Raw genomic sequence first — 50,257 nt, 5'->3', positions numbered from 1 at the left:
AGCCGGGTTCGGTGAAGCCGCACACCAAGTTCAAGGCCGAGGCGTACATCCTGACCAAGGAGGAGGGCGGCCGCCACACGCCGTTCTTCACCAACTACCGGCCGCAGTTCTACTTCCGGACCACGGACGTGACCGGGGTGTGCGAGCTGCCGGAGGGCACTGAGATGGTGATGCCGGGCGACAACGTGACCATGGACGTCACGCTGATCGTGCCGGTGGCCATGGAGGAGAAGCTGCGCTTCGCCATCCGCGAGGGCGGCCGCACCGTCGGTGCCGGCGTCGTCGCCGCCATCAACGACTAAGCCAGGACGGATCGGCGCGTCGCGAGGCGCGCCGATCCGCCAGACGGCGTACCTTTCGCAGCTTGCGTCTCATCGCGGCGCGAACATGTCCCGGTCCGGCCGGGATGCCAGGTGCCAATCTGCAGATCTGATGTGATTCCCGCCGGCCTTCGTCTTGACGGAGCGCCGGCGCTGCTTTGTCATGTCTCGACCGTGCTCCGGTGGAGACTCATATGTCCGCTGGTCTTCTTCGCCGCGCCCTGGATTTGCCGGTCCTGATCTGTGCCGGGGCCCCAATCGCGCTCGGTGGGGCGCGCGCCGATGATTTGAGCGACGGGCGATTCCGCGACGAGGTGGCGGCGCTGGTCCGGGTTCTGCAACCGGCGGCCGAGATCCGTCTCGATTCCGATCCGGGGCAGATCAATGTCGGGCCCAGGACGATCGCCCTCACAAACCTGTACCCGCGCGTTGCCAGGCTCACCGGCTCGGAACGCCGACGGGCCATCGCAGAATTCATCGCCGAAGTTCTGGCGCGGTCCCAGCCCGCGACGGATCCCGGGGATTTCGCGGCCATCCAATCGCGGCTGCGCGTGCAACTCGTGCCGGAAGAGATCCTTCACCAGCGCCCGGAGATTGCCCACCGTCGGTTTTCCGAGACGCTGTTCGTTGTCTACGTACTCGATGAACCGAAGCGGTACCAATACGTGACCCGCGCGATGCTCGCGGGCTGGCATGTCGAGCCCGCCCTGGTGGAGGCGACCGCCGTCAAGAACCTCGCGGCAACCTCGAAGGATGCTCCGTTCAGCCTCGGCGTCGGGGATGACACGCCGATCTTCGCCATCGCCGATTCGGGCGACGATTACGACGCCGCGCGGCTGCTGGTGCCGGACTACCTCGATCAGATGCGCCGCGCCTTGAAGGCGGACAGCATCACCCTGACCGCTCCGACCCGGAATGCGCTGATGGCCTGGCCCGCCGATAGCGCTGCGCGGCACGAACTGGCCGCAGAGGCGACCAAGCAGATGCGGGCCGGCCCCTACGGTCGCAGCGACGAGCTGTTCCACTTCGACCGAAACGGATTGCGTCCCTTGACCGCTGCGGAGCGCGCGGATCACGGCCGTTGACGCTGCGCAGCCGCGGGATGCCCGAAGGACCCGCCGCTCCGGTCATGATCGGGTGGGACGGACAGGCCCGCGAGGGCCGCATTTTGCTTTCTCGGGCCTGTCCGTGTCGCCGAACCTCTTGCAAGCGCCGCCGCAATCGGGCATTTGGCAGAACGCTAGGAGTGTAGCTCAACTGGTCAGAGCGCCGGTCTCCAAAACCGGAGGTTGCGGGTTCGAGTCCCTCCACTCCTGCCAGACATCTCACCCAACCCCGCGCGGTCGCCCGGTCGACAAGCCGGCGGAGTTGCGCTAGAGCGGGCGCAATCCGAGATCTGAAGCGACCGTCGGTGCGGGCCTCCCCAGGCCCTCGGCGCCGGATGTTCGCGTTCCCGGAAGCAGGCCCTGCCTCGGGCCCGCGCACGCAAAAAACACTGGCGCCATGGCATCGAACGAAGCGACCAAGAAGGTGGATGTGGCGCGCGGCGCGGCTCGCGGTCCCGCGAACACGCCGCCGGCCCGTCCAGCCACGCCCGCCAAGGTGCCGCAGAAGCGCGCGACGCCCGGCGAGTTCTTCTCCCAGGTCCGCGACGAGGCCCGCAAGGTCACCTGGCCGTCCCGCCGGGAAACCACGATCACCACCATCATGGTGTTCGTGATGGTCGTGGTCACCAGCCTGTTCTTCACGGTGGTCGACCAGGCCCTGCGCTTCGTGGTGGGCCTCGTGCTCGGCCTCTGAGGGGCGATATCGATCCGGGGGAGACCTCGCGGACTTGTCGGAGTTGAACGGAACCGTGTCGAAGCGCTGGTACATCGTCCACGCCTACTCGAACTTCGAGAACAAGGTCGCGCAGTCCATCAAGGACCAGGCGGCCCAGCGCGGGCTGACCGAGCTGTTCGACGAGGTGATGGTCCCGACCGAGAAGGTCGTCGAGGTGCGCCGCGGCCGGAAGGTCGATGCCGAGCGCAAGTTCTTCCCCGGCTACGTGCTGGTGAAGTGCGACCTGACCGACGAGGTCTACCACCTCATCAAGAACACCCCGAAGGTCACGGGTTTCCTCGGGGCCGACAAGTCGAAGCCGGTTCCGATCCCCGACGCCGAGGCCGAGCGGATCAAGGGCCAGGTCGCCGAGGGCGTCGATCGGCCGAAGCCGTCGATCGCGTTCGAGATCGGCGAGACCGTCCGGGTCGCCGACGGCCCGTTCGCGAGCTTCAACGGCACCGTCGAGGAGATCGACGAGGCCCGCTCCCGCCTCAAGGTGGCCGTGTCGATCTTCGGCCGGGCCACGCCGGTGGAGCTGGAATACGCCCAGGTCGAGAAGGCCTGAGGCACGCACGTTTTCGGCGGCCGGTTTTTCGGCCGTCCATCCTCTTCCGGCCGGCGTTCAGCCTCGGCCGTGAAGCGGCCGCACCCTGCAAAGGGGCGGTCTCACCCGCGGAAGATCCGCCCGGCCTCGCCTCCGGGATCCACGGATCGCACCGCGACCTGTCATCGTCCGACCCGCCCGCGCTTAGGCAGCCCGGCGGCGGACGCAGTTTGGGAGATATCCCATGGCGAAGAAGATCACGGGCTACGTGAAGCTTCAGGTCCCGGCCGGCGCGGCGAACCCGTCGCCCCCGATCGGTCCCGCGCTCGGTCAGCGCGGCCTCAACATCATGGAATTCTGCAAGGCCTTCAACGCGAAGACGGCGCAGATGGAGAAGGGTACCCCGATCCCGGTGATCATCACCGCGTATCAGGACCGCTCCTTCACCTTCGAGATGAAGCAGCCGCCGGTCACCTTCTTCCTGAAGAAGGCCGTCGGCCTGAAGATCGGCAAGAAGCCGGCCTCCGGCTCGAAGACCCCCGGTAAGGGCCCGGTTGTCGGCAAGATCTCCGAGGCGCAGCTGCGCGAGATCGCCGAGAAGAAGATGCCCGACCTCAACTGCGACTCGGTCGATGCGGCCGTCGCCATGATCCGCGGCTCTGCCCGGGCCATGGGCCTCGAAATCACGGCCTGAGGGAGGACATCATGGCACGCGAAGGAAAGCGCATCCGCGCGGCCCGCGAGGGCATCGAGGTGACCAAGCTCTACCCGCTCGACGAGGCGATCAAGCTGGTCAAGGAGCGGGCGACCGCGAAGTTCGACGAGACCGTCGAGGTCTCGATGAACCTCGGCGTCGATCCGCGTCACGCCGACCAGATGGTCCGCGGCGTCTGCAACCTGCCCAACGGCTCCGGCCGGACGGTCCGCGTGGCGGTCTTCGCCCGCGGCGCCAAGGCGGACGACGCCAAGGCGGCGGGTGCCGACATCGTCGGCGCCGAGGATCTCCTGGAGATTGTCCAGAGCGGCAAGATCGAGTTCGATCGCTGCATCGCCACCCCGGACATGATGCCGCTGGTCGGCCGTCTCGGTAAGGTGCTGGGCCCGCGCGGCCTGATGCCGAACCCGAAGGTCGGCACCGTCACCATGGACGTGAAGACCGCCGTGGCCGGCGCCAAGGGCGGCTCGGTGGAGTTCCGCGTCGAGAAGGCTGGGATCGTCCATGCCGGCGTCGGTAAGGTCTCGTTCGACGCCGACAAGCTGATCGAGAACATCAAGGCTTTCGCCGACGCGGTCGCCAAGGCCAAGCCGGCGGGCGCCAAGGGCACCTACGTCCAGCGCATCGCCGTCACCTCGACGATGGGCCCGGGCGTGAAGGTCGAGCCGAACACGGTCCTGACCGCCTGAGGCTCAACTTCCCGCTATAACGAAGCGCCCGGCCGGAAACGGCCGGGCGTTTTGCGTTGGGGGCCTCGGCGCAAAACTCCTTTGCGGATGAGGCGCTCCCCTTTCCCGGACGCCTGGAACGACAGTGGAAGGTGATCCGGGACCCAGCTTAGAAATGTGCCGCGTAGCGGCTCAGTTGAGGTGCCACGTTGTAGCAAGTCAGCGCCTTATCTTGATGCGCTGGGTCCCGGGTCGCATTCCGCTAGCGCCGCATGCGCCCGGGAAAAGGTGTCGTCGAATCGGCAAAGCTTCATCATATCCGCCTGCCGTGCTGGGGAGGTGGGTGATGGAGCGCCGGTCCCACGTCCACATGCTCGCCAGTCGGCGGAGCGGAACGCTCTACACCGGCTCAACGACCGACCTCGCCCGGCGCGTCTATGAGCATCGCACCGGTGCGATGCCGGGGTTCACCCGTGACTACGGCGTGACGATGCTGGTTTGGTACGAAGAGTACTCCCGCATCATCGATGCCCGCATCCGGGAGTATGCGATCAAGCGCTGGCGCCGTGCGTGGAAGCTCGCGCTGATCGAGGCATTCAACCCGGCTTGGCGCGATCTCTACGAGGATCTTGGGTTTTGAGCCGCTGCGCGGCGCGTCCTGCGCTGGGTCCCGGGTCGCTTTCCGCTAGCGCTGCATGCGCCCGGGAAAGGGCGTCGCGGTTCATCCTGCACCGCCCTTTTCCCGGACAGGTGCAGCGAAGCGGAACCTGATCCGGGACCCAGCGTAAGGGTCGCCGAGCAGCGGCTCTTTAGCACCGCCCTTCACGTCATTCTCAACATCGAAGGGGGGCGCCATCCCGCGCGGCTGTGCTAGATAGCCCTCATGCGCAGCACAGTCTCCGTCACGACCCGTCGACGCATCCTCTGCGTCTTCCCCGCCTACACGCCCTCGTTCGGCACGTTTTCGCACGCCTATCCGCTGATGGGCGGCGTCAAGGCGTTCATGCCCCCGCAGGGCCTTCTGGTGATCGCGGCCTACATGCCCGAGAGCTGGGAGTACCGCTTCATCGACGAGAACATCCGGCGCGCCTCCGCCCAGGATTTCGCCTGGGCCGACGCGGTGTTCGTCTCCGGGATGCACATCCAGGAGGGCCAGATCCACGACATCGGCCGGCGCGCCCACGCGGCCGGCAAGGTCGCGGCGCTCGGCGGCCCCTCGGTGTCCGGCGCCCGGGAAAAATATCCGGACTTCGATTATCTCCACGTCGGCGAGATCGGCGACGCCACCGACCGGCTGATCGAACGGCTCGATGCAGACATTACCCGTCCGACCCAGCAGGTGGTGTTCGAGACCGGTGAGCGGCTCGCGCTCTCGGACTTCCCGGCCCCGGCCTACGAGGCCGCGCCGCTCAAGCGCTACCTGATCGGTTCGCTGCAATTCTCGTCCGGCTGCCCGTATCGCTGCGAGTTCTGCGACATCCCGCAGCTCTACGGCCGTCAGCCCCGGCTGAAGAGCCCCGAGCAGATGTGCGCCGAGCTGGACGCGATCATCAGCCAGCCCGGCCACCCGGCGGTGGTCTACTTCGTGGACGACAACTTCATCGCCAACCGCAAGGCGACCCGCGAGATGCTGCCCCATCTCGTGGCGTGGCAGAAGAAGAACGACTACCCGCTGCAATTCGCCTGCGAGGCGACCCTGAACATGGCCAAGCAGCCCGAAATCCTCGAGCTGATGCGCCAGGCCAACTTCATGACCGTGTTCGTCGGGATCGAGACGCCCGAGGCCGACGCGCTCAAGGGCATCGACAAGACCCACAACGCCGCCGTGCCGATGTACGAGGCGATCGAGACGCTCAATTCCTACGGGCTCGAAGTCACCTCGGGCATCATCCTGGGGCTCGATACCGACAGCGACAAGTCCGAGCAGAACCTGATCGACTTCATCGACAAGTCGGCGATCCCGGTGCTGACCATCAACCTCCTCCAGGCCCTGCCCAAGACCCCGCTCTGGGACCGGCTGGAGCGCGAGGGGCGCCTGGTCCACGATGCGGCGCTGGAATCGAACGTCCTGTTCAAGCGCCCGCACGACACCGTCGTGTCGAGCTGGCGCCGGGCGATCGCCCATGCCTACGAGCCGGAGCAGCTCTTCTCCCGGTTCAAGCACCAGTGCGAAACCACCTACCGGAACCGGATCAAGACCCCGACCAAGGGCAAGCTCACCTTCACGAACCTGCGCCGCGGCCTGATCCTCGGCTTCAACATCATCACGCGGGTCGGGCTGCTCTCCGATTACCGCAGGCCGTTCTGGAGCGCCGCCGGCTACGCGCTCAAGCGCGGGCAGATCGAGGCGGTGTTCAACATGGGCTTCGTCGCCCACCACCTGATCCGCTTCACCCGCGAGGCCCTGCGGGGCGAGCACAACGCCTCGTTCTACGCGGCCAAGGCCGCGGAGGCCGAGGATGCGCGGCGGCGTTCGTGGTGGGAGACTGCGCGGCGCAAACTGGTGCCGGAGCGCGAGGCGGCGTAGCCTTCGGGCTTGGCACGTTAAGGTACGGGAGGGCTATCGACGCCGATACCGATCCAAACCGGGAGCATGCGTGCTCCCGGTTTGCGCGTCCGGTGATACCTCTGGGCCGAGTCGGCGACGGACCGTCCATGCGTCCCAAGCCGGTCTCCCACGCCAGCCCTTGCCTGCGGCGGAAAAGTCGCGCTTCAGCCCTTGGCAGGCGGCTTGCTAGCCTCTATACACCGCGCCTTACGCATTTCATCCTCACGGAAGGAGACGGCCAATCGGCCGGTTTCCGCATGAAATGTCGCCCGGGCAACCGGGTGGCAATAGCCGGCAGGATCCTGAGGGCACGAGCCCCGCGGAGCCTTGTCCGGCTATGTCCTGTCCGAGACTGCAGGTGCCGGTTCGCCGGCTTAATCAACGCCCAACCTGCACAGACGGGGAAGACCGAACTTAGGAAAAGCCTCGCTGCGGCATACGCCGCGGAGGGGTGTCGGTTTGAACCAACTCACCCGAAGCGGCCCTCGCGGGCACGTGCGGGGACAGGGCCGCGAAGCGTCGTTCGGACGTTCCCGGTCTCTTGAAGGCCGAGACGACGTCCGGGCGGCATGTGCAACCGGCGGACCCGATTCCGGGTTCCGCCAACCGGAGAGAGCCCAGTGGACCGGACAGCAAAAGCTGACCTCGTCTCGACGCTCAACGGCGTGTTCAATCAGAGCGCCGTCGTCGTCGTGGCCCACTACAAGGGCCTCACGGTCGCCGACATGCAGAAGCTGCGCTCGCAGATGAAGCAGGCCGGCGCCACCGTGAAGGTCGCCAAGAACAGCCTCGCCGGCATCGCACTCGATGGTACGGACGTCGCCTCCATCAAGCCGCTCCTGAAGGGCCCGACCCTGCTCGCCTATTCCGGCGACCCGGTCGCAGCCGCGAAGGTCGCGGTCGATTTCGCCAAGACGAACGACAAGCTCGTGATCCTTGGCGGCGCGATGGGGAAGACAACCCTGAACCCGGACGGCGTGAAGGCCCTCGCCTCGCTCCCGTCCCTCGACGAACTGCGCGCCAAGATCGTGGGCCTGGTACAGGCGCCCGCGACCAAGATCGCTCAGGTCGTCAATGCGCCGGCGGCCAAGCTCGCCCGCGTGTTCGGGGCCTATGCCACCAAGGACGAGGCCGCTTGAGGCCCTTCAAAAACCCATCGTTCGAACCGATATCTGAGAGGAATTGAAAATGGCTGATCTTGCCAAGCTCGTCGACGACCTGTCCTCGCTGACCGTTCTCGAGGCCGCCGACCTGGCCAAGATGCTCGAAGAGAAGTGGGGCGTCTCGGCTGCTGCCGCCGTCGCCGTCGCCGCCGGCCCGGCCGCCGGTGGCGCCGCCGCCGCCGTCGAGGAGCAGACCGAGTTCACGGTCGTGCTCGCCGCCGCTGGCGACAAGAAGATCGAGGTCATCAAGGAGGTCCGCGCGATCACCGGCCTCGGCCTCAAGGAGGCCAAGGACCTCGTCGAGGGCGCTCCGAAGCCGGTCAAGGAGAGCGTCACCAAGGACGAGGCCGAGAAGCTCAAGGCCCAGCTCGAGAAGGCCGGCGCCAAGGTCGAGCTCAAGTAAGTCGCCGATGGGCCGGATCCGGCCCATCACCCCACGGAGGTCCATCGTGGGCCTATCGTGACTGGAGCCCGCGGGTGCAGCACCCGCGGGCTTTAGGCCGCTTCGGCGGAGGGCCCTGAAAACGGGCCAGAGAGATTCGGTTCGGTGGCGCGGTCCGGCGGGGCGCGCGTCACAGTCCGGTGCGGGAGGTCCCTGTCGGGAACGCTTCCCCGGGCGCGAGGCACGCGGGATGGAGCGAGTTCACATGGCCAACACGCTGGTCGGTCGCAAGCGCATTCGGAAGTTCTTCGGCAAGATCAAGGAAGTCGCCGAGATGCCGAACCTCATCGAGGTTCAGAAGGCATCCTACGACCAGTTCCTCATGGTCGACGAGCCGGAGGGCGGCCGCGGCGATGAAGGCCTCCAGAGCGTGTTCAAGTCGGTGTTCCCGATCTCGGACTTCGCCTCGACGGCCCTGCTCGAGTTCGTGCGCTACACCTTCGAGCAGCCGAAATACGACGTCGATGAGTGCCGCCAGCGCGGCATCACCTTCGCGGCCCCGCTGAAGGTGACCCTGCGGCTGATCGTGTTCGATGTCGATCCGGACACCCAGGCCAAGTCGGTCAAGGACATCAAGGAGCAGGACGTCTACATGGGCGACATGCCCCTGATGACGGAGAACGGCACCTTCATCGTCAACGGCACCGAGCGCGTCATCGTCTCGCAGATGCACCGCTCGCCGGGCGTGTTCTTCGACCACGACAAGGGCAAGACCCACTCGTCGGGCAAGCTCCTGTTCGCCGCCCGCATCATCCCGTATCGCGGCTCCTGGCTCGACGTCGAGTTCGACGCCAAGGACATCGTGCACGTCCGCATCGACCGCAAGCGCAAGCTGCCGGCGACCTCGCTGCTCTACGCCCTCGGGCTGGACGGCGAGGAGATCCTGTCGACCTTCTACAACCGCGTAGTCTACGACCGCGACGGCGCCGAGTGGCGCGTGCCGTTCGACCCCGAGCGGATGAAGGGCATGAAGGCCACGGTCGACCTGATCGACGCCGATTCCGGCGAGGTCGTGCTCGAGGCCGGCAAGAAGCTCAACGCCCGCAACGCCCGTCAGATCACCGACAAGGGCACCAAGTACCTCAAGGCCACCGACGAGGATCTGGTCGGCCAGTACATCGCCGAGGACCTGGTCAACACCGAGACCGGCGAGATCTGGGCCGAGGCCGGCGAGGAGATCTCCGAGAAGCTCCTGAAGAGCCTCGACGAGGTCGGCATCATCGAGCTGCCGGTGCTCGACATCGACCACGTCAATGTCGGCCCCTACATCCGCAACACGCTGGCGGTGGACAAGAACTCCAACCGCGAAGGCGCGCTGTTCGACATCTACCGGGTCATGCGCCCGGGCGAGCCGCCGACCCTCGACACCGCCGAGGCGATGTTCCACTCGCTGTTCTTCGATTCCGAGCGCTACGACCTCTCTGCGGTCGGCCGCGTGAAGATGAACATGCGCCTCGACCTCGACGCCGCCGACACCGTCCGCACCCTCCGCAAGGAGGACATGCTGGCCGTCGTCAAGGCGCTGGTCGAGCTGCGCGACGGCAAGGGCGAGATCGACGACATCGATCACCTCGGCAACCGTCGCGTCCGCTCGGTCGGCGAGCTGATGGAGAACCAGTACCGCCTCGGGCTGCTCCGCATGGAGCGCGCGATCCGCGAGCGCATGAGCCAGGTCGATATCGACACGGTGATGCCGCAGGACCTGATCAACGCGAAGCCCGCGGCCGCGGCGGTGCGCGAGTTCTTCGGCTCGTCGCAGCTCTCGCAGTTCATGGATCAGACCAACCCGCTCTCCGAGGTGACGCACAAGCGCCGCCTCTCGGCGCTCGGCCCAGGCGGTCTGACCCGCGAGCGCGCCGGCTTCGAGGTGCGCGACGTGCACCCGACGCATTACGGCCGCATCTGCCCGATCGAGACGCCGGAAGGCCCGAACATCGGCCTGATCAACTCTCTGGCGACCTTCGCCCGGGTGAACAAGTACGGCTTCATCGAGACCCCGTTCCGCCGCGTGCGCGACGGCGTGGTCACCAATGAGGTCGCCTACCTCTCGGCCATGGAGGAGGCGAAGTACTACGTCGCCCAGGCCAACGCCCAGATGGACGAGAACAAGAAGCTGACGGAGGACCTCGTGGTCTGCCGCCGCGCCGGCGACGTGATCGTCGTCGGTCCCGAGCGCGTCGACCTCATGGACGTCTCGCCCAAGCAGCTCGTCTCGGTGGCCGCGGCGCTGATCCCGTTCCTCGAGAACGACGACGCCAACCGCGCCCTCATGGGCTCGAACATGCAGCGGCAGGCCGTGCCGCTGGTCCGCGCCGACGCGCCGTTCGTCGGCACCGGCATGGAGGCGGTGGTCGCCCGCGATTCCGGCGCGGCCATCGCGGCGCGCCGCTCCGGCATCGTCGATCAGGTGGACGCCACCCGTATCGTCATCCGGGCCACCGAGGAGGCCGACGCCACGAAGCCGGGCGTCGACATCTACCGCCTGCAGAAGTTCCAGCGCTCCAACCAGTCGACCTGCATCACGCAGAAGCCGCTGGTCCGCGTCGGCGAGCCGGTGAAGAAGGGCGAGATCATCGCCGACGGTCCCTCGACCGAGTTCGGCGAGCTGGCGCTCGGCCGGAACGTGCTCGTCGCGTTCATGCCGTGGAACGGCTACAACTTCGAAGACTCGATCCTGCTCTCCGAGCGGATCGTGAAGGATGACGTGTTCACCTCGATCCACATCGAGGAGTTCGAGGTGATGGCCCGCGACACCAAGCTCGGGCCGGAGGAGATCACCCGCGACATCCCGAACGTCTCCGAGGAAGCGCTCAAGAACCTCGACGAGGCCGGCATCGTCTACATCGGTGCCGAGGTGAATGCCGGCGACATCTTGGTCGGCAAGATCACCCCGAAGGGCGAGAGCCCGATGACGCCGGAGGAGAAGCTCCTGCGCGCCATCTTCGGCGAGAAGGCCTCGGACGTGCGCGACACCTCCCTGCGGGTGCCGCCGGGCGTCACCGGCACGATCGTCGAGGTCCGGGTGTTCAACCGCCACGGCGTCGACAAGGACGAGCGCGCCCAGGCGATCGAGCGCGAGGAGATCGAGCGGCTCGCCAAGGACCGCGACGACGAGCAGGCGATCCTCGACCGCAACACCTACGCCCGTTTGGCGGATGTGCTGATCGGTCAGGCGCCGGTGGCCGGCCCGAAGGGCTTCAAGAAGGACACCACGCTCACCCGCGAGCTGATCAACGACTACCCGCGCTCGCAATGGTGGCAGTTCGCCGTCATCGAAGACCGTCTCATGACCGAGATGGAGGCGATGCAGAAGCAGTACGACGAGTCGAAGAAGCGCCTTGAGCAGCGCTTCCTCGACAAGGTCGAGAAGCTGCAGCGCGGCGACGAGCTGCCCCCCGGCGTCATGAAGATGGTCAAGGTCTTCGTGGCGGTGAAGCGCAAAATCCAGCCGGGCGACAAGATGGCCGGCCGTCACGGCAACAAGGGTGTCGTGTCGCGGATCGTGCCGATCGAGGACATGCCGTTCCTGGAGGACGGGACCCATGCCGACATCGTGCTCAACCCGCTGGGCGTGCCCTCGCGCATGAACGTCGGCCAGATCCTGGAGACGCACCTGGGCTGGGCGGCTGCGGGCCTGGGTCGCAAGGTCTCCAAGGCGGTGGATGCCTATCTGAAGTCGCACGACATCGCGCCGCTGCGTCAGGAGATGGAGGCGATCTACTCCCCGGGCGAACTCGACGGCCTGACCGACGAGGAGTTGGCGGAGGCCGGCAACAACGTCCGTCGCGGCGTGCCGATGGCCACCCCGGTGTTCAACGGCGCCAAGGAGGCCGACATCGAGCAGATGCTCGAGATGGCCGGCCTCGACCGCTCGGCGCAGTCGACCCTCTACGATGGCCGCTCCGGCGAGCCCTTCGACCGCAAGGTAACGATGGGCTACATCTACATGCTGAAGCTGCACCACCTGGTGGACGACAAGATCCACGCCCGGTCGATCGGCCCGTACTCGCTCGTCACCCAGCAGCCGCTGGGCGGCAAGGCGCAGTTCGGCGGTCAGCGCTTCGGCGAGATGGAGGTCTGGGCGCTGGAGGCCTACGGCGCCGCCTACACGCTGCAGGAGATGCTCACGGTGAAGTCGGACGACGTGGCCGGCCGCACCAAGGTCTACGAGGCGATCGTCCGCGGCGACGACACCTTCGAGGCCGGCATCCCCGAATCGTTCAACGTGCTCGTCAAGGAGATGCGCTCGCTCGGCCTCAACGTCGAGCTGACGTCCTCCAAGAAGGCCGCGAACGACCAGCTGGAGCCGCCGGCCGACGCCGCCGAGTAGCGGAGTCGCGACAACACCTCCCGTGGCGGCATCCAGCCGCCACGGTCGAGCGGGGAGGGGCGGGGCCTCCGGGTGACGACGGCCAGCGGCGCCTGAGCAGGGCGCGGCGCCGGATCTTTTTCAGGACACGAGGGCCCGGCGCGGGGCCACCGGCGTCAACAAGGAGCGGATCATGAACCAAGAGGTCATGAACCTTTTCAATCAGCAGGCCACCCCGGTCAGCTTCGATCAGATCAAGATTTCGATCTCGTCGCCGGAGAAGATCCTCTCCTGGTCGTACGGCGAGATCAAGAAGCCCGAGACCATCAACTACCGGACCTTCAAGCCCGAGCGCGACGGCCTGTTCTGCGCGCGTATCTTCGGGCCGATCAAGGATTACGAGTGCTTGTGCGGCAAGTACAAGCGCATGAAGTACAAGGGCGTCATCTGTGAGAAGTGCGGCGTCGAGGTGACGCTGGCGCGCGTCCGGCGCGACCGCATGGGCCATATCGAGCTGGCCGCCCCGGTCGCCCACATCTGGTTCCTGAAGTCGCTGCCCTCGCGCATCGGCCTTCTGCTCGACATGGCCCTCAAGGACCTCGAGCGGATCCTGTACTTCGAGTCCTACTGCGTCATCGAGCCGGGCCTCACCCCCCTCAAGGAGCGTCAGCTCCTGTCGGAGGAGGAGTACCTGCGCGCCCAGGAGGAGTACGGCGAGGACAGCTTCACCGCCATGATCGGCGCCGAGGCCATCCGCCGGATCCTGCAGGAACTCGACCTCGACAAGATCGCCAACGATCTGCGCGAAGAGATCGCGGTCACCACCTCGGAGCTGAAGCCGAAGAAGCTCCTGAAGCGCCTCAAGATCATCGAGGCGTTCCAGATGTCCGGCAACAAGCCGGAGTGGATGATCCTCACCGTCGTCCCGGTGATCCCGCCGGACCTGCGCCCGCTGGTCCCGCTGGATGGCGGCCGCTTCGCCACCTCCGACCTGAACGACCTCTACCGCCGCGTCATCAACCGCAACAACCGCCTGAAGCGGCTGATCGAGCTGCGCGCCCCCGACATCATCATCCGCAACGAGAAGCGGATGCTGCAGGAGGCCGTGGACGCATTGTTCGACAACGGCCGCCGCGGCCGCGTCATCACGGGTGCCAACAAGCGCCCGCTGAAGTCGCTCGCCGACATGCTGAAGGGCAAGCAGGGCCGGTTCCGCCAGAACCTGCTCGGCAAGCGCGTCGACTACTCGGGCCGCTCGGTCATCGTGGTCGGCCCCGAGCTGAAGCTGCACCAGTGCGGCCTGCCGAAGAAGATGGCGCTCGAGCTGTTCAAGCCGTTCATCTACGCGCGGCTGGACGCCAAGGGCTTCTCCGCAACGGTGAAGCAGGCCAAGAAACTGGTCGAGAAAGAAAAGCCGGAGGTCTGGGACATCCTCGATGAGGTGATCCGCGAGCACCCGGTGATGCTGAACCGCGCGCCGACGCTCCACCGCCTCGGCATCCAGGCCTTCGAGCCGAAGCTGATCGAGGGCAAGGCGATCCAGCTGCACCCGCTGGTCTGCGCCGCGTTCAACGCTGACTTCGACGGCGACCAGATGGCCGTGCACGTCCCGCTGTCGCTCGAGGCGCAGCTGGAAGCCCGCGTCCTGATGATGTCGACCAACAACATCCTGCACCCGGCCAACGGTCAGCCGATCATCGTGCCGTCGCAGGATATCGTGCTCGGCCTCTACTACCTGTCGATCGTGGCCGAGGGCTCGAAGGGGGCGTTCAATCCGGACAACCCCAAGAACCCGATGCAGGGCGTCTTCGGCGACATGGGCGAGCTGGAGCACGCGCTCGCGGCCAAGACCGTGTCGCTGCACACCAAGATCAAGTGGCGCTGGAACGGCATCGGCCCGGACGGCGAGCCGCTGACCAAGACCTACGACACCACGCCCGGCCGGGTGATCCTGTCCGGCGCGCTGCCGAAGCACGCCAAGGTTCCCTTCGACGTCGTCAACAAGCTGATGACCAAGAAGGAGATCTCGGCGATGATCGACACCGTCTACCGCCACTGCGGTCAGAAGGAGTCGGTGATCTTCTGTGATCGGATCATGGGCCTCGGCTTCAACCACGCGTTCAAGGCCGGCATCTCGTTCGGCAAGGACGACATGGTCGTGCCGGACAACAAGTGGTCGATCGTCGACACCACGCGCACGCTCGTGAAGGACTACGAGCAGCAGTACAACGACGGCCTGATCACCCAGGGCGAGAAGTACAACAAGGTCGTGGATGCCTGGGCCAAGTGCTCGGACAAGCTGGCCGCCGAGATGATGAACCGCATCTCGAGCGTCCAGAAGGACGAGAACGGTGCCGACAAGCAGGTCAACTCGATCTACATGATGAGCCACTCGGGCGCCCGTGGTTCGCCCGCCCAGATGAAGCAGCTCGCCGCCATGCGCGGCCTGATGGCCAAGCCCTCGGGCGAGATCATCGAGACGCCGATCATCTCGAACTTCAAGGAAGGTCTGGACGTGCTGGAGTACTTCAACTCCACGCACGGTGCCCGTAAGGGCCTCGCCGACACCGCCCTGAAGACCGCCAACTCCGGCTACCTGACCCGCCGCCTCGTCGACGTGGCTCAGGACGCGGTCATCCGCGAGGTCGATTGCGGCACGACCAACGGCATCAAGATGCGCGCCATCGTGGATGCCGGCCAGGTCGTGGCGACGCTGGCGACCCGCATCCTCGGCCGCGCCACGGCCGAAGACCTGGTCTCGGCCGACGGCACGGTGATCGTGAAGACCGGCGAGACCATCGAGGAGCGGCACCTGCCGGCCATCCAGGCTGCGGGCATCCAGGAGGTGAAGATCCGCTCCGTGCTGGTCTGCGCCACCCGGAGCGGCGTCTGCGCCACCTGCTACGGGCGCGATCTCGCCCGCGGCACGCCCGTCAACATGGGTGAGGCGGTCGGCGTCATCGCGGCGCAGTCGATCGGCGAGCCGGGCACCCAGCTCACCATGCGCACCTTCCACATCGGTGGTGCGGCGCAGATCGCCGACTCGTCGTTCATCGAGTCGAGCTTCGAGGGCACGATCAAGATCCGCAACCGCGCGATCGCCAAGAACACCGATGGCGACCTGATCGCCACCGGCCGGAACGTGGCGGTCGTGATCGTCGGGTCGGACGGGGTCGAGCGGGCGGTCCACCGCCTGCAGTACGGCGCCAAGCTCCGGGTCGACGAGGGCGACAAGATCAAGCGCGGCCAGCGGATCGCCGAGTGGGACCCCTACACCCGTCCGATCCTCACCGAGGTCGACGGCATCGTGGCCTACGAGGATCTGGTCGACGGCCAGTCCATGACCGAGACCACCGACGAGTCGACCGGCATCGCCAAGCGCGTTGTCGTCGACTGGCGCGGTTCGGCCCGGACTTCGGACCTGAAGCCCGCCATGGTGGTGGTGGACCGGGACGGAAAGCCCGTGAAGCTGCCGCGCGGCTCGGATGCCCGCTACTTCCTGCCCGTCGACGCCATCATTGGCTTCGATCCGGGCGGCAAGGTGCAGGCCGGCGACATCCTGGCCCGCGTCTCGACCGACTCGGCCAAGACCCGCGACATCACCGGCGGTCTGCCGCGGGTGGCGGAGCTGTTCGAGGCACGGCGCCCGAAGGACGCGGCGATCATCGCCGAGAAGTCGGGCACCATCGCGTTCGGCCGCGACTATAAGAACAAGCGTCGTCTCACGCTGACGCCGCATGACGGCTCGGAGGCGGTGGAATACTTGATCCCGAAGGGCAAGCACATCCACCTGCAGGACGGCGACGTGGTGGAGCTCGGCGACTACATCGTCGACGGAAACCCGGCGCCGCACGACATCCTGGCGATCAAGGGCGTGGAGGAACTCGCGGCCTACCTCGTCAACGAGATCCAGGAGGTCTACCGGCTTCAGGGCGTGTCGATCAACGACAAGCACATCGAGGTGATCGTCCGGCAGATGCTGCAGAAGGTCGAAGTGACCGACGGCGGCGACTCGGACATCCTGGCGGGCGACCAGATCGACCGCACGGAGTTGACCGAGTTCAACGATAAGCTGCTTGCCGAGGGCAAGAAGCCGATCCAGGGCGTTCCGGTTCTGCTCGGCATCACCAAGGCGTCCCTGCAGACGAAGTCGTTCATCTCGGCGGCCTCGTTCCAGGAGACGACCCGGGTGCTCACCGAGGCGGCGGTCAACGGCAAGGTCGACCATCTGGAAGGCCTCAAGGAGAACGTCATCGTCGGCTCGCTCATCCCGGCGGGCACGGGCTCGATGGTGGCCGACATCCGCGCCGTGGCGCGCCGTCGCGACGCGATGATCCTGCAGCAGAAGCAGGCCGGCAGCGCCGCAGATCCGATCGAAGGGCTCCCGCCCGCCGCCGAGTGACACTGCGTCACGCGCGACAGGCTTGAGATGAGACAGGGCGGCCTCCGGGCCGCCCTTTTTCGTGGCCCGCGCTCGGATCGGGCCGCCGGGCCGAAACCGGGACGGCCGTCGAGGAGCGGGCTTAACCGGGGCTCAACCATGCCGGGCGATAAATCCGCGTCGGCCGCCGGAACGCCCTGGAAACGGGGAGGATCGCGCCGGCGGTGGTGCATCGGTGCGGGTCTGAAGCCGTGGGCGTGAGACGAGGACGACGGGAATCGAGCCTGCGCTGGCTCTCGGCCGCCTTGACGCCCTGGATGGCGGGGCTCGGCCTGTTGGTCTCGTTCACGGCCGATGCCGGAACCGAGAACGCCATCGGGTCGAGTCGGCTCGGGGCGATCGACGCCTTCACGGTCCCGGCCCTTCCGCCCGGCACTGCGCTGATCGGTTCCGCCCTGCGGCGCAGCGCCGACGAGCCGCTCCAGGCCGTGTTCAAGACCGGCGCCCACGTGTTCCCGGTGGTGCAGCGCCAGACCAAGGGCGACCCGTTCCAGCCGCCGGCCGGGAGCTTCGCCCGCCGGGCCGCCGCCCTGCGCGAGACCGGGGCCGCCCTGGTGTTCGGCGACGTCACCGGCAGCGTCAGCGGCGTGCTGAGCGCGGGCTCGGCGGTCTGGGATCCGGAGGCCGAGCCGGAGGGCGGCTTCGTGCCCGTGCCCGATCTCGGGCTGACCACGGGGTCCGGCAGCGCCGCCTCCACGGGCGAGGGCAGCGCCGACCTCACCGGGGATGGCGAAACCGAGCGCCGCTACGACGGCTCGACCCCGCCGGTGCCCCGGGCGGTCGCCCTGTCGTCGACCACGCCTGCGCCCGCGGACGCGATCCCGATCGAGGTGGCGGCCGCCAGCCTGGCGCTGCCCGATTTCGCGATCCGCCCCGAGCGGCCCGGGATCCTTCAGTCGATCCCGGAGGATGCCAGCCGGCGCTACGCCGACCTGATCGACCCGGAATCCCTCGACAAGGAGCAGCGCTGCCTGTCGGAGGCGGTCTATTTCGAGGCCCGCAGCGAATCCGAGGCGGGTCGCGCCGCGGTGGCCCAGGTGGTGCTCAACCGGGTGAAGAGCGGCCTCTATCCGAGCAGCGTCTGCGGCGTCGTCTACCAGAACCGGCATCATTACATGGGCTGCCAGTTCTCCTTCGCGTGCGAGGGCAAGTCCCTGCGCATCACCGATGCCGGCGCGTGGGAATCCGCCACCCGGATCGCCCGCTCGGTGATCGAGGGCCGGACCTACCTGGCCGAGGTCGGGGCGGCGACCCACTACCATGCCGACTACGTGCGGCCGGGCTGGGCCCGGCGCCTGCGCAAGATGGACGTCATCGGGCGGCACATTTTTTACCAGCTCAAGCCTGGGCAGACCTGAGCGGCCCACATTGGTGGCGGCTTCTCATCCACGCGCACGGGGTTTGCATGCGTGGGTGCCAGCCCACATGACATTGGTGAGGGCTCGCTGGGTGCCACCCGCGGGCCCCCTTGTTGGGTAGCCAGCCAGCTCCGTGTTACGCGAGCCTGGGCGTGGTGGTCACGGACCACTCACCGCTCGGGTTCCTCGTGACGGTGATCCGCAAGAGCGGAATCATCAACACATCGCTCACCCCCTTCCTCACCCCTACGACGTTCACACATCGGCTGTGATAGGGCGCGACGCGCCCCCTCTCCCGCACGGGAGAGGGGGCGCGCGTCTGATCCCTGCGATCGTGTTGCCGAGCCCGATCTGTGAATCCGGTAGCCCTCAACCTGAGGCGACGGAGCGAAGCGGAGGCCTCGAAGGAGGAGGAGAGTCGGGTTGGAGGAGCACCGATCGAAATCGGGCGCGCCCCTATCGGTCCCTGAAGCGGTGCATTCGCGAACAGCGTTAAGGATTGCCGCCGATCTTCGATAGAATCTTACCTAGGTAGTGGATCGCTAAGCAGTCCAAACCGAGGGTTAATTTTACCTTCATTCCGAACTCTGCTTGCGAGTCGGGCAACGACTCTGGCCTGTAGTGCGTCGAGACCAGCGCTGCCCTTGCGCAGCGTCTCGCCCGTACCGCGTACCAGAGGACTTCCATGACCGCGCCGGTCGCACGCTCCACCCTTCTCGCCGCCGCCTTCGGCGGCCTGCTGCTCGCAGCCCCCGCGCAGGCCGGCGGCTGCTACGGCTCCGCATGCTACCGCCACGTCACGACCCCGCCGGTCTTCGACACCGTGCAGGAGAACGTGCTGGTGCGGCCGCCGCGGACGGTCTACCGGACCACGCCGCCGGTCTACGATACCGTGTCCGAGCGCGTGATGGTCGCCCCCGGCGGGCGCGTCTGGCAGACGAGCCGCGGTCCCGGCGGCGAGCTGATCGGCTGCTGGATCGATACGCCGCCGCGCTTCGCCGTGCGCAGCCGGACCGTCCTGGTACGGCCCGCGCAGTCGATCCCGGAGACCATCCCGCCGGAATACGCCACCGTCAGCCGGCGCGTCCTGGTGGCGCCGGCCCGCTCCGGCTGGGTGCCGGCCGGCGGCGGGTACGGCGGTTATGCGGGCGGCTACCGCTCTGCCGCCTATGGCGGTCCCCTGGTCGGCTCGATCCCGGACGCCGTGGGCATCACCGGTGCGAGCTCCGCCGATATCGGTGTCGGCCTCGGCTTCTCCACGGGCAGCCGCTACGACGGCTACTGATCGGTCGATCGACGCCCGCGTCCCGGGACGCGGCCTCGGCGTCTGACGGGGCCGCCTTGATTCCGGGCATCCCGGCGACACCTCTTCCGCGGACGAACGGGAGGTGACGATGGGTACGTTCAAGGCCTGGGTGATCGACAAGGGCGAGACCGGGCAGAGCCTCGCCTTCCGGGATTTCGACGACGCCGACCTGATGGACGGCGACGTCACCGTCCGGGTGACCCACTCGACCCTGAACTACAAGGACGGGCTCGCCCTCACCGGCACGTCGCCGGTGGTGCGCCGCTTCCCGATGATCCCCGGGATCGATTTCTCCGGGGTGGTCGAGACCTCGGATCACCCGGAGTACAAGCCGGGCGACGCCGTCGTCCTCACCGGCTGGGGCGTCGGCGAGACGCATCTCGGCGCCTACGCGCAGCGCGCCCGGGTCAAGGGCGACTGGCTGGTGCCGCTGCCCGAGGGCCTCAGCCCCGAGCAGGCCATGGCGATCGGTACCGCGGGCTATACCGCGATGCTGTCCCGGATGGCCCTCGACGCCCACGGGCTGACGCCGGCACACGGGCCTGCGATCGTCACCGGGGCGTCGGGCGGCGTCGGCTCGGTGGCGGTGGCGCTCCTGGCCCGGGCCGGCTGGCACGTGATCGCCTCCACGGGGCGGGACGGCGAGGCCGATTACCTCAAGGGCCTCGGCGCCGCCGAGATCCTTGACCGCGCGGAGCTGTCCAAGCCCGGCAAGCCGCTCGGCAAGGAGCGGTGGGCGGCCGGCATCGACGCGGTCGGCTCCACCACCCTGGCCAACGTGCTGGCTCAGACCCGGTCCGACGGCGCGGTCGCCGCCTGCGGGCTGGCTCAGGGCATGGATCTGCCGACCTCCGTGGCGCCGTTCATCCTGCGCGGCGTCTCGCTCCTCGGGATCAACAGCGTCACCACCCCGCAGACGAAGCGCCGCGCGGCCTGGGCGCGCCTCGCCCGGGAACTCGATCTCGACAAGCTCGCCAGCATGACGCGCCGGGTCAGCCTGGAGGAGGTCGGCCGGCTCGGGCCGGAGATCCTGGCAGGCCGGATCCGCGGGCGGACCGTGGTGGAGGTCGGTTGAAGCTTTGGCCGGAACCCTTGCCGTTCCCGCCGCATTGCACTTCCCATGAGCGTAGCATTCGTCAAAGAGCCCGAGGGCGGGGAAGCCTTCGAGAACTTGCCCGACCGTCCCATCTCGCCGCACACCAACTTCGTCACGCCGGAGGGGCTGGCGCAGATCGAGGCGGAGGTCGCGCGCCTGGAGCGGGAACTCGGCACCCTGGATCACGCCGACAAGGCGGAGGATTCCCGGATCGGGCGGGATCTGCGGTACTGGCTCGCCCGCAAGAACACCGCGCAGGTGGTCGAGCCGATCGACGGCCAGACCGTGCATTTCGGCGCCACCGTCACCATCCTGCGCGAGGACGAGTCCGGGAAAGAGACGAAGCAGACCTTCCGCATCGTCGGCGAGGACGAGGCCGACCCGCACAAGGGCTCGATCTCCTACGTGGCGCCGCTCGCTCAGGCGATCACCGGCAAGAGCGTGGGCGACGTGGTCGAGGTCAACGGCAGCGAGGTCGAAGTCGTCGAGATCCGCGCCTGAACGGCGTCACCGGCCTTCGAAGCGCGCCCGGAGCGGTAGGATCGCTTCGGCGAGGTGTTCCATGAACGCCCGGACCCGCCCGGCGTGACGCAGGTCGGGGTGGGTCAGAACCCAGAGGTCCGCCCCGATCTCCGGGTGTGGGCCGGAGAGCCGGCGCAGGGCGGGATCGGTATCCGCCTCGAAACACGGCAGCGGCCCGATCCCCAGTCCGGTCGTCACCGCTTCCTTCAGCCCCGTCACCGTGTTGATCCGCAGGCGAACTTTCTCCGGCGGTGCCCGCGTCTGGAGGAAGGATGCGAACAGGCCGCCCCCCACCGTCGAACCCGGAACCACCCAGGCTTCGTCGGCGAGATCGCCATAGGTCTGCCCGGCGCGTCCGTAGATGGCCCAGGCGAGACCGGTGAGACGGCGCCCGACCAGGGACTCGCTCGGGGTCCGGCTCGCGCGGATCGCCACGTCGGCGTCCCGGCGCGACAGGTTCAGCGCTTCCTCGGCCAGGATCAGGTCGATACGGATCTCCGGGTAGCGCGCGCAGAACGACGTGAGGATCGGCATTAGGATCCCGGTCGCGAAGTTCACCGGCGCCGTCACGCGCAACTCCCCGGAGGGCGTCTGCCCTTGGCCGGCGACCGTGCGGGAGAACCGGGTCACGTCGGTCTCGATCCGGCCGGCCGCCTCGATCATCGCCACGCCGGCCGGGGTCGGCACGTAGCCGGTGCGCAGGCGCTCGAACAGGCGCACGTCGAGCCGGGCCTCGATCGACCCGAGGCGCCGGAACGCCGTGGAATGGTTGATCCCGAGCTGCGTCGCGGCCGCGGTCAGTCCACCCCGGTCGGCGACGGCTTTCACGAAGCGGAACTCGTCCCAGTCCAGCGACACGCTCGCCTCCTTGCATCTCCGCAAGGGTGTTCTTGCGTGGCGGGGCATTTTTGCAAAGCGCAAAACGCGCGATGGAGAGGCCAGCGCGCCGCCCGGGGGATCTCGGCGGCGCTCCGCAACCCGAGACGGGAGATCGTTCGATGGCCAAGGTCCTGGTGCTGTACTACTCGACCTACGGACACGTGGAGCAGATGGCGTATGCCGTCGCCGAGGGCGCCCGGGAGGCCGGCGCCGAGGCTGTTGTGAAGCGCGTGCCGGAGCTGGTGCCCGAGGAGGTCGCCCGGCAGAACCACTTCAAGCTCGATCAGACCGCGCCGATCGCCACGGTGGATGAGCTGCCCCAGTACGATGCGATCATCTTCGGGACGCCGACCCGCTACGGCAACATGGCCGCGCAGATGAAGCAGTTCATCGACCAGACCGGCGGCCTGTGGATGAAGGGTGCGCTGGTCGGCAAGGTCGGCTCGGTCTTCACCTCCACGGCCTCGCAGCACGGCGGCCAGGAGACGACGCTGACGAGCTTCCACACCGTGCTGTTCCACCACGGCATGGTGGTGGTCGGGCTGCCCTACTCGTTCCCGGGCCAGGTCGGCGTCGAGGCGGTCAAGGGCAACACGCCCTACGGCGCCAGCACGATCGCGGACGGCGACGGCTCGCGCCAGCCCAGCGCGGTGGAGCTGGACGGGGCCCGGTTCCAGGGTCGCCACGTGGCCGGGATCGCGGCCAAGCTGGCCTGACAGCACAGCGCAAGAAAAAAGGCTCGGATCGCTCCGAGCCTTGAAGGAAAAAGGCCATTTGGGGGCTGAGAAGGCCTTCGTGATCAATGAACGGGCCACGGCGTCATCTGTTCCACGGCGCCGATAAAAATAACGGTCGCCCTCAACGGGGTGCGGCGGCGCGGGCCAGACGATCCCGAATCGCCTCACCCAGGCCGTCCGGGGGGATCGGCGCCACCGCGATGGTGGCGGCCCCGGAGGCATCGAGCGTGCGCAGCGCCCCGAACAGGCGGGACGCCGCCTCGGCCGGATCGCCCGCCGGGCTCAGGTTCAGGCTGGCGCGGGCCTCGGCGTGGCCCTCGGGCCGCCCGGCCCCGAACAGCAGCACAGCCTCGCCGGGTTCCACGCGCGTCACGTCGAGGCGCACCCGCGCCCGGGGCGCGTAATGCGAGGCGAGCATGCCGGGACCCGCCGGCCGCTCGGCATCGCCCATTGCAGGGCCCGCCGGCTCGAAGCCCAGCACGGCGCGCAGCGCCGCCCGGGTGACCCCGCCCGGACGCAGCAGGCGCGGGGTGCCGTCGAGACACGCCACCACGGTCGATTCGACGCCCACCTGCGTGTCCCCGCCATCGAGCAGGGCGGCGATCCGCCCCGCGAGGTCGTCGAGCACGTGGTCGGCGCGGGTCGGGCTGACGCGGCCCGAGCGGTTGGCCGAGGGCGCCGCCACCGGACGGCCGACCGCCTCCAGCAGGGCGCGGGCGATCGGATGCCCCGGGACCCGCAGGGCGACGCTCGGCAGGCCGGCCCGGGCGAGGTCGCAGACCCGCGTGCCCGGTCCGGCCGGCACCACGAGGGTCAGGGGACCCGGCCAGAACGCCGCGGCGAGGCGCTGCGCGGATCCATCGAAGCGGCCCTCGGCCAGGGCCGCGTCGACGTCGGCCAGATGGGCGATCAGCGGGTTGAAGCGCGGCCGCTCCTTGGCGGAAAAGATCCGTGCGACCGCGGCGGCGTCGGTGGCGTCGGCGCCGAGGCCGTAGACCGTCTCGGTGGGGAAGGCCACGAGCTCGCCCGCCCGCAGCAGCGCCGCGGCCTGGGCGAGGCCGGCCGCGTCGGGGTCGAGCCGCCGGGTCGCGGCCGGGACCGTTGACCCGGGATCGTTCATGCGGGAAGCCGTCGCGAAATGATGGCGGCGCGCCCGTCGCGCGCCTATCCTGGGGCCGCCGTAGCCCCGGTGCCCGGGCGCGGTCAAACCCGCCCCGGGATATCAAGCGGGCGGGCCGAGAGGAGCGACGACCCGATGAGCTACCGCGCCCCCGTTCCCGAGATGCTGTTCACCCTCCGGCACGTGGCCGGGCTGGACGGCGTCGACCCGGACGACGCCGAGGCGATCCTCACCGAGGCGGGGCGGATCGCCGGCCAGGTGCTCGCGCCGCTGAACCGGGTCGGCGACCGGCACGGCACCCCGTTCGCGGACGGATCGGTCACCACACCCCCCGGCTGGCGCGAGGCCTACCGCACCTTCACGGACGGGGGCTGGAACGGCCTCTCGGCCGAGGCCGACCATGGCGGCCAGGGCTTGCCGAAGCTGGTCGAGGCCGCCTGCACCGAGATGTGGAACGGCGCCAACCTCGCCTTCGGCCTCTGCCCGCTGCTGACCCAGGGCGGCATCGAGGCACTCGCGGCCCACGGCTCCGAGGACCTGAAGGCGCGCTACCTGGAAAAGCTCGTGACGGGCGAATGGCCCGCCACCATGAACCTGACCGAGCCGCAGGCGGGCTCGGACCTCGCCCTGCTGCGCAGCCGGGCCGAGCGCGCCGACGACGGCACCTACCGGATCACCGGCTCCAAGATCTACATCACCTACGGCGAGCACGACCTGGCGGACAACATCGTCCACCTCGTGCTGGCCCGCCTGCCCGACGCGCCGGCCGGCACCCGCGGCATCTCACTGTTCCTGGTGCCCAAGGTCCTGCCGGACGGGACCGTCAACGACCTGCGCTGCTCGGGCGTCGAGCACAAGCTCGGCATCCACGCCTCACCGACCTGCTCGATGGCGTTCGGCGATCACGGCGGCGCGGTCGGCTGGCTGATCGGGCAGGAGAACAAGGGCCTGGCCTGCATGTTCACGATGATGAACGCGGCCCGGCTCAATGTCGGCCTGCAGGGCGTCGGCGTCGCCGAAGCCGCGACCCAGCGGGCGCTCGCCTACGCGCAGGAGCGCCGGCAGGGCCGGGCGGTCGGGGCCGCCGAATCCACCAGCCCGATCGTCGCGCATCCGGACGTGCAGCGGATGCTGCTGACCATGAAGGCCTACACGGCGGCGGCGCGCGGGATCTGCTACCTCACGGCCGCCGCCCTCGACGCCTCCCGGGGCCCGGAGGGGCAGTCCGCCCTCGACCGGGCCTCCCTGCTGACCCCGGTGGCCAAGGCCTTCTCCACGGATCTCGCCAACGAGGTGACCTCGCTCGGCGTGCAGGTCCATGGCGGCATGGGCTTCGTCGAGGAGACCGGCGCGGCCCAGCTAATGCGGGATGCCCGCATCCTCGGCATCTACGAGGGCACCAACGGCATCCAGGCCATCGACCTCACCGCCCGCAAGCTGCCGCTGAACGGCGGCGCCACGGTGCGTTCGCAGATCGCCTGGATGCGCCGGGCCGCGGAGGGCCTGCTCAAGGCGGGCGATCCCGCCTTCGGCCACATGGCGGCGCGGCTGCGCGACGGGATCGGCAGCCTCGACCGGGCGACCAGCCACCAGCTCGCCGCCCTGACCTCCAACCGCCCGAATGCGGCGCTCGCCGGCGCGACCCCGTATCTCCGCCTGTTCGGCCTGGCGCTCGGCGGCGCCTGCCTCGCCCGCAGCGCGCTCGCGGCCGCCGCGGCCCTGAAGGCCGGCGAGACCGATCCGGCCCTGGCCGCCCGGATCGCCCTGGCCCGGTTCTACGCCGAGAATCTTCTGGTGGCTGCGGGCGGGCTGGAGCACTCCGTCGTGGAGGGCGGCGCCTTCACGGACGACGCCGCGCTGGCGCTGGCGGTTTGAGGGGGGCGGACATGGCCGACACGATCGCGATCACCGACGTCGAGGGCGGCGTCCGCCTGATCACCCTGAACCGCCCGGAGAAGAAGAACGCCCTCACGGGGGCGATGTACGACGCGATGCGCGCGGCCCTGGCGGAGGCGGATGCGTCCGACAGGATCGGCGCCGTGGTGTTCGCCGGGCAGCCCGGGATGTTCAGCGCCGGCAACGACCTCGCCGACTTCATGGGCGGCGCCGCGGGCGGCTTCAGCGCCTCGCCGGCCCTGGCCTTCATCCGCCAGCTCGCCCGGACCCGCACCCCGATGGTGGCGGCGATCGACGGGATCGCGGTCGGCATCGGGGCGACGCTCAGCCTGCATTGCGACCTCGTCTATGCCAGCCCGGCGGCGCGGCTGCGCATGCCCTTCGTGGAACTCGGGCTCGTGCCGGAGGCGGCGTCGAGCTACCTGCTGCCCCTGCGGGTCGGGCGGCTCAAGGCGACGGAGCTGCTGCTGCTCTCTCAGCCGCTCAATGCCGACGAGGCTTTGGCGCTGGGGCTCGTCAACGCGGTGCTGCCGGCCGACATGCTGCTGGACCAGGCCATCGCCCAGGCGGCCAAGCTCGCGGCCCTGCCGCGGGGCGCGCTGACGGCGTCCCGGGCGCTGATCCGCGGCGACCAGGCGCAGGTCGAGGCGGCCCTGGAGGCGGAGGCCCGGGCCTTCGACGCGCAGCTGCGCTCGCCCGAATCCCAGGAGCGGCTCGCGGCCTTCCTGACGCGAGCCAAGCCCGCCGCGTCGGCGTGACCACGCCCCCCGACCTGTCCCAGAAGATCTGCCTGGTGGCCGGCGCCTCCCGGGGCGTCGGCCGGGGCCTGGCCCGGGCCCTCGGCGAGGCCGGGGCCACCGTGATCGTCACCGCCCGCTCCAGCGAGACCGGTCCGCGCACCGAGATGCGGCCGGAATCGATCGAGGATACCGCCCGCCTGGTCGATGCGGCCGGCGGGCGCGGCCACCACTACCTCTGCGACCACCGCTCAGAGCGGGCCACGGATGAGCTGATCCATTGGGTGCTGCGCCGGTTCGGGCGGATCGATGTCGCGGCCTGCAGCGTCTGGGGCGGCAACGAGGGCTACGACGGCGAGCGCTACCCGGACGGGGCCGGCTGGGGCACGCCGTTCTGGCGCCGGTCGGCCGAACCGTATCTGGGGTTCCTCCAGGCCGGGCCGCTGCCGGCGCTGCTGCTCGCCCGCGCGGTCGCCCCGTCCATGGTGGCAGCGCGGACCGGCCTGATCGCGCTGGTCTCGTTCGGGACCGAGGAGTATCTCGGCGACGTGTTCTACGATTCCGCCAAGGCCGCCACCAACCGGCTGGCGCTCGCCTTCGGTCAGGACCTCGCGCCCTACGGCGTGACCGCGCTCGGCCTCTCGCCGGGCTTCGTCGCCACCGAGCGGGCCCTGGATCTCGGGCAGGACGAGCGGGCCACCGAGGGGCCGCTCTATGCCGGCCGGGCGCTCGCCGCCCTGGCGGCCGACCCGGACATCGCGGCCCGGGCCGGCGCGGTGCTGCACGCGGGCGACCTCGCCCGGATCTACGGCTTCACCGATGCCGACGGCACCCAGCCGGAGCGCTTCCGCGTCGGGCCCTGACCGCGCCCCGAAACCGGTTCGACCCGCCGCGGGAGCGAAAAACGGCCTTAATTCTCCCGCACGCTCGACCGTAATTGGCCGCGTGGGCACTTCGGTGTCCCGGCAGGCTCACTTCGGTGCGACGAGGAAAACAAGCATGTCGGATGCGAATACGGCCCCGCGCGTGCTGATGGTGTTCCCCAAGTTCTACGAGAACTCGATGTGGAACTTCAAGGAGGCCATGGAGCTGCAGGGCGCCCGCGCACCCGCGCCGCCCCTGGGCCTGATCACCCTCGCCGCGATGCTGCCGCCGGCCTGGCAGGTGAGTCTGATCAACCGCAACTGCGAAGACCTCACCGACGCGCAGATCCTGGCGGCCGACCTGGTGATGACCGGCGGCATGCTCCCCCAGGAGCCGGATTGCCTCGTCGTGATCGACAAATGCGCGGCGCTGGGCGTCCCGGTCTGCGTCGGCGGCCCGGCCCCGACCTCGACCCCGGAGATCTACGACAAGGCCGACTTCCTGGTTCTGGGCGAGGCCGAGGGCATCCTGGCCACCTTCGTGGAGGCCTGGGAATCCGGCGCCCGCCGCGGCCGGTTCACGGCGGAGAAGTTCAAGGCGGACGTCACGACCAGCCCGATCCCGCGCTTCGACCTTCTGACCTTCAGCCACTACCTGTATATCGGCGTCCAGTTCTCGCGCGGCTGCCCGTTCACCTGCGAGTTCTGCGACATCATCGAGTTGTACGGTCGCTCGCCGCGGACCAAGACCACCCCGCAGATGCTGGCCGAACTCGACCGGCTCTACAGCCTCGGCCATCGCGGCCATGTCGACTTCGTGGACGACAACCTGATCGGCAACAAGAAGGCGATCAAGCTGTTCCTGCCGCACCTGATCAAATGGCAGGAGGCGCACGGCTACCCGTTCAAGTTCTCCACCGAGGCCTCGCTGAACCTCGCGGACGACGACGAATTGCTCGGGATGATGCGGGACGCGAACTTCTTCGCCCTGTTCACCGGGATCGAGACGCCCGACGAGGCGACGCTGATCCAGACCCAGAAGAAGCAGAACACCAAGCGGTCGATCGCCGACAGCGTGCACAAGCTCTACGAGCACGGCATGTTCGTCACCGCCGGCTTCATCGTCGGCTTCGACACCGAGAAGGACAGCATAGCCAAGGCGATGTCCCTGTGCATCAGCCAGACCGGCATCCCGATTTCGATGGTCGGCCTGCTCTACGCGATGCCGAACACCCAGCTCTCGCGCCGCCTGCGCAAGGAGGGCCGCCTGTTCGAGAACTTCGCCTACACCACCGCCGAGCAGGGCGACCACTGCACGCAAGGGCTCAACTTCGTGACGCTGCGCCCGCAGCAGGACGTGCTGGCCGATTACCGGGATGTGCTAGCCGAGATCTACGACCCGCCGAACTTCTTCGAGCGCGTCCGAGAGATCTCCCGCCGGGTGAAGCGGCCCAAATTCGCGGCCCACAAGCTCGACTGGCGCCACGTCGCGCGCGACCTGGGGTCGCTGCTGCGGATCTGCTGGCGGATGACCGTGCGGCGGCCCGAACTGGCCAAGCACTTCTGGGGCGTGTTCCTGCAGACCGCCCGCCACAACCCGGCGGCCCTCGAGGCGGTGGTCACCAACATGGTGATCTACCTCCACGTCTACCCGTTCTCGCGCTACGTGATCCGCGAGATCAACGGCCGGATCGCCGAACTCGAAGCCGGCCGCTGGGTGTCGCCCCCGATCCTGGCGCCCGAAAAAGACAGCGGCGCCAAGGCCGCGCCGGTCGGCAAGGTGGTCGCCCGCGCCGAGGTCAAGCACCTCGCCGCGGTGGCCTGACCGGCCGCGCCGGCCTCACGCGGCGCGCACCGTCTGCAGGAAGGCGCCGATCTCCCGGCGCAGGGCCTCGGATTGCGCCGACAGGCCTTCGGCCGAGGCGAGCATCCGGGTGGCGGCCGTGCCGGTCTCGTCGGCGGCGCGGGCGACCGCGTCGATCGTGCCGGTGACCGAACCGGTCCCGGCGGCCGCGTCGGCGATGCTGCGGGCGATCTCCTGGGTCGCCGCGCCCTGCTGCTCGACTGCCGCCGCGATGGAGGTCGCCACCCCGTCGATCTCGCGGATCCGGCCGGTGATGCCGTCGATGGCGTCCACGGTCTGGCCGGTCGCGCCCTGGATCCGGCCGACCTGTCCGGTGATCTCGTCGGTCGCCCTGGCGGTCTGCGCGGCCAGGGCCTTCACCTCGGAGGCCACGACGGCGAAGCCCCGGCCGGCCTCGCCGGCCCGGGCCGCCTCGATCGTGGCGTTGAGCGCCAGCAGGTTGGTCTGGCCGGCGATGTCGGAGATCAGCCGCACCACGTCGCCGATCCGGCCCGCGGCCTCCCTCAGCTCCTGAACCAGGCCCGCGGTCCGGCCGGCCTGATCCACCGCGCCCCGGGCGAGGTCGGCGGAGCCGTCGACCTGCCGGCCGATCTCCTGCACCGAGGCACCGAGTTCCTCGGCCGCCACCGCCACCGTGCCGACATGGGCGGTCGCCTCCTGCGCGGCGCTCGCCACCGCGGCCGAGCGCTCGGCCGTGCGGGTCGCCGTGCTGGTCATGGCCTCGGCATTGGACCGGAGGTCCAGCGCCGCCTCCGTCACCGCCGCCAGCACGCCACCGATCGCGGCCTCGAAGCCGTCGGCCATCTCCTGGACGGCCCGCCGTCGCTGCGCCTCGGCGCCGGCCCGGGCGAGCGTCGTCTCCTGCTCCAGCGCGCGGCTATGGATCAGGTTGTCCTTGAACACCTGGACGGCCGCCGCCATCGCGCCGATCTCGTCCCGGCGGCCGGTGCCGGGGATCGCCACGGTGGCGTCGCCCTCGGCCAGGCGCCCCATGGCGCCGGTCATCCGCTGGATCGGGCGGGCGATGCCGAGCAGGGCGAACAGCATCGCCGCCGCCGCGACCGCCAGCGCCACCGCCGTGGCGACCAGGGCGGTGCGTTTGGCCGAGGTCGCGTTGTCGGCGGTGGCGGCGACGTTCCCGTCGGTCTGCGACCGGGCCAGCGCGATCGCCTCGGTGAGGCTGCCGACCGCCGCATCGTTCTGGGCGCCCGTCTCCGGGTCGAGGACGCGCTTGAGGGCGCCGTCCCTGTCGCCGGCGATCATCAGCTCGACCACCTGGAGCTGGATGTTCTGGTAGGCATTCCAGGCGCCGGTGAACCGCTCGTAGGTCTCGCGCGCCTTCGGGGTCGCGAGGCGGTTCTGGTAGGTCTGGCGCAGTTCGGACAACGCCCCGAGGCCGTCGGTCAGCGCGGTCTGGTTCTTGTCGAGGGTCGCGAAGTCAGGTGATCCAGCGACCAGCCGGTACAGCTTCAGCCGCACGTCGCGCACCGCCATGCCGATGGCCTCGGCCTCGTTCTGGGCCGGCAGCCAGACCTGCGAAACCTCCTTGGCGTCCTGCTCGATCTCGGACAAGCGGACGACGCTGACGACCCCCTGGCCCGCAGCCGCGAGGGCCAGCAGGCCGATGGCTCCGCAGAGGACGGTCTTCAGAGAGAATCGCATCGGGGCTTCCGTCGTCGCGGCCAGCCGCGCTTCCGGGTGCGATGATCTCCAGGATATCTCTTAACGTTTTATCTGCGGCTGGAGAATATTCGCGACTAAAGCCACTTCTTCCAGCGAAAGAAAACGTAGGGCAGGATGGCGGCAACGAACATCATCACCACGGCCATGGGGTAGCCGAACGGCAGTTCTAGTTCCGGCATCGACTTGAAATTCATGCCATAGATCGAGGCGATCAGCGTCGGCGGCATGAATACGACGGCCATGACCGAGAACAGCTTGATGATGTTGTTCTGCTCAAGGTTGACTAGTCCGAGCGTCGCATCGAGCAGAAATTGAATTTTCGTGGACAGGAAGGTCGCGTGCTCTTCCAGCGATTGAAGATCGCGCAGGGTCGAGCGGACATCCTCTCTGAGGTCGCGGGGCGCCTTGTTTGTCCGATAGGTCGCCGACAGCGAAAGCAGGATCCGCTCCATCGAGACCAGGCTCTCGCGCTGCTTCGAGATCAGGTCACCATGGCGTCCGAGCGCCCGCAGGGTATCCTGGAGGGCGGTGTTGCGGGCGGACGGGTCGTCCTGCACTTCGAAGATCTTGCCCGACAATCGGTCGATCCGCTCGCCCTGGAGCTGGAGCACGTCCGCGGCCCGGTCGATCACCGCCTCGATCAGACCGGCCAGGATGGCCTCGCCGGAGACCGCGGAGGCGCTGCCGTTCCCGGTCGTGCGGCCGGCCCGCTGGGTGTACATCCGGAAGGCCTGCGGCTCCTCGTGGCGCACGGTCACGAGCCGGCTGCCGCGCAGGATGAAGGTGATGCCGGCCAGCCCCGGCTCCTCGGCATCGCTGACCTTCGAGAGCACGCGGCCGGTCATGTAGCGGGCGCCCTCCTCGACGTAGAGCAGCTCCGACGGCTCGATGTCCTTCATCTCCTCGCGGGTCGGCACCTCGATGCCCGCGAAGGCCTCGACCTTGAGTTCCTCCTCGCGGCTCGGGCGGATCAGGTCGAGCCAGACGGTGTCCTCGGGGATCGTGTCCTGGAGATCGACGATTCGGCGCTCAAGCAGCGAGGATCCGGCGCCGGTCGAGGGCTGGTGGATGAAAATCACGACGGTGTCTCGGGTGCAAAACGGTCACTGGGCGGCGCCGGGTCCGATCCGCATCCGGCACGGCGGCTCCAAGCGCAAGCTGTGCCGTGGGTGTGGCGTTGTTTTCTGACGCTTCCGTGACATCGCGGCCCGCATCGACACTGCGGTGTCGTCAGGCCAGAAGGTCAGTTGCAGCCTTCGCAGACGCTGTCCTCGATCTTGTCGGTCAGGGCGCGCTCGCGCCGCTGCTCCCGCCGTGACGGGACCTCGCCCGCGCCCAGCGACGTACCCGGCGGCTTCGTCACGCCCAGGCTGTTGGTGTTCGGCGCCGTGATCGTCGATCGCGGCCCTCCGCCGGTGCCGGTCTCATCGGGGGCGCGCGGCTGAGCCGCCAGCGTGGCCGGCAAGACGAGGCTCAGCGCGGCGAGGCTCAGCGCTGCGAAGGCGAACAGGCGGATCGAGGCTGCGGTCATGACACCTCCAGTCATCGTGAGAAGGTCAGAATCTACAGCAAGTTGCAAGCCTGCAATCTGAAAGTCTTCACTGCGCAAGTCTTCGATGCGCAGCCTCCGCGCCGCAAGCCTCCCGATCTTGCGCGCCTCAGCGGCGGCGCGGGGCCTCGCGGCGGAACACGCCGACCATCTCGACATGGTCCGAATGCCGGAACTGATCGACCGGCGTCACCGATTCGAGCTGGAACCCGCCGGCCGTGAGCGTCGCCGCGTCCCTCGCGAAGGTGCCGGTATCGCAGGCCACGCCGATCGCCACCGGCACCCGCGAGGCGGCGATCTGCCGGGCCTGGGCCTCGGCGCCGGCCCGGGGCGGGTCGAACACGACCGCGTCGAACCCGTCGAGTTCCGTGGGCAGCAGCGGCCGGCGGAACAGGTCCCGGCGCTCCGTGGTGACCTGGCGCAGGCCCGTGGCGGCCCGGGCCGACCGGTCGAGGCCGCCGAGCGCCGCCGCATCCGCCTCGACGGCGTGGACCGCGGCTGTCCGCGCCATCGCCAGGGCGAGGGGCCCGCAGCCGGAGAACAGGTCGGCGACCCGCCGCGGACGGCGCCCCACGGCCGCCAGGCTCAGCGCGGTGAGGATGGCCTGCCCGGCCGAGGTCGCCTGCAGGAAGCCCCCGGGCGCTGGATAGAGGCGGCTCTCGGCGTCCGTGACCGAGACCGGCTCGGCCTCCATCAGGCGCTCGCCGTGGAGCGACAGCCGGACGAGGCCCAGTTCGCCCGCGATTCGCACCAGCGCGGAGGCGACGCCGCCGGTCACCGGTCCGTGGCCGCGCAGGTCGATGTCGAGGCCCTGGTCGGTGGCGGTCACGGCGACGTCCAGGGGTTTGCGGCCGTGGCCCAGCGGCGCCGCGAGCCGGCGCGCCACCGCGGGGGCCGGATGCAGGGCCGGCACCGTGATCGGGCAATGGTCGATCGGCACGAGGGCGTGGCTGCGCGCGGCCATCAGACCGGCCTCGCCTTGTCCGTCGATCTCCCGGACGTGCAGCGTGATGCGGCGGCGCCCGGCCCCGTGCGCGTCGATCGCGGCCCCCGGCTCGACGTCGAGACGGGCCTGCGACAGGGCCTGCGCGACGAGGCCGCGCTTCCAGGACAGCTCCGCGGCGGGCGCGAGATGCTGCGTCCGGCAGCCGCCGCAGCGCATGTAATAGGGGCAGAACGGCTCGACCCGGTCGGGGGAGGGCGTCTCGATGCCGAGCAGCTCGGCCCGCTTTCCCTCCCGGCGGATCGTCACGCGCTCCCCGGGCAGCGTATAGGGGACGAGGATCCCGTCCTCCGCGATGCCGTCGCCGCGGGCACCGAGGTCCCGGATCGTGACCGTTTCGCTCATGACAGGGTTGCGCCGATCAAAAATTCGGAATTGCCGTCGCCACCCGGCACGGGCGAATCGATCAGGCCCAGGATCGTCGCGCCGAGCCCCTCCAGCACGAGGCGGACGGAATCGCAGACCTCCGCGTGGACGGCCGGATCGCGCACGAGGCCGCCGCGCCCGACGCGCGCGCGCCCGGCCTCGAATTGCGGCTTGATCAGCGCGACGATCGCGGCGCCGGGGGCGAGCAGCGCCGGCAGGGCCGGCAGCACCAGCCGCAGGCCGATGAAGCTCACGTCGACGCTCGCCAGCACGGGCCGCGGGACGAGCCGCGCCGGATCGAGGGCGCGGATATCGGTGCCCTCCAGGCTGGTGACGCGGGGATCCGCGGCCAGCCGCGGATGCAGCTGCCCGCGGCCGACATCCACCGCGTGGACATGGGTGGCGCCGTGGGCGAGCAGCACGTCCGTGAAGCCGCCAGTCGAGGCGCCGACGTCGAGGCAGGCGAGGCGCGCCGGATCCAGCCGGAATGCGTCGAGCGCCGCCGCGAGCTTCAGTCCGCCCCGGGAGGCGTAAGGGTGCTCGGGGGCGGCCTCGATCCGCGCGCCCGGGGGGATCGCCTCCGAGGCCCGCGCCAGCGGCCGGCCGTCCACCCGCACCAGCCCGGCCCGGATCGCGGCCTGCGCCCGCGCGCGGCTCTCGAAATGGCCGTGCTCCACCAGGAACAGGTCGGCCCGCTTCGGCGCAGGCGCGCGGTGCGCGGGCGCTCCGCCTGCCGGTATGGGCCGTTCTCCGGTCATCAGGGCTTTACAGGCTCGCGTCAGGGATACGGCAAAGGTTTCGGGGGCCGGCCCTGTCGGAGGGGCGGCGTGCCCCCTACCTAGACCGGGCTGGAGAGGAGAGCCACCGTATGACACGCATCCTGCCGCTGCTCGCGCTGCTGGGACCTTTCGCGGCGAGCGGCGCCTTCGCCCAGGAGCCGGCAGCCCCCAAGCCGACCGAGACGTTCCAGGCGCCCGTCAAGAACGCCAAGGGCGACCCGATCGGCACGATCGCGATCCGCGACGGCGCCAACAGCCTCGTGCTGCGCGTCGCCATCCAGCCCGGCGGATTGCCGCCCGGCTGGCACGGCATGCATTTCCACGCGGTCGGCGATTGCTCGGATCCGAAGTTCCTGAATTCCAAGGCCCACGTGAACCACGACCAGAGCAAGCACGGCCTGCTCAATCCGGATGGACCCGACGAGGGCGACCTGCCGAACCTCTACGTGGCCCAGGACGGCTCGGGGAATGCCGAGGTGACCAGCGAGACGCCGCTCACCGGCGAGGGCGGCCTCAAGGACGGCGACGGCTCGGCGCTGATCATCCACGCCAACGAGGACGACCACACCACCCAGCCGATCGGCGGTGCCGGCGACCGGGTCGCCTGCGCGGTGATCAAGTAGACGTGATCAGGCGGCGTTGGGCGAGGGCACCAGGGGCGGGATCGGGCGCGGGCGCCCGGCCTCGTCGATCGCCACGAAGGTGAGGGTCGCCTGCGTCACCCGCTCGCGGACCTGGGTGCAGAACCGGCGGGCCCAGGCCTCGACCTCGATCTTCATCGAGGTCCGGCCGACATGCGAAACCCGGGTGTAGACGCACAGCACGTCGCCGACCCGGACCGGGCGGATGAAGGTCATCGCGTCGAGGGCCACGGTGACGACCCGGCCCTGGGCCCGGTCCACGCCGGCGATGCCGCCCGCCTGGTCCATCTGGGTCAGCACCCAGCCGCCGAAGATGTCGCCGTTGGCGTTGGTGTCGGCCGGCATCGCGATGGTCCGGACCGTCAGATCCCCCCGCGGCAGGTCCGCCTCGGGCGGCGGCGCCTGCTCACCTTCGAGGTTCGCGCGTGCGACGTGCTGCATGCCGTCCATCCGCCTGTCTCGCGCGCCGTCAGGAAAGGATGCCGGCGAGCTTGAGCCCGGCCGCCAGCAAGATGGCGGCTGCGCCCAGGATGCATTCGAACGGGATCGATTGCCAGAGGTCCGGCGTCGCGGCCGTGGGCTCGGCGCGCTGCGCGATATCGTTCATCGGGTTTCCTCCCGGGCAGGCCGATCTGTCGCCGGCGCGTCCCGTTCCTGCATTATACGGCATGAAGACCGGCCGCGCATCTCGAATCGGCGCATGAAAAAGCCCGGCGGCTCGTGGGAGCCGCCGGGCCTGTCAGCGTAGTGGACCGCTCAGTAGAAGAACCGGCGACGGTAGTACGGACGGCGGTAGAACGGGCGCGGGCCGTAATAGAACCGGCGGCGGTAGTACGGACGGCGGTAGAACGGCCGCGGGCCGTAGAACCGACGGCGGTAGTAGTACTGGGCCTTCTGGGCCACGGCCGGCGCGGCGTCGGCCGGCAGGGCGATGCCCGGACCGACCGGCGCGGCCGATGCGCCCTGCGGCGCCGCGGCCGCAAAGCCCAGCACCAGCAGGGCCGCGAGCAGGAATTTCCTCAGCACGTCTCGACTCCCTTCGCGTGATTGCGTCTTCGACGACGGACCGCACGCGGGACGAGAACCCGGTCGGCGGTCCGAAACGCTGCAACGCATGGGCGATGGGAAGCGTTGCAGCGTAACCACTACGGAGGTTCGGACAGGGTTTATTTTTGACCTCGCCGCCCCGGTCGGTCGTGGAGACGCAGCCTGCGCTCAGGCGATCTTGGTGGTCATGTCCTCGATGCGAGCCTCGGTGCTCTGGCGGACGAGGGCGATGCCGTGCTCGCAATCCTCGCGGCGCAGGTAGCCCTCGCCGGAATCCGCGATCACCTCGCCGTTGCGCGCGCGCAGGCGCCAGCGCCACTCGCCCTTGGCATCCCGATAGAGTTCGAACCGCATGGTGCAGCCTCTCGTCCGACGTGCCGGTGAGATGGGACACCCCGCGCAAAAAAGAAGCCGCCCCGGGAGGTTCCCCCGAAGCGGCGTCCGTACCAATCTGGAAGAATCCCGGTTTCAAAAGGTCGAGACCTTTTGCGGGTGCAGGGCAGAGCCCTGCGGATCTCTCGGGGGCTGCGCCCCCGAGCCCTCTCTTCAAGAGCGGGGCGACCGCTCCAGCCAGCCGATGGTGCGGCCTTCGCCGTTGCCGCCGCCGGCGCTGCGCGGGCGGGCATCGGCCCGCTGGGGCCGGCTGTCCCGCGCCGGTCGCGCCTGCTGCTGGGCCGGGCGCTCGCCCTGCGGACGGGCGGGCCGGTCCGAACGGGCCTCGCGTCCCTGCGGGGCGGGACCGCGACCGTCGCCGCGACCGCCTTCGGGGCGGCCCTGGCGCGGTGCACCCTGGCCCTGGCCGCCGCCGCCGCCGAAGCCGCGGCCGCCTTCCGGACGCCCCTGCTGGGGACGGCCCTGCTGCGGACGGGACCGCTGACCCGGACGGCCACCGGCCGGGCGCTGCTGCTGGCGCTCGGGCCGGCGCTCCTCCTCGCGGGCGATCTCGGCCGCCTCCTGACGGGACGGGGGCGAGAAGCCCTCGGGGAAGCCGGCGACCGGCACGCTCTGGCGGGTCAGCCGCTCGATGTCGCGCAGGTAGGCCCGCTCCTCGTCGTTGCAGAACGAGATCGCCAGACCGGTCGCCCCGGCGCGCGCGGTGCGGCCGATGCGGTGGACGTAGCTCTCCGGCACGTTCGGCAGGTCGAAGTTGACCACGTGGCTGACGCCGTCGACGTCGATGCCGCGGGCCGCGATGTCGGTGGCCACCAGAACCCGGCAATCGCCGTCCCGGAAGGCCTGGAGCGCCCGCTCGCGCTGCGGCTGGCTCTTGTTGCCGTGGATCGCGGCGCCGGCGATGCCGGCCTTGTCGAGGCCGCGCACGACCCGGTCCGCGCCATGCTTGGTGCGGGTGAAGACCAGGACGCGGTCGATGGCCGGATCTCGCAGGATGTGGGCGAGCAGCGCCTGCTTCGCGCCGGTATGGGCGAAGATGACCGTCTGCTCGACGCGCTCGGCCGTGGTGGCGACCGGGGTCACGGCGACCTGCACCGGATCCTTCAGGTACTGGCTGGCGAGCCCGGCGATGTTCTTCGGCATGGTCGCCGAGAAGAACAGGCTCTGGCGCTGGGCCGGCAGCAGCTTCACGATGCGCTTGAGGGCGTGGATGAAGCCGAGGTCGAGCATCTGGTCGGCCTCGTCGAGGACCAGGATCTCGACGCCCTCGAGGGTCAGCGAGCGGCGCTCGATCAGGTCGATCAGGCGGCCCGGGGTGGCGACCAGGATGTCGACGCCCGGGGCCAGCGCCCGCTCTTGGCGGCTGATGGTGACGCCGCCGAACACCACCGTGGTGGTGTAGGACAGGTGGCGCCCGTAATCCGAGAAGGACTCGGCGATCTGGTTGGCGAGCTCGCGGGTCGGCGAGAGCACCAGCACCCGGCAGCCGCGGCGCGGGGCCCGGCGGTCCGAGAGCGAGAGGCGGTGCAGGATCGGCAGCGCGAAGGCCGCGGTCTTGCCGGTGCCGGTCTGGGCGATGCCGCAGAGGTCACGGCCCTCCATGGCCGGCGGGATCGCCTGGGCCTGGATCGGGGTCGGCGTGACGTAGCCAGCCTCGCCGAGCGCCCGCAGCACGGGCTGGGCAAGGCCGAAATCGGTGAATTGGGTCAAAGAGATATCCGATGCAGCAGGGCCGGCCGGGCGCTTCGCGTTCGTTGCGAGCAGCGCAGAGATCTGGTCGGTCCGTTGGCAGGGGGCAGCCCGCGTGATGGGGCGGCCCGGGTGCATGCACGTTATGAAGAGGGGGGCCGGATCACGCCGGAAGGCGCCCGATCCGTCACGCAACCCCCTCAAGCGGGCCTGACGGCCGCTGACGCTGCACCGCCGATATGCGGGTGTGCGCCTGCGAAGTCAATGCACAGCTGTGCCCGGCAGGACATGGCTCCGATCGCGTGGGTGCACGGCTCCGGCGATGCGTCTCCGTCCACGACGTCCTGACGACGGGCGCTGGCCGGTGTGGTCGATATCTCCGCGAAGGCTGAGGATCTGGCGATGCGGTTCGTGACCGACGCGGAGGTGGCCGCCGACGGCCGGATGGTTTTGCCCCAATCCGTGCGCGACGCTTTGGGTCTCACGGGGGAGAGCCGCCTCGTCGTGACGGTCGATGGCGATGAGGTGCGCCTCGTACCGGTCGGCCGCGCGGCGTCGAAGCTTCAGGCTCTGTACCGCGAGAATGTCCGGCAGGATGCCGATTCCTCCGCCTTCCTGAGAGAGCGCCGCGCCGAGGCGAACGGCCAGGATCCGGTTGCGTGAGCGCCGTCGTCCTGAACTGATCTGTCTTAGGCCGCCAGCCGCCGCGTCTGGCGGTAGAGGCCCGCCGTCAGACCCGCGAACAGCACCAGGCCGCCGATCAGCGCCGGGCCGCCAAAACCGTCGCCCATCAGCGCCAGGGCGCCATCGTCGCCCGACACGTAGACGATGATCGCGAAGGCGACGCCCCAGAGACTCTCGCCGACGATCAGGCCCGTCGCCGTGAGGGTGCCGAGCCGGACCGCCCGTTCCGGATCGGCCTGGCGGCGCGCCCAGCGCTCGTAGACCGTGCCGATCACCGCGCCCGCCACCAGGGGCAGGATCAGCTTCATGGACAGGTAGATCCCGAAGGCAGTGGCCAGCGGGGGCAGGCGCAGGCGCTTCAGGCGGCCGAGGGTCTCGTCCAGGGCGATCAGCCCCACGCCCGCGGCCGCGCCCCAGCCCAGCATCCGCCAATTGCCCTCGCCGGACAGCACGCCCTTGGCCAGGGTCGAGATCAGGCCGGCCTGCGGCGCGGCCAGCGCGTTCGGCCCGGCCCCGGGCGTCCCGACGAAGCCGAAGCTCGTCGCCAGCACGTTGAGCACCGGCGGGATGATCGCCGACCCGAACACCACGCCGACGACCAGGGCCGCCTGCTGCTTCCACGGCGTCGCCCCGACGAGCTGGCCGGTCTTGAGATCCTGCAGGTTGTCGTTCGCGATGGCGCAGATGCTGAACACGATGCCGGTGACGGTCAGCACGTAGGCGACGAGCGCCCCGCCGCTCTGCGCATCCCCGTCGCGGCCGAGCAGGCCCAGCAGCATCGCCGAACTCGCCAGCGCGGCCAGGATGCCGATTCCCGACAGGGGCGAGTTGGACGAACCGATCAGCCCGGCCATGTAGCCGGTCACCGCGGCCACCACGAGCCCGATCACCAGGACGAACAGCAGGCCGCCCGCGACCAGCAGGACGCCGTGGCGCTCCAGGCTCGTGCCGGCGAGGACGTCCCACAGCAGCCAACCGATCGGCAGCAGAAGGCTCGCCGAGACCAGGAGGACGACCGCGATCGGCAGGTCGCGCTCCTCGAGCGCCAGCGTCGCGCCGGCCTGGCGCGCCCGCCCGGTCGCGAAGGCCGAGCGGATGCCGCCCAGCACCGGGCGGGCGATCCGGATCAGCGTCCAGAGCGCGGCCACGCCCATCACGCCGGCCCCGAAGAACCGCACTTCCTGCCGGAACGCCGCGCCGACCCAGGCCTCGACGCTTGCGTCCGGCATCGGCTGCTGCGCGGTCAGGATCGGGACCAGCACGGCCCAGCCGATCATCAGCCCGAGCGCCATCGCGGCCCCCACCGACAGGCCGACCAGATGGCCGACGCCCAGCAGCGCGAAGGACAGGTTGCCGGCGATCCCGGTCGCCCCCGCGCCGACGCGGAACCAGAGCGCGGCGCTGTCGAGCACCAGCCGGGTCTGCGCCAGCACCGCGAAGCCGGCCGAGGCCAGGCTGTTCCAGACCAGGATGCGCAGGCCCAGCGCGCTGTCTGCCTGCCCGGCGGCGCCCTGGGTGCCGAGCGCCAGCACCTCCGCGGCGGCCCGCCCCTCCGGATAGGGCAGGTCCGAATCGACCACGAGGGCGCGGCGCAGCGGCACGGACAGCATCACGCCCAGGATCCCGCCCGTGGCGGTGATCCCCGCGGTGGTGAGCCACGGGAATCCGTGCCACCAGCCGATCATCACCAGGCCCGGCAGCACGAAGATGATCGCCGAGAGCGTGCCGGCCGCCGAGGCGACGGTCTGGACGATGTTGTTCTCCAGCACCGTGGCGCCGGGGAGGTGGCGCAGCGCCGCCATGGAGATGACCGCGGCCGGGATCGATGTGGCGAAGGTCAGCCCGACCTTGAGGCCGAGATAGACGTTGGCGGCGGTGAACAGCAGCGTCAGCGCCGCGCCGAGCAGGAGGCCGCGCCAGGTCAGTTCGGCCGGTTGGGCGCCGCTGGACATGCGAATCGGGTTCCGGAAGCCAAGACGCCGATTTTATCGGTAGGCGATTGAAAGATGCAAATGTCCTTCCCATGACCGGCCAAGAACTCATGCACGATCAATATGATTGTCTTGTCGGAAAAAATCGAAACACGATGACGAAAAACCGAATTTGTGGTTCCGGTGTTGGACGATCGATATTTTATACGGTCGAGAATAGATGTAGCACGCGAACGCTCCGCGCGCTGGATGTGATCGGAGCGGTTTGGTAACGTCGAGCCATGCAGATCGATGAAGAGCGCATTGACGACGCCGTGCTCGCCCTTCTGTGGCTGACGCTCCACAACGAATGTCGGGCCTGGAAAGGGTTCGATTGGGAGGCCCTCGGCCGCCTGCACGCGAAGGGGCTGATCGACGATCCGGTCGGCCGGGCCAAGTCGGTGGTGCTGACCGAGGAAGGCCTGCGTCGATCCGAGGCGCTGTTCGAAGCGCTGTTCACCCGCAAGGAATGACCAGCTCGCCTCGGCGGCCGCGCGCAGACATGCGCCAGGCGGCTTGCCGCAAACCGAGTATCGGGGCGAATCAACGGCTGAAGCCGTGGTGCCGGCCTGAGGCCGAGCGATCAGCTGTCAGAGGGAAAACACCACAACGAACGTGTGGTGCGGCCAAGAGGACTCGAACCTCCACCCCTCGCGGGACTAGCACCTCAAGCTAGCGCGTCTACCAATTCCGCCATGGCCGCATCGGACGCGAAGATCCGCCCGTTCGCCCGACCGATGCGACCTCCGGGGAAACCCTCGGGCCGCCGTCATGTCGGGCGGCGCAGCGGATAACAGATCGATCCGCCTCCGACAAGCGTCACGCTCAAACGGACGCGTAGTTGTCGTCCAGGAACGGCGTCGCGCTGTCGCCGATCGTGGTGCCGGGCTCGATGATCGCGGCGGCCTTGCGGATCAGCTCCGTGATCTCGACGGAGATGCGGTCGCCGGTGACCACGATCTGGCCGCGGGCGATCGGGTGGTCGTTGGCCAGGATCTCGACCATGTCGCTGTCGCTGGCCTCAAGCTCGATCACCGCGCCGCGGCCCATGCGCAGCAGCATGTGCAGCGGCATCCGGGCCCGGCCCAGCACCACCGTCAGATCGACCTTCAGGGTCTCGAAGACCGCCACCGCGCGCCCATCCCGTCTCGCCGCCGACCCGATGCACCCAAAACTTGCAACCGCCGGCCGCGGATGTTGAAGGCTTCGACCATCGACGCAGGATGGTGAACCCTTGGTAAACGCGCCCCGCCTCACGGTCTCGCCCCATGCCTTCCCGGCGCGCCCCGGCTCGGATCCGGTGGGCTGGCGCGTGAGCGACGCGCCCGTGGGCTACGCGGACGCGGTGGCCTGGATGGAGGCGCGCGTCGAGCGGATCGCCCGGGGCGCGGCGCCCGAATGCGTCTGGCTGCTCGAACACCCGCCGCTCTACACCGCCGGCACCTCGGCGCGGTCCGAGGACCTCGTGGCGCCCGATCGGTTCCCGGTCCACGTCACGGGCCGGGGCGGCCAGTACACCTATCACGGCCCGGGCCAGCGGGTCGCCTACGTGATGCTGGACCTCGACCGCCGGAGCCGGGACCTGCGCGCCTACGTGGCGAGCCTGGAGGGCTGGCTGATCGAGACCCTGGCGGCCTTCAACGTCCGGGCCGAGCGCCGGGAGGACCGGGTCGGCGTCTGGGTGCGCCGCCCCGAGAAGGGCTCCGGAGTGGAGGACAAGATCGCGGCCATCGGCATCCGGGTGCGCCGCTGGGTCAGCTTCCACGGGATCAGCCTGAACGTCGAGCCGGACCTGTCACATTTCGCCGGCATCGTGCCCTGCGGCGTGCGCGAGCACGGGGTGACGAGCCTGGTCGATCTCGGCCTGCCGGTGAGCCTGGCGGAGGTCGACATGCAGCTGCGCGCGGCGTTCGAAGAGATTTTCGGGGCCACGGTGAGCGAGGCGCCGGAGAATCCGTGATCCGAAAGGGCATCGGCATTCGGTCGGCGGAACCGGCCTCGGCGATGAGCGGAGCGCTTCGCCCATGCGCCGCCAGATTGGACCCTTGCGTCCACACAGACCGCGCGCACATGATGGTGCATGTCGCACGCTCCTCCGAAAGAACCACGGTCGTCAGAGGCTGCGCCGGCGCCGAGCAACAACCTGTTGCTCAGGCAGATGGATGGCCTGCGTCGTGACATGCGTGAGTTGATGGAGCGCGAGGCCCGCACGATCGAGCTAATGAACCGCATCGCCGTGCGGATGGATGAAGGCTTCACCCGTATCCGCGACGACATGGCCTATATCCGGCGTGACGTCGGTGAGATGCGCGGCGATCTGCTGACGATGGAGAACCGCGTTTTGGACGCGATCACCGAAGTCCGGTTCATGGCCGCGCGCGTGGACGAAGCCGAGGCCGAGCTGCGGCAGGCGGTGGAAGGATCGCCGCCGGTCCCCTGACAACCGACGATCAGAAATCCGCGTGCAGCCGCGACGCGAAGAAGTGCGCCGGCCCGCGGTCGCGGTTGTAGCCGGGGTTGTTCACGAACTGGTAGTCGAAGGTCAGGGTCACGAACTTCGTCAGGTTCAGGGCGTAGTAGGTCTCGATCGCCCGCTCGCTGCCGTAGTTGAGCCGCCCGTCGCCGACCAGCAGGCCGTAATAGCCGGCCGCGAAGGCGGCGCGGTGCGAGGGTGAGAGCCGGTTCATCGCCGTGCCGATGGCGACCGTGTCGTCCGGCCGGTCCCAGGCCTTGCCCTTCAACGACAGGCCGCCGGAGAAGCTCTGGTCGATGTCGGTGAAGGAGATGTTCTCCGTGCGCCCGTCGTTCAGGCTGGCCCGGGCGAACAGGCCGAGTTCGGGCGTCAGCGCCTGCTCGAGGTTGATGTAGCCGCCGGTCTTCCGACGCGGCTTGCGGGTCGCGAGGGCGGCATCGCTGCCGTTGTCGAACAGGCCGAGCTGCGTGAGGGTGACCAGCTCCCGGTTGTTGGCCGAGACCCCGACATTCGAGAACAGGCCGATGCGGATCTTGCCGGGCTGCTCCAGCCACGGGAGCACGTGGCGCTCCTCGAACTCGGCGTTCAGGCCGGCGCGCCGGAACACCCGTGGGTCGAGCACGTCGCTGGACGGCTCCTTGGGCACCTGCGTGTAGGCCGCGCGGATCGCGAACTCCGGCCGGTTGTATTCGGCGTAGACCCCTTGCGTGAAGCCCGGGAGGTTGGCCGGGAAGTCCCAGGCCGAGGCCCCCCACAGCGACCAGTTGAAGAAGTCGACCCGCGGGTCGTGGGCGTAGACGTTGCCGTCGAAGAAGTCGCCCAGCGCGAACTTGCCGGCGATCAGGGTGATCCGCTCCGCATCGTACCGGGTGGCGACCTGGTTCGGCCCGTCCGGCACCTCCACGGTCTCGCCGCCGAGCCCGATCGTCTGCTTCACGTAATAGCGGTTCGAGCGCAGCTTCGGGAACGGGGCGCCGGCCTTCTGCGCCTCGCCGTTGACGAAGCCCGCGACGCCCAGCGTCCGCGACAGGCCGAAGCCCTGGCTGAACTCGGCGTTGTAGTAGAGCTCGGTGCTGTCGGTGAGCTTGAGCCCGAGGAAGATGGTGGCCGTGGTGGTCTGCCGGGCCTGGTGCGGGATCAGGCTCTGCGCGCCCTCGTAGGGCGAGCGGAAGCCCGGCACCCCCTGGGCGATCAGCGTCGTCTGCCCGTGCAGCGAGAAGCGCCCGGTCTCGCCGTTGTCGGGGTCGTGCGGGGCGGTCTCGTCCGGATCGGGCGGAGCCTTCAGGCCGCCCGGGAACCACATCAGCCGCGCGAACAGCTGGTTCGAGGTGAAGCTCGCCCGGGACGTGACCGGACCGCCGTCGTCCCCCGGCACGCTGCCCAGCGAGAAGCGCCGGCTGCCGCCGAGGTCGATGTAGCGGTAGTCGATCCCCAGGGCGAGCGAGTCGCTGATCGCGTACTGGATGCCCGCGCCCAGGGTGAAGCCGAGATACCCGAGTTCGCGCCGCGCCGTGTTCTGGCCGCCCGCGTCGAGGTCCGGATAGTTCGCCAGGAACCGCGCGTTGGCGCCGGCGAGCCCGAACGATCCGTAGATCAGGTAGCGGTCGAAGCTGTAGCCGATCCGGGCCCGGAGGGTGCCGTAGAGGTCGGTCTTGGCGCGCACGATGTTGAAGGGCTGGTCGGCATCCTCGTAGCCGAAGCCCGTGATGGTCGAGGGCACCGGCCGCTTCAGGTTCGCCACGTCGAGGGTCGCCTCGGCTCCGTAGACCCAGGGGCCGGTCTGCCAGTTCCAGCCGCCGAACAGGCCCCCGACCGCCGTGGTGGCGTTGCGGCCCTGGTCGCTGCGCCCGGTGGAATCGCCGCTCTTGAACGCCGGCACCGCGCGGTTCCCGATCGCCGTCGGACCGAAATTATAGGCGCCGTAGGACCCGCCCGCGCTGCCCTGGAGGCCGATATAGCCCCCCGACCAGTCGGTGTAGGCGGGGAGGTCGGGCACCGGGCGCCGCCCGGCGGGGTCGGCCGCGGCCGCCGGAACGGACGCGATCAGGGGCCCCACCAGGACGAGGGTGGCGGCACGGAGGAGGGGCACGGGACGGGACGGCATCGGACTCGCAGACAAGGTATAGCACTTGCTATAATAGGGTTCGCGGACACGCAAGCCGTTTCGGATCGCCTCGAACACGGGCCACATCGTTTCTCGTCCCGGGTCGCATTGTCGATGCCGTGCATGGCAGTGCCGTGACGATCTCCACATCTCTCCGGGGGTCAAGATACGCGCGGACACAGCCGGCGGAATAACTTCGATCCGCCCGCAGAAACTCGATACGTCTTCAGGTAAAGACCAAGAACTATCATTCGCCGGCGCTGTAATGGTGTCAGATTAGAATTGTTATCATTTGATCTGTGCCGGTTTGCCTCTTTGAAACTCCCCGCGGGAGCGTTATGTGCATCGCTATGCGCGCTTCGACTCTCTTTCCGATTCTCCGCGGCCTGGCTGCGGGTGCCCTCCTGGCGACGGCGGGGGCCGCCGCGGCCAAGGAGGTGCCGATCGGTCCGCATGTGACCAAGAACGGCCTCGAGGTCGCCGCCGTCTACCTGCAGCCGATCGAGATGGACCCGCCCGGCATGATGCGCGACGCCGCGCAGTCGGACCTGCATCTCGAGACCGACATCCGCGCCGCAAAGGACAACCGGAACGGCTTCGCGGAGGGCGACTGGGTGCCCGCCCTCGAAGTCCGGTTCGAGGCGGTGAAGCTCGACGGCGACAAGCCCACCGACCAGAAGGTCTCGGGCGCGCTCATGCCGATGGTCGCCAACGACGGCCCGCATTACGGCGACAACGTCAAGCTGTTCGGCCCCGGCCGCTACCGCCTGAAGGTCACGGTGGCGCCCCCCGGCAAGGACAGTCACTTCGGCCGCCACGTCGACAAGGAGACCGGGGTCGGCCCTTGGTTCGAGCCCTTCGACGTGACCCAGGACTTCACCTTCGCCGGCGTCGGCAAAAAGGGCGCCTACTGAGAAGACGGGCGCCTCCTGAACCGCAAGGATATCCGTGTCACGCTCGTCGCGCCCCGTCCGATTCGCCGCCGCGTTCCTGGCCGTCTCCTGCGCGGGCTTCTCCGCGCGCGCCGAGGACATGCCGGTCATCAAGGTGGAGATGCGCGACGGCGTGATCCTGCCGGCGACCATCGAAGTTCCGGCCAACACCCGGTTCAAGCTGGAGATCTCGAATACCGGGCAGTCGCCGGTGGAGTTCGAGAGCACGGAACTCAAGCGCGAGAAGGCGCTGGCGGCCGGCTCGACCTCGTCGATCGTGTTCCGCACCCTCGATCCCGGCACCTACCAGGTGTTCGACGACTTCCATCCCGAGGCGAAGGCCACCCTGGTGGCCAAGTGAGCGGGTCTCGACGGTGACTGCCCCGACCTTCCTCGCCGACGCGCCCGCGCGCCGGGACCTGCTCGACGAGCGGCTCGCCCGCTTCGGCGACTGGCTGCGGCAGCACGGCTGGATGATCCGGGCCGTGCAGTGGGTGATCGTCGGAATCTACGGGGTGCTGGTGATCGTGCCCGCGCTGCTGCCGCTACCCGGCAACACCGCGCATATCTGGACCAACCTGACGCTGGCCGCGCAATTCGCGTTCTGGGGCATCTGGTGGCCGTTCGTGCTCCTGAGCATGGTGCTGGTCGGCCGGGCCTGGTGCGGCGTGCTCTGCCCCGAGGGCGCCTTGAGCGAGTTCGCCAGCCGCTGGAGCCGGGGCTACGCCGTGCCGCGCTGGATCACCTGGCAGGGCTGGCCGTTCCTGGCGTTTGCCGGCACCACCGTCTACGGGCAGATGACCAGCGTCTACGGCTACCCGAAGCCGGTGCTGGCGGTGCTCGGCGGCTCGACCGTCGCGGCGATCGTCGTGGGCCTGCTCTACGGCCGCAACAAGCGGGTCTGGTGCCGCTATCTCTGCCCGGTCAACGGCGTCTTCGCGGTGCTCTCGAAGCTGGCGCCGGTGAGCTTTCAGGTCGACCGCGCCGCCTGGGCCGCCTCGCCCAAGCCCGTGCAGGGCACCGAGACCTTCAACTGCGCCCCGCTGGTGCCGGTCAAGGCGATGCGCGGCTCGGGCTCCTGCCACATGTGCGGGCGCTGCAGCGGCCATCGCGGCGCGGTGCGCCTGGCCCTGCGCTCGCCCAACCACGAGATCGTCCACGTCGCCGGGAACGAGCCGAGCCTGGAACAGACCGTGCTGATCCTGTTCGGCATGCTGGCTCTGGCGGTGGGCGCGTTCCAATGGTCGTCGAGCCCCTGGTTCGTCGAGGCCAAGCAGATCGCCGCCACCTGGCTGATCGAGCACGGCATCACCTGGCCGCTGGAGATGTCGGCGCCGTGGTTCGTCCTGACGAACTACCCCGACCACAGCGACGTCATGACCCTCCTCGACGGCGGGTTGCTCCTGGCCTACATCGGCGCCGCGACGGTGATCCTCGGGCTCGCCGTGTCGGGAATCGTGGCGCTCGCGACCCTGGCGCTCGGCGGATGGTCGCTCCGGCGCTTCCATCACCTGACGCAGACGCTGATCCCGGTGGCGGGCTGCGGCGTCTTCCTGGGCCTCTCGGCGCTGACCGTCACGTTCCTGCGCGGCGACGGCATCGTGATCCCGTACGTGTCGGAAATCCGGGCCGCCATGCTGACCGGCGCCGGCCTGTGGAGCGTGTGGCTCGCCTGGCGGGTCGCCGGCCTCGGGGCGGGCGGCCTTCAGCGGGCCGCGGCCACGGCCTGCATCGCCTCCGCGGTGACCCTCTCGGTCGCCAACTGGGTGCTCCTGTTCTGGGTCTGGTAGCGCGGTCCGCGTTCAACTGAGGAAACGCCATGATCGGCGCCTTCATCATCGCCTTCCGCGAAGTCATCGAGGCGGGCCTGATCATCTCGATCGTGCTGGCGGCCACGCGGGGCATCCCGGGCCGCATGCGCTGGGTCCTGCTCGGTGTCGTCGGCGGCCTCGCCGGGGCCGGCCTCGTGGCGCTGTTCGCGGAGAAGATCTCCGACGCCTTCGAGGGCAGCGGCCAGGACATCCTGAACGCCGCGGTGCTGATCGTCGCGGTGCTGCTGCTGATCTGGCACAACACCTGGATGAGCAAGCACGGGAAGGAGCTCGCGGGCGAATTGCGGGCGGCCGGCGCAGCGGTGCGCTCGGGCGAGCGCGAGGCGGCCGCACTGTCGATCGTCGTCGGCGCCGCGATCCTGCGCGAGGGCGCGGAGCTGGTGCTGTTCCTCTACGGCCTCGTGGCGTCGGGCACCTCGGGTGCGGACATCCAGTTCGGCGCGTTCGCGGGCATCGGCGCCGGGATCCTCCTCTCCGCGGTGACCTATCTCGGCCTCGCCGCGATCCCGAGCCGCTACGTGTTCTCGATCACCAGCGTGCTGATCATCTTCCTGGCCGCGGGCCTCGCCGCGCAGGCGGCCCAGTTCCTGGCCAATGCCGGGGTGGTCGATGTGCTCGGCCAGACCTTGTGGAACAGCTCCGGGGTGATCGCGGAGAATTCCTGGCCGGGCCGGGTGCTGCACGCGCTCGTCGGCTATACCGACCGGCCCACCGCCCTGCAGGGGCTGGTCTATCTCGGCACCATCGCGGTGATGGTCGGGCTGATGCAGTGGAGTTCCGCCGACAAGCGCCGGACGGTGCGCACCGCCTGAGGTCCGGGTTCCCAAAGGGCTCAGCCCTTTGGCGGGTCGTCAGGGCGGAGCCCTGATGATGGACCAGGGCTCCGCCCTGGACCCGCAAAAGGTCCCGACCTTTCGAAACCGCGATCAGGCGCCCGTCGCGACCGGGCGCGCCGTGTCCGCACCCCATTCGGACCAGGAGCCGTCGTAGAGGCCACGGGCGGGCTGGCCCAGGGTCTCCAGCGCCAGCGCGATGATCGCCGCGGTCACGCCGGAACCGCAGGTGGTCACGATCGGCCGGTCGGGATCGATGCCGGCCTCCGCGAACACGTTCTCCAACTCCTCCGGGCTCTTCAGCCGGCCGTCCCGTTGAAGCGACGCGTAGTGCAGGTTGTGTGCGCCGGGCATGTGCCCGGGCCGTACGCCCGGCCGCGGCTCCGGCTCCTCGCCGCGGAAGCGGGTGGCCGAGCGGGCGTCGACCACCTGGGCCGAGCCGGTCTCCAGGGCCCGGGCGACGTCGTTGGCGTCCGCCACGGCGCCGTGGTCGAGCCGGGCGGTGAAGTGGCGCCGCTCGCGCGGGGCCGGGTCGCCGTCCTCGGTGGCGTAGCCCGCGGCGGTCCAGGCCGGCAGGCCGCCATCCAGCACCAGCGCGTCGCGCACCCCGTAGGTCTTGAGCATCCACCAGACCCGCGGCGCCGAGAACAGGCCCTGGCCGTCATAGACGACGATCTGCATGCCGTCGCCGACCCCCAGCGCCCGCATCCGCGAGGCGAACACGTCGGAGCGCGGCAGCATGTGCGGCAGGCTCGATTCGGTGTCGCTCATGGCGTCGAGGTCGAAGCGCAGAGCCCCCGGGATGTGCGCGGCCCGATACTCGGCCTCGGCGTCGCGACCGGCGGCGGGCAGGTACCACGAGGCGTCGAGCACCACGATGTCGGGCGCCGCGAGGCGGTCGTGCAGCCATTCGGGGGTGACGAGGGG

General features: G+C 69.4%; 45 protein-coding genes, 2 tRNA genes and 1 pseudogene. 31 read left to right on the top strand and 17 right to left on the bottom strand.

The window, feature by feature from the left end:
* The 17 genes and pseudogenes from tuf to greA all read left to right on the top strand — a co-directional run.
* A pseudogene (gene tuf / locus FV233_RS10315) lies at nt 1-302 on the top strand (elongation factor Tu); the annotation flags it as partial.
* Nucleotides 303-547: 245 nt separating this feature from the next.
* Entirely contained in the window at nt 548-1,405 is an 858-nt protein-coding gene (locus FV233_RS10310; protein ID WP_147897408.1) for a DUF1444 family protein, read from the top strand.
* 157 nt (nt 1,406-1,562) lie between these two features.
* Nucleotides 1,563-1,639: transfer RNA gene (locus tag FV233_RS10305), tRNA-Trp, on the top strand.
* 184 nt (nt 1,640-1,823) lie between these two features.
* Nucleotides 1,824-2,120: a preprotein translocase subunit SecE gene (gene secE / locus FV233_RS10300; RefSeq protein ID WP_147897407.1), complete on the top strand. Its 297-nt coding sequence runs from the start codon at nt 1,824-1,826 to the stop codon at nt 2,118-2,120.
* Between the two features lie 55 nt (nt 2,121-2,175).
* Entirely contained in the window at nt 2,176-2,709 is a 534-nt protein-coding gene (nusG, locus tag FV233_RS10295) for a transcription termination/antitermination protein NusG (RefSeq protein WP_007566056.1), read from the top strand.
* A gap of 223 nt (nt 2,710-2,932) precedes the next feature.
* Nucleotides 2,933-3,382 carry a 50S ribosomal protein L11 gene (gene rplK / locus FV233_RS10290; RefSeq protein WP_147855888.1) on the top strand — a complete coding sequence of 150 codons (450 nt, stop codon included), beginning with the start codon at nt 2,933-2,935 and terminating at the stop codon, nt 3,380-3,382.
* 11 nt (nt 3,383-3,393) lie between these two features.
* Nucleotides 3,394-4,092: a 50S ribosomal protein L1 gene (gene rplA, locus FV233_RS10285; RefSeq protein ID WP_147855889.1), complete on the top strand. Its 699-nt coding sequence runs from the start codon at nt 3,394-3,396 to the stop codon at nt 4,090-4,092.
* A 325-nt stretch (nt 4,093-4,417) separates the two neighbouring features.
* Nucleotides 4,418-4,711 (top strand): GIY-YIG nuclease family protein, encoded by a 294-nt coding sequence (locus tag FV233_RS10280; protein ID WP_147897406.1) that lies wholly within the window; start codon nt 4,418-4,420, stop codon nt 4,709-4,711.
* 243 nt (nt 4,712-4,954) lie between these two features.
* Nucleotides 4,955-6,598, top strand: a complete 1,644-nt coding sequence (locus tag FV233_RS10275; protein ID WP_147897405.1) for a DUF4070 domain-containing protein — start codon at nt 4,955-4,957, stop codon at nt 6,596-6,598.
* Between the two features lie 641 nt (nt 6,599-7,239).
* Entirely contained in the window at nt 7,240-7,758 is a 519-nt protein-coding gene (gene rplJ / locus FV233_RS10270) for a 50S ribosomal protein L10 (RefSeq protein WP_007566048.1), read from the top strand.
* A 49-nt stretch (nt 7,759-7,807) separates the two neighbouring features.
* Entirely contained in the window at nt 7,808-8,185 is a 378-nt protein-coding gene (rplL, locus tag FV233_RS10265) for a 50S ribosomal protein L7/L12 (protein WP_147897404.1), read from the top strand.
* A 244-nt stretch (nt 8,186-8,429) separates the two neighbouring features.
* On the top strand, nt 8,430-12,554 hold the full coding sequence (rpoB, locus tag FV233_RS10260) for a DNA-directed RNA polymerase subunit beta (protein ID WP_147854852.1): 4,125 nt from the start codon (nt 8,430-8,432) through the stop codon (nt 12,552-12,554).
* 172 nt (nt 12,555-12,726) lie between these two features.
* A complete protein-coding gene (gene rpoC / locus FV233_RS10255; protein WP_147854853.1) occupies nt 12,727-16,935 on the top strand; it encodes a DNA-directed RNA polymerase subunit beta' in 4,209 nt (1,402 codons plus the stop codon).
* A gap of 296 nt (nt 16,936-17,231) precedes the next feature.
* Nucleotides 17,232-18,332 carry a cell wall hydrolase gene (locus tag FV233_RS10250; RefSeq protein WP_147897413.1) on the top strand — a complete coding sequence of 367 codons (1,101 nt, stop codon included), beginning with the start codon at nt 17,232-17,234 and terminating at the stop codon, nt 18,330-18,332.
* A gap of 685 nt (nt 18,333-19,017) precedes the next feature.
* On the top strand, nt 19,018-19,617 hold the full coding sequence (locus tag FV233_RS10245) for a hypothetical protein (protein ID WP_147857218.1): 600 nt from the start codon (nt 19,018-19,020) through the stop codon (nt 19,615-19,617).
* A 109-nt stretch (nt 19,618-19,726) separates the two neighbouring features.
* Nucleotides 19,727-20,713 (top strand): MDR family oxidoreductase, encoded by a 987-nt coding sequence (locus FV233_RS10240; protein ID WP_147897403.1) that lies wholly within the window; start codon nt 19,727-19,729, stop codon nt 20,711-20,713.
* A gap of 45 nt (nt 20,714-20,758) precedes the next feature.
* Nucleotides 20,759-21,235 (top strand): transcription elongation factor GreA, encoded by a 477-nt coding sequence (greA, locus tag FV233_RS10235; RefSeq protein WP_147857084.1) that lies wholly within the window; start codon nt 20,759-20,761, stop codon nt 21,233-21,235.
* A 6-nt stretch (nt 21,236-21,241) separates the two neighbouring features.
* Here greA and FV233_RS10230 read toward each other — a convergent pair whose 3' ends face one another.
* Nucleotides 21,242-22,114: a LysR family transcriptional regulator gene (locus FV233_RS10230; RefSeq protein ID WP_187278087.1), complete on the bottom strand. Its 873-nt coding sequence runs from the start codon at nt 22,112-22,114 to the stop codon at nt 21,242-21,244.
* Between the two features lie 140 nt (nt 22,115-22,254).
* On the opposite strand from FV233_RS10230, the gene wrbA reads away from it, so the two are divergent.
* On the top strand, nt 22,255-22,851 hold the full coding sequence (wrbA, locus tag FV233_RS10225; RefSeq protein ID WP_147857083.1) for an NAD(P)H:quinone oxidoreductase: 597 nt from the start codon (nt 22,255-22,257) through the stop codon (nt 22,849-22,851).
* Nucleotides 22,852-22,993: 142 nt separating this feature from the next.
* On the opposite strand, the gene FV233_RS10220 is transcribed toward wrbA, so the two are convergent.
* The gene (locus FV233_RS10220; protein WP_147897402.1) at nt 22,994-23,992 is read right to left on the bottom strand and encodes an L-threonylcarbamoyladenylate synthase; all 999 of its coding nucleotides are present in this window, start codon (nt 23,990-23,992) and stop codon (nt 22,994-22,996) included.
* Between the two features lie 135 nt (nt 23,993-24,127).
* Here FV233_RS10220 and FV233_RS10215 point away from each other — a divergent pair, with 135 nt between their 5' ends.
* From FV233_RS10215 to FV233_RS10200, 4 genes are all read left to right on the top strand, one after another.
* A complete protein-coding gene (locus FV233_RS10215; protein ID WP_147897401.1) occupies nt 24,128-25,867 on the top strand; it encodes an acyl-CoA dehydrogenase in 1,740 nt (579 codons plus the stop codon).
* An 11-nt stretch (nt 25,868-25,878) separates the two neighbouring features.
* Nucleotides 25,879-26,646, top strand: a complete 768-nt coding sequence (locus FV233_RS10210; protein WP_147897400.1) for an enoyl-CoA hydratase-related protein — start codon at nt 25,879-25,881, stop codon at nt 26,644-26,646.
* Between the two features lie 35 nt (nt 26,647-26,681).
* Nucleotides 26,682-27,488: an SDR family NAD(P)-dependent oxidoreductase gene (locus FV233_RS10205; protein ID WP_147897411.1), complete on the top strand. Its 807-nt coding sequence runs from the start codon at nt 26,682-26,684 to the stop codon at nt 27,486-27,488.
* Nucleotides 27,489-27,624: 136 nt separating this feature from the next.
* Nucleotides 27,625-29,313, top strand: coding sequence for a B12-binding domain-containing radical SAM protein (locus FV233_RS10200; protein ID WP_147857246.1), 1,689 nt, complete (start codon nt 27,625-27,627; stop codon nt 29,311-29,313).
* A gap of 15 nt (nt 29,314-29,328) precedes the next feature.
* Here FV233_RS10200 and FV233_RS10195 read toward each other — a convergent pair whose 3' ends face one another.
* The 5 genes from FV233_RS10195 to FV233_RS10175 all read right to left on the bottom strand — a co-directional run bounded on the left by FV233_RS10195 (nt 29,329) and on the right by FV233_RS10175 (nt 34,711).
* Nucleotides 29,329-31,014 carry a methyl-accepting chemotaxis protein gene (locus FV233_RS10195; RefSeq protein WP_147897399.1) on the bottom strand — a complete coding sequence of 562 codons (1,686 nt, stop codon included), beginning with the start codon at nt 31,012-31,014 and terminating at the stop codon, nt 29,329-29,331.
* A gap of 95 nt (nt 31,015-31,109) precedes the next feature.
* Nucleotides 31,110-32,114, bottom strand: a complete 1,005-nt coding sequence (locus FV233_RS10190) for a magnesium transporter CorA family protein (RefSeq protein ID WP_147853632.1) — start codon at nt 32,112-32,114, stop codon at nt 31,110-31,112.
* Between the two features lie 164 nt (nt 32,115-32,278).
* Nucleotides 32,279-32,566 (bottom strand): hypothetical protein, encoded by a 288-nt coding sequence (locus tag FV233_RS10185; RefSeq protein WP_147853631.1) that lies wholly within the window; start codon nt 32,564-32,566, stop codon nt 32,279-32,281.
* Between the two features lie 127 nt (nt 32,567-32,693).
* Nucleotides 32,694-33,932, bottom strand: a complete 1,239-nt coding sequence (locus FV233_RS10180) for a class I SAM-dependent RNA methyltransferase (RefSeq protein ID WP_147897398.1) — start codon at nt 33,930-33,932, stop codon at nt 32,694-32,696.
* Entirely contained in the window at nt 33,929-34,711 is a 783-nt protein-coding gene (locus tag FV233_RS10175) for a TlyA family RNA methyltransferase (RefSeq protein ID WP_238260068.1), read from the bottom strand. Before FV233_RS10175 ends, FV233_RS10180 begins: the two co-directional genes overlap by 4 nt.
* A 110-nt stretch (nt 34,712-34,821) precedes the next feature.
* Between FV233_RS10175 and FV233_RS10170 the strand changes: the two genes are divergently transcribed.
* Nucleotides 34,822-35,355 carry a superoxide dismutase family protein gene (locus FV233_RS10170; RefSeq protein WP_147897397.1) on the top strand — a complete coding sequence of 178 codons (534 nt, stop codon included), beginning with the start codon at nt 34,822-34,824 and terminating at the stop codon, nt 35,353-35,355.
* Nucleotides 35,356-35,361: 6 nt separating this feature from the next.
* Here the strand turns inward: FV233_RS10170 and FV233_RS10165 are convergent, their stop codons facing one another.
* The 5 genes from FV233_RS10165 to FV233_RS10150 form a co-directional block, all read right to left on the bottom strand.
* The gene (locus FV233_RS10165; RefSeq protein ID WP_187278086.1) at nt 35,362-35,814 is read right to left on the bottom strand and encodes an acyl-CoA thioesterase; all 453 of its coding nucleotides are present in this window, start codon (nt 35,812-35,814) and stop codon (nt 35,362-35,364) included.
* 28 nt (nt 35,815-35,842) lie between these two features.
* Nucleotides 35,843-35,980 carry a hypothetical protein gene (locus FV233_RS30225; RefSeq protein WP_187193523.1) on the bottom strand — a complete coding sequence of 46 codons (138 nt, stop codon included), beginning with the start codon at nt 35,978-35,980 and terminating at the stop codon, nt 35,843-35,845.
* A 149-nt stretch (nt 35,981-36,129) separates the two neighbouring features.
* Nucleotides 36,130-36,399, bottom strand: a complete 270-nt coding sequence (locus FV233_RS10160; RefSeq protein WP_007566004.1) for a hypothetical protein — start codon at nt 36,397-36,399, stop codon at nt 36,130-36,132.
* Between the two features lie 189 nt (nt 36,400-36,588).
* Nucleotides 36,589-36,774, bottom strand: coding sequence for a DUF1508 domain-containing protein (locus FV233_RS10155; protein WP_147857947.1), 186 nt, complete (start codon nt 36,772-36,774; stop codon nt 36,589-36,591).
* 192 nt (nt 36,775-36,966) lie between these two features.
* Complete coding sequence (locus FV233_RS10150) at nt 36,967-38,523, bottom strand: DEAD/DEAH box helicase (protein WP_147897396.1); 1,557 nt, start codon at nt 38,521-38,523, stop codon at nt 36,967-36,969.
* Between the two features lie 390 nt (nt 38,524-38,913).
* Here FV233_RS10150 and FV233_RS10145 point away from each other — a divergent pair, with 390 nt between their 5' ends.
* The gene (locus tag FV233_RS10145) at nt 38,914-39,165 is read left to right on the top strand and encodes an AbrB/MazE/SpoVT family DNA-binding domain-containing protein (RefSeq protein ID WP_210249481.1); all 252 of its coding nucleotides are present in this window, start codon (nt 38,914-38,916) and stop codon (nt 39,163-39,165) included.
* 26 nt (nt 39,166-39,191) lie between these two features.
* Here the strand turns inward: FV233_RS10145 and FV233_RS10140 are convergent, their stop codons facing one another.
* Nucleotides 39,192-41,138, bottom strand: coding sequence for an oligopeptide transporter, OPT family (locus FV233_RS10140; protein ID WP_147897394.1), 1,947 nt, complete (start codon nt 41,136-41,138; stop codon nt 39,192-39,194).
* Nucleotides 41,139-41,398: 260 nt separating this feature from the next.
* On the opposite strand from FV233_RS10140, the gene FV233_RS10135 reads away from it, so the two are divergent.
* Nucleotides 41,399-41,629: a DUF6429 family protein gene (locus FV233_RS10135; protein WP_147854233.1), complete on the top strand. Its 231-nt coding sequence runs from the start codon at nt 41,399-41,401 to the stop codon at nt 41,627-41,629.
* A gap of 145 nt (nt 41,630-41,774) precedes the next feature.
* On the opposite strand, the gene FV233_RS10130 is transcribed toward FV233_RS10135, so the two are convergent.
* Together FV233_RS10130 and FV233_RS10125 are read right to left on the bottom strand one after the other, a co-directional pair.
* Nucleotides 41,775-41,859 (bottom strand) — tRNA-Leu (locus FV233_RS10130).
* 122 nt (nt 41,860-41,981) lie between these two features.
* The gene (locus FV233_RS10125; protein WP_147897393.1) at nt 41,982-42,287 is read right to left on the bottom strand and encodes a FliM/FliN family flagellar motor switch protein; all 306 of its coding nucleotides are present in this window, start codon (nt 42,285-42,287) and stop codon (nt 41,982-41,984) included.
* A 103-nt stretch (nt 42,288-42,390) separates the two neighbouring features.
* Between FV233_RS10125 and lipB the strand changes: the two genes are divergently transcribed.
* Entirely contained in the window at nt 42,391-43,116 is a 726-nt protein-coding gene (lipB, locus tag FV233_RS10120) for a lipoyl(octanoyl) transferase LipB (protein WP_147897392.1), read from the top strand.
* A gap of 219 nt (nt 43,117-43,335) precedes the next feature.
* Nucleotides 43,336-43,596 (top strand): hypothetical protein, encoded by a 261-nt coding sequence (locus FV233_RS10115; RefSeq protein ID WP_187278085.1) that lies wholly within the window; start codon nt 43,336-43,338, stop codon nt 43,594-43,596.
* A gap of 10 nt (nt 43,597-43,606) precedes the next feature.
* Here FV233_RS10115 and FV233_RS10110 read toward each other — a convergent pair whose 3' ends face one another.
* Complete coding sequence (locus tag FV233_RS10110; protein ID WP_147897390.1) at nt 43,607-45,733, bottom strand: carbohydrate porin; 2,127 nt, start codon at nt 45,731-45,733, stop codon at nt 43,607-43,609.
* Nucleotides 45,734-46,083: 350 nt separating this feature from the next.
* Between FV233_RS10110 and FV233_RS10105 the strand changes: the two genes are divergently transcribed.
* From FV233_RS10105 to FV233_RS10090, 4 genes are all read left to right on the top strand, one after another.
* On the top strand, nt 46,084-46,647 hold the full coding sequence (locus tag FV233_RS10105) for an iron transporter (RefSeq protein ID WP_210247790.1): 564 nt from the start codon (nt 46,084-46,086) through the stop codon (nt 46,645-46,647).
* A 76-nt stretch (nt 46,648-46,723) separates the two neighbouring features.
* The gene (locus FV233_RS10100) at nt 46,724-47,026 is read left to right on the top strand and encodes a cupredoxin domain-containing protein (RefSeq protein WP_246689952.1); all 303 of its coding nucleotides are present in this window, start codon (nt 46,724-46,726) and stop codon (nt 47,024-47,026) included.
* Nucleotides 47,027-47,039: 13 nt separating this feature from the next.
* A complete protein-coding gene (locus FV233_RS10095; RefSeq protein ID WP_147854224.1) occupies nt 47,040-48,455 on the top strand; it encodes a 4Fe-4S binding protein in 1,416 nt (471 codons plus the stop codon).
* A 29-nt stretch (nt 48,456-48,484) separates the two neighbouring features.
* Nucleotides 48,485-49,309: an FTR1 family protein gene (locus FV233_RS10090; RefSeq protein WP_147854223.1), complete on the top strand. Its 825-nt coding sequence runs from the start codon at nt 48,485-48,487 to the stop codon at nt 49,307-49,309.
* A 114-nt stretch (nt 49,310-49,423) separates the two neighbouring features.
* Here FV233_RS10090 and sseA read toward each other — a convergent pair.
* The coding region (gene sseA / locus FV233_RS10085; RefSeq protein WP_147897388.1) for a 3-mercaptopyruvate sulfurtransferase at nt 49,424-50,257 on the bottom strand (834 nt) is incomplete at its 5' end.

This window comes from Methylobacterium sp. WL7 (assembly GCF_008040085.1).
Taxonomy (GTDB): domain Bacteria; phylum Pseudomonadota; class Alphaproteobacteria; order Rhizobiales; family Beijerinckiaceae; genus Methylobacterium; species Methylobacterium mesophilicum.
The sequence above is the reverse complement of the archived record's forward strand: the minus strand, read 5'-3'. Positions and strand labels throughout refer to the sequence as shown.

Excerpts from the sequence above, each read along its gene's own strand:
- secE (WP_147897407.1), top strand. The coding sequence starts at position 1,824 with ATGGCATCGAACGAAGCGACCAAGAAGGTGGATGTGGCGCGCGGCGCG.
- rplK (WP_147855888.1), top strand. The coding sequence starts at position 2,933 with ATGGCGAAGAAGATCACGGGCTACGTGAAGCTTCAGGTCCCGGCCGGC.
- rplA (WP_147855889.1), top strand. The coding sequence starts at position 3,394 with ATGGCACGCGAAGGAAAGCGCATCCGCGCGGCCCGCGAGGGCATCGAG.
- FV233_RS10280 (WP_147897406.1), top strand. The coding sequence starts at position 4,418 with ATGGAGCGCCGGTCCCACGTCCACATGCTCGCCAGTCGGCGGAGCGGA.
- FV233_RS10275 (WP_147897405.1), top strand. The coding sequence starts at position 4,955 with ATGCGCAGCACAGTCTCCGTCACGACCCGTCGACGCATCCTCTGCGTC.
- rplL (WP_147897404.1), top strand. The coding sequence starts at position 7,808 with ATGGCTGATCTTGCCAAGCTCGTCGACGACCTGTCCTCGCTGACCGTT.
- rpoB (WP_147854852.1), top strand. The coding sequence starts at position 8,430 with ATGGCCAACACGCTGGTCGGTCGCAAGCGCATTCGGAAGTTCTTCGGC.
- rpoC (WP_147854853.1), top strand. The coding sequence starts at position 12,727 with ATGAACCAAGAGGTCATGAACCTTTTCAATCAGCAGGCCACCCCGGTC.
- FV233_RS10250 (WP_147897413.1), top strand. The coding sequence starts at position 17,232 with ATGGCGGGGCTCGGCCTGTTGGTCTCGTTCACGGCCGATGCCGGAACC.
- FV233_RS10245 (WP_147857218.1), top strand. The coding sequence starts at position 19,018 with ATGACCGCGCCGGTCGCACGCTCCACCCTTCTCGCCGCCGCCTTCGGC.
- FV233_RS10240 (WP_147897403.1), top strand. The coding sequence starts at position 19,727 with ATGGGTACGTTCAAGGCCTGGGTGATCGACAAGGGCGAGACCGGGCAG.
- greA (WP_147857084.1), top strand. The coding sequence starts at position 20,759 with ATGAGCGTAGCATTCGTCAAAGAGCCCGAGGGCGGGGAAGCCTTCGAG.
- wrbA (WP_147857083.1), top strand. The coding sequence starts at position 22,255 with ATGGCCAAGGTCCTGGTGCTGTACTACTCGACCTACGGACACGTGGAG.
- FV233_RS10220 (WP_147897402.1), bottom strand. The coding sequence starts at position 23,992 with ATGAACGATCCCGGGTCAACGGTCCCGGCCGCGACCCGGCGGCTCGAC.
- FV233_RS10215 (WP_147897401.1), top strand. The coding sequence starts at position 24,128 with ATGAGCTACCGCGCCCCCGTTCCCGAGATGCTGTTCACCCTCCGGCAC.
- FV233_RS10210 (WP_147897400.1), top strand. The coding sequence starts at position 25,879 with ATGGCCGACACGATCGCGATCACCGACGTCGAGGGCGGCGTCCGCCTG.
- FV233_RS10200 (WP_147857246.1), top strand. The coding sequence starts at position 27,625 with ATGTCGGATGCGAATACGGCCCCGCGCGTGCTGATGGTGTTCCCCAAG.
- FV233_RS10195 (WP_147897399.1), bottom strand. The coding sequence starts at position 31,014 with ATGCGATTCTCTCTGAAGACCGTCCTCTGCGGAGCCATCGGCCTGCTG.
- FV233_RS10185 (WP_147853631.1), bottom strand. The coding sequence starts at position 32,566 with ATGACCGCAGCCTCGATCCGCCTGTTCGCCTTCGCAGCGCTGAGCCTC.
- FV233_RS10180 (WP_147897398.1), bottom strand. The coding sequence starts at position 33,932 with ATGAGCGAAACGGTCACGATCCGGGACCTCGGTGCCCGCGGCGACGGC.
- FV233_RS10175 (WP_238260068.1), bottom strand. The coding sequence starts at position 34,711 with ATGACCGGAGAACGGCCCATACCGGCAGGCGGAGCGCCCGCGCACCGC.
- FV233_RS10170 (WP_147897397.1), top strand. The coding sequence starts at position 34,822 with ATGACACGCATCCTGCCGCTGCTCGCGCTGCTGGGACCTTTCGCGGCG.
- FV233_RS10165 (WP_187278086.1), bottom strand. The coding sequence starts at position 35,814 with ATGCAGCACGTCGCACGCGCGAACCTCGAAGGTGAGCAGGCGCCGCCG.
- FV233_RS30225 (WP_187193523.1), bottom strand. The coding sequence starts at position 35,980 with ATGAACGATATCGCGCAGCGCGCCGAGCCCACGGCCGCGACGCCGGAC.
- FV233_RS10155 (WP_147857947.1), bottom strand. The coding sequence starts at position 36,774 with ATGCGGTTCGAACTCTATCGGGATGCCAAGGGCGAGTGGCGCTGGCGC.
- FV233_RS10140 (WP_147897394.1), bottom strand. The coding sequence starts at position 41,138 with ATGTCCAGCGGCGCCCAACCGGCCGAACTGACCTGGCGCGGCCTCCTG.
- FV233_RS10135 (WP_147854233.1), top strand. The coding sequence starts at position 41,399 with ATGCAGATCGATGAAGAGCGCATTGACGACGCCGTGCTCGCCCTTCTG.
- FV233_RS10115 (WP_187278085.1), top strand. The coding sequence starts at position 43,336 with ATGCGTGAGTTGATGGAGCGCGAGGCCCGCACGATCGAGCTAATGAAC.
- FV233_RS10110 (WP_147897390.1), bottom strand. The coding sequence starts at position 45,733 with ATGCCGTCCCGTCCCGTGCCCCTCCTCCGTGCCGCCACCCTCGTCCTG.
- FV233_RS10105 (WP_210247790.1), top strand. The coding sequence starts at position 46,084 with ATGCGCGCTTCGACTCTCTTTCCGATTCTCCGCGGCCTGGCTGCGGGT.
- FV233_RS10090 (WP_147854223.1), top strand. The coding sequence starts at position 48,485 with ATGATCGGCGCCTTCATCATCGCCTTCCGCGAAGTCATCGAGGCGGGC.